The 57671-nt window shown below is 37.1% G+C and carries 41 protein-coding genes, 1 tRNA gene and 1 pseudogene (2 of these 43 cut by a window edge); 33 read left to right on the top strand and 10 right to left on the bottom strand.

What is annotated here, in order from left to right:
- The 8 genes from M2372_RS06685 to M2372_RS06650 all read left to right on the top strand — a co-directional run.
- Positions 1 to 529, top strand: partial view of a membrane dipeptidase gene (locus tag M2372_RS06685; protein ID WP_148060765.1) — the end only. 1118 nt of this gene lie to the left of the window's left edge; the window shows 529 of its 1647 coding nt (coding positions 1119-1647); its start codon lies beyond the left edge, outside the window; its stop codon occupies positions 527 to 529.
- Positions 530 to 593: 64 nt separating this feature from the next.
- Positions 594 to 1040 carry a M91 family zinc metallopeptidase gene (locus tag M2372_RS06680; protein WP_123319638.1) on the top strand — a complete coding sequence of 149 codons (447 nt, stop codon included), beginning with the start codon at positions 594 to 596 and terminating at the stop codon, positions 1038 to 1040.
- 242 nt (positions 1041 to 1282) lie between these two features.
- Positions 1283 to 2077: a hypothetical protein gene (locus M2372_RS06675; protein ID WP_123319637.1), complete on the top strand. Its 795-nt coding sequence runs from the start codon at positions 1283 to 1285 to the stop codon at positions 2075 to 2077.
- Between the two features lie 68 nt (positions 2078 to 2145).
- Positions 2146 to 2985 carry a hypothetical protein gene (locus M2372_RS06670; RefSeq protein WP_123319636.1) on the top strand — a complete coding sequence of 280 codons (840 nt, stop codon included), beginning with the start codon at positions 2146 to 2148 and terminating at the stop codon, positions 2983 to 2985.
- Positions 2986 to 3109: 124 nt separating this feature from the next.
- Positions 3110 to 3607 (top strand): hypothetical protein, encoded by a 498-nt coding sequence (locus M2372_RS06665; protein WP_123319635.1) that lies wholly within the window; start codon positions 3110 to 3112, stop codon positions 3605 to 3607.
- A gap of 209 nt (positions 3608 to 3816) precedes the next feature.
- Positions 3817 to 5988 (top strand): TonB-dependent siderophore receptor, encoded by a 2172-nt coding sequence (locus M2372_RS06660; protein ID WP_123319634.1) that lies wholly within the window; start codon positions 3817 to 3819, stop codon positions 5986 to 5988.
- Positions 5989 to 6290: 302 nt separating this feature from the next.
- The gene (locus tag M2372_RS06655) at positions 6291 to 7565 is read left to right on the top strand and encodes a PepSY domain-containing protein (RefSeq protein WP_123320112.1); all 1275 of its coding nucleotides are present in this window, start codon (positions 6291 to 6293) and stop codon (positions 7563 to 7565) included.
- Positions 7549 to 8604 (top strand): alpha/beta hydrolase, encoded by a 1056-nt coding sequence (locus tag M2372_RS06650; RefSeq protein WP_123319633.1) that lies wholly within the window; start codon positions 7549 to 7551, stop codon positions 8602 to 8604. The genes M2372_RS06655 and M2372_RS06650 overlap by 17 nt, the downstream gene beginning before the upstream one ends.
- Before the next feature lie 114 nt (positions 8605 to 8718).
- On the opposite strand, the gene M2372_RS06645 is transcribed toward M2372_RS06650, so the two are convergent.
- The 3 genes from M2372_RS06645 to M2372_RS06635 all read right to left on the bottom strand — a co-directional run bounded on the left by M2372_RS06645 (position 8719) and on the right by M2372_RS06635 (position 11248).
- Positions 8719 to 9129: a hypothetical protein gene (locus M2372_RS06645; RefSeq protein WP_148060764.1), complete on the bottom strand. Its 411-nt coding sequence runs from the start codon at positions 9127 to 9129 to the stop codon at positions 8719 to 8721.
- 235 nt (positions 9130 to 9364) lie between these two features.
- Positions 9365 to 10369: a hypothetical protein gene (locus M2372_RS06640; RefSeq protein ID WP_148060763.1), complete on the bottom strand. Its 1005-nt coding sequence runs from the start codon at positions 10367 to 10369 to the stop codon at positions 9365 to 9367.
- A gap of 27 nt (positions 10370 to 10396) precedes the next feature.
- Positions 10397 to 11248, bottom strand: a complete 852-nt coding sequence (locus M2372_RS06635; RefSeq protein WP_123319630.1) for a hypothetical protein — start codon at positions 11246 to 11248, stop codon at positions 10397 to 10399.
- Positions 11249 to 11316: 68 nt separating this feature from the next.
- On the opposite strand from M2372_RS06635, the gene M2372_RS06630 reads away from it, so the two are divergent.
- Genes M2372_RS06630 through M2372_RS06620 form a run of 3 tightly spaced genes read left to right on the top strand, consistent with a single transcriptional unit; the run spans position 11317 to position 12992 of the window.
- A complete protein-coding gene (locus M2372_RS06630) occupies positions 11317 to 11835 on the top strand; it encodes a Crp/Fnr family transcriptional regulator (protein WP_115972272.1) in 519 nt (172 codons plus the stop codon).
- 59 nt (positions 11836 to 11894) lie between these two features.
- A complete protein-coding gene (locus M2372_RS06625) occupies positions 11895 to 12437 on the top strand; it encodes a DinB family protein (RefSeq protein ID WP_310473118.1) in 543 nt (180 codons plus the stop codon).
- 42 nt (positions 12438 to 12479) lie between these two features.
- A complete protein-coding gene (locus tag M2372_RS06620) occupies positions 12480 to 12992 on the top strand; it encodes a methylated-DNA--[protein]-cysteine S-methyltransferase (RefSeq protein ID WP_123319628.1) in 513 nt (170 codons plus the stop codon).
- A 105-nt stretch (positions 12993 to 13097) separates the two neighbouring features.
- Here M2372_RS06620 and M2372_RS06615 read toward each other — a convergent pair whose 3' ends face one another.
- Positions 13098 to 13934, bottom strand: a complete 837-nt coding sequence (locus M2372_RS06615; RefSeq protein WP_123319627.1) for a tail fiber domain-containing protein — start codon at positions 13932 to 13934, stop codon at positions 13098 to 13100.
- 266 nt (positions 13935 to 14200) lie between these two features.
- On the opposite strand from M2372_RS06615, the gene M2372_RS06610 reads away from it, so the two are divergent.
- The 8 genes from M2372_RS06610 (at position 14201) to M2372_RS06570 (ending at position 19116) form a co-directional block, all read left to right on the top strand.
- Complete coding sequence (locus tag M2372_RS06610) at positions 14201 to 14965, top strand: isocitrate lyase/phosphoenolpyruvate mutase family protein (protein ID WP_123319626.1); 765 nt, start codon at positions 14201 to 14203, stop codon at positions 14963 to 14965.
- A 2-nt stretch (positions 14966 to 14967) separates the two neighbouring features.
- The gene (locus tag M2372_RS25525; RefSeq protein ID WP_123319625.1) at positions 14968 to 16011 is read left to right on the top strand and encodes a bifunctional transcriptional activator/DNA repair enzyme AdaA; all 1044 of its coding nucleotides are present in this window, start codon (positions 14968 to 14970) and stop codon (positions 16009 to 16011) included.
- A 53-nt stretch (positions 16012 to 16064) separates the two neighbouring features.
- Positions 16065 to 16670 (top strand): CDP-alcohol phosphatidyltransferase family protein, encoded by a 606-nt coding sequence (locus M2372_RS06595; protein WP_123319624.1) that lies wholly within the window; start codon positions 16065 to 16067, stop codon positions 16668 to 16670.
- Positions 16671 to 16785: 115 nt separating this feature from the next.
- On the top strand, positions 16786 to 17388 hold the full coding sequence (locus M2372_RS06590; RefSeq protein WP_115972335.1) for a DUF2911 domain-containing protein: 603 nt from the start codon (positions 16786 to 16788) through the stop codon (positions 17386 to 17388).
- A gap of 2 nt (positions 17389 to 17390) precedes the next feature.
- Complete coding sequence (locus M2372_RS06585) at positions 17391 to 17918, top strand: GNAT family N-acetyltransferase (RefSeq protein WP_123319623.1); 528 nt, start codon at positions 17391 to 17393, stop codon at positions 17916 to 17918.
- The gene (locus M2372_RS06580; protein WP_115972266.1) at positions 17915 to 18286 is read left to right on the top strand and encodes a cupin domain-containing protein; all 372 of its coding nucleotides are present in this window, start codon (positions 17915 to 17917) and stop codon (positions 18284 to 18286) included. Before M2372_RS06585 ends, M2372_RS06580 begins: the two co-directional genes overlap by 4 nt.
- 7 nt (positions 18287 to 18293) lie before the next feature.
- Positions 18294 to 18542 (top strand): hypothetical protein, encoded by a 249-nt coding sequence (locus M2372_RS06575; protein WP_123319622.1) that lies wholly within the window; start codon positions 18294 to 18296, stop codon positions 18540 to 18542.
- A 190-nt stretch (positions 18543 to 18732) separates the two neighbouring features.
- The gene (locus M2372_RS06570) at positions 18733 to 19116 is read left to right on the top strand and encodes a PEGA domain-containing protein (protein WP_123319621.1); all 384 of its coding nucleotides are present in this window, start codon (positions 18733 to 18735) and stop codon (positions 19114 to 19116) included.
- Positions 19117 to 19206: 90 nt separating this feature from the next.
- Here the strand turns inward: M2372_RS06570 and M2372_RS06565 are convergent, their stop codons facing one another.
- Positions 19207 to 19950 carry a dienelactone hydrolase family protein gene (locus M2372_RS06565; RefSeq protein WP_123319620.1) on the bottom strand — a complete coding sequence of 248 codons (744 nt, stop codon included), beginning with the start codon at positions 19948 to 19950 and terminating at the stop codon, positions 19207 to 19209.
- 64 nt (positions 19951 to 20014) lie between these two features.
- Between M2372_RS06565 and M2372_RS06560 the strand changes: the two genes are divergently transcribed.
- Positions 20015 to 20185, top strand: a complete 171-nt coding sequence (locus M2372_RS06560; RefSeq protein WP_185018814.1) for a hypothetical protein — start codon at positions 20015 to 20017, stop codon at positions 20183 to 20185.
- A 775-nt stretch (positions 20186 to 20960) separates the two neighbouring features.
- On the opposite strand, the pseudogene M2372_RS06555 reads toward M2372_RS06560, so the two are convergent.
- From M2372_RS06555 to M2372_RS06540, 4 genes and pseudogenes are all read right to left on the bottom strand, one after another.
- Positions 20961 to 21215: pseudogene (locus tag M2372_RS06555) on the bottom strand (thrombospondin type 3 repeat-containing protein); the annotation flags it as partial.
- Positions 21216 to 21368: 153 nt separating this feature from the next.
- Positions 21369 to 22241 (bottom strand): hypothetical protein, encoded by an 873-nt coding sequence (locus tag M2372_RS25600; RefSeq protein ID WP_148060762.1) that lies wholly within the window; start codon positions 22239 to 22241, stop codon positions 21369 to 21371.
- 73 nt (positions 22242 to 22314) lie between these two features.
- Positions 22315 to 22929, bottom strand: a complete 615-nt coding sequence (locus tag M2372_RS06545) for an HAD family phosphatase (protein WP_123319617.1) — start codon at positions 22927 to 22929, stop codon at positions 22315 to 22317.
- Between the two features lie 33 nt (positions 22930 to 22962).
- Positions 22963 to 23394, bottom strand: coding sequence for a type I restriction enzyme HsdR N-terminal domain-containing protein (locus M2372_RS06540; RefSeq protein WP_115972258.1), 432 nt, complete (start codon positions 23392 to 23394; stop codon positions 22963 to 22965).
- Positions 23395 to 23401: 7 nt separating this feature from the next.
- On the opposite strand from M2372_RS06540, the gene holA reads away from it, so the two are divergent.
- From holA to M2372_RS06525, 3 genes are all read left to right on the top strand, one after another.
- Positions 23402 to 24439 carry a DNA polymerase III subunit delta gene (holA, locus tag M2372_RS06535; protein ID WP_115972257.1) on the top strand — a complete coding sequence of 346 codons (1038 nt, stop codon included), beginning with the start codon at positions 23402 to 23404 and terminating at the stop codon, positions 24437 to 24439.
- A 269-nt stretch (positions 24440 to 24708) separates the two neighbouring features.
- Positions 24709 to 25650 carry a thioredoxin-disulfide reductase gene (gene trxB, locus M2372_RS06530; protein WP_115972256.1) on the top strand — a complete coding sequence of 314 codons (942 nt, stop codon included), beginning with the start codon at positions 24709 to 24711 and terminating at the stop codon, positions 25648 to 25650.
- Positions 25651 to 26045: 395 nt separating this feature from the next.
- A complete protein-coding gene (locus tag M2372_RS06525; protein ID WP_123319616.1) occupies positions 26046 to 26423 on the top strand; it encodes a VOC family protein in 378 nt (125 codons plus the stop codon).
- 98 nt (positions 26424 to 26521) lie between these two features.
- On the opposite strand, the gene M2372_RS06520 is transcribed toward M2372_RS06525, so the two are convergent.
- Complete coding sequence (locus M2372_RS06520) at positions 26522 to 26890, bottom strand: LytTR family DNA-binding domain-containing protein (RefSeq protein WP_185018812.1); 369 nt, start codon at positions 26888 to 26890, stop codon at positions 26522 to 26524.
- 470 nt (positions 26891 to 27360) lie between these two features.
- On the opposite strand from M2372_RS06520, the gene M2372_RS06515 reads away from it, so the two are divergent.
- From M2372_RS06515 to M2372_RS06470, 10 genes are all read left to right on the top strand, one after another.
- A tRNA-Ser gene (locus tag M2372_RS06515) sits at positions 27361 to 27445 on the top strand.
- Between the two features lie 257 nt (positions 27446 to 27702).
- A complete protein-coding gene (locus M2372_RS06510) occupies positions 27703 to 29952 on the top strand; it encodes a type VI secretion system Vgr family protein (protein WP_123319614.1) in 2250 nt (749 codons plus the stop codon).
- Positions 29953 to 29962: 10 nt separating this feature from the next.
- Positions 29963 to 30721: a T6SS effector amidase Tae4 family protein gene (locus tag M2372_RS06505; RefSeq protein WP_123319613.1), complete on the top strand. Its 759-nt coding sequence runs from the start codon at positions 29963 to 29965 to the stop codon at positions 30719 to 30721.
- A gap of 152 nt (positions 30722 to 30873) precedes the next feature.
- A complete protein-coding gene (locus M2372_RS06500) occupies positions 30874 to 31101 on the top strand; it encodes a hypothetical protein (RefSeq protein WP_228455718.1) in 228 nt (75 codons plus the stop codon).
- Positions 31102 to 31105: 4 nt separating this feature from the next.
- Positions 31106 to 31435 (top strand): DUF4280 domain-containing protein, encoded by a 330-nt coding sequence (locus M2372_RS06495; RefSeq protein WP_123319611.1) that lies wholly within the window; start codon positions 31106 to 31108, stop codon positions 31433 to 31435.
- Between the two features lie 908 nt (positions 31436 to 32343).
- Complete coding sequence (locus tag M2372_RS06490) at positions 32344 to 36126, top strand: Pnap_2097 family protein (RefSeq protein WP_123319610.1); 3783 nt, start codon at positions 32344 to 32346, stop codon at positions 36124 to 36126.
- 3 nt (positions 36127 to 36129) lie between these two features.
- Positions 36130 to 37419 (top strand): NAD(P)/FAD-dependent oxidoreductase, encoded by a 1290-nt coding sequence (locus M2372_RS06485; RefSeq protein WP_123319609.1) that lies wholly within the window; start codon positions 36130 to 36132, stop codon positions 37417 to 37419.
- A gap of 9 nt (positions 37420 to 37428) precedes the next feature.
- A complete protein-coding gene (locus M2372_RS06480) occupies positions 37429 to 43644 on the top strand; it encodes an SDR family NAD(P)-dependent oxidoreductase (protein WP_123319608.1) in 6216 nt (2071 codons plus the stop codon).
- Positions 43645 to 43650: 6 nt separating this feature from the next.
- Positions 43651 to 55194 carry an SDR family NAD(P)-dependent oxidoreductase gene (locus M2372_RS06475; RefSeq protein ID WP_123319607.1) on the top strand — a complete coding sequence of 3848 codons (11544 nt, stop codon included), beginning with the start codon at positions 43651 to 43653 and terminating at the stop codon, positions 55192 to 55194.
- Positions 55194 to 57671, top strand: partial view of a non-ribosomal peptide synthetase gene (locus M2372_RS06470; RefSeq protein WP_123319606.1) — the beginning only. It continues 6882 nt past the right edge of the window; the window shows 2478 of its 9360 coding nt (coding positions 1-2478); its start codon is at positions 55194 to 55196; its stop codon lies off the right edge, out of view. Before M2372_RS06475 ends, M2372_RS06470 begins: the two co-directional genes overlap by 1 nt.

Here is a 57671-nt window from a genome sequence, read left to right as displayed (position 1 = left end):
GGATCAGCGTATTTTAGGAGCTGCTAAAAGTATGATGGACGGTTCCAGACCCGACTATTTTAAAGACCCGGAAGCAATACCTCTTTACGAATGGCGTAAATGGTTTAAAGAAGGAACTTTTGATCTTAAAGAAGCCTTTACAACCGAATCCAAAACAGACCGTGAAGTAAGACACATCTATCTGCTTTGCGCGCACATTCTTTATGCCGTAAGATTAGGGTATTCAGAAATGAATTGGGTAGGAGAACGCAGTCCATGGGATCATATCTGTATAGGATCTGATTATGACGGACTTATAAATCCTATAAATCCCTATGATGATGTGACAAGTTTAGGAAAGCTTAGAAATGATCTTCTTGTTTATTTACCAATTGTAGATAAAAGACTGGAACCGTTGAAGGAGATCAGAGTGTTTAAAAACAAAAATTCTGAATCTATAGAAGAAAGCTATCTTGTGCAATGTGTAGATAAATTTTTGTCTGAAAACGGTAAGAATTTTTTGAAAAGATTTCTTAACAATTGGAATTAGAGAGCGTAGATTTGGAATCTTATATTTTTTCCAATCAGTAGCTTTAACAAAAAAACAAAAAACTATGAAACTTATTTTTAAGGGGGATCAGATCAGTATTAAGATTGCCGTTGACAAAGCAAATGAAATTCTGAGTAATTCCGAATTTTTTGAACAAATTAAAAAACTTCCTCAGTTTTATAATACAAAACTAACCCCTACTCAGATTTCTGATATTCTCAGAGAAGCAAATCAGGAAATTCAAATAGAAACATATTGGCAGATGAACCCGTTTAAACCAAGAACCTGTGTAAACGCAAAAACTGTGAGTACAACTTTGATAAAGCTTAATACACGCTGTTTTAGCAACAGCTTAAAAACAGCAGTCAATACATTAATTCATGAAAGTGTTCATGCCGCTGATTTTTTAAATGGTACCTGGGATTTTACCCATGTAGATAATACCAATGAAGGAGAGGAAGATAATACAGCACCATGGTTGATTGGTAAATTAGCAGAGCAATTTGTTTAATTCAATGTCAAAAATATCCGACTTCTTGGATTGGTTGGTTCATTCATACGTATAGCATTATAGTCGATGTATTTTTAGACTCATAAATGTCATTGATGAGCCGGAAATATTTGTCATCATCCACAGTTTGTGTTATCAATTGTAGGTTTTCAGGTTTATCAAATAAATTATGGAGATAAAATAGTTTTATAAAAGTAATCTAAATTCCTCTCCAGGCCGTATATTAGCATAAAGAGAGTACCATGAAATACAAATATTTATTTTACATTCCGTTATTGGCAATTGTTTCCTGTAATAAGCCTGAACAAAAAGATAAGGCTTCTGCTTCTGCTATTCCCAAAGAATCAGTCACTTTAGCATCAGTAAAACCTCAGGTCGGGAAAGAAATATCATGGAAAGGATTGCTCAACGGGAAAACCCCAGTGTTTATCCACTATCAACTGGATGGTAATGTAATTGTTGGAGAAATCACATACCTGAATACTAAAAATAGATTGCCTATTACCCTTTTGGGAACCGTTGACGATGATAATAACTACAGGATTTTAGAGTTTGAAAAATCTGGAAATATAACGGGTGTTATTACCGGAAAGCCCGCGGATGGTGATTTCAAAGGAAGTTGGTTTTCACCAAAGACCAGAAAGGAACTTGTACTCAATCTGGTAAAAAAGGATACTGCTCTCATTTCAAGGGAAATAGAAACAAAAGTAGAAGATCTGTTTGGACGTTATCATTACCAGTATAGTGAGGCAGGGTATCAGGGAGATTTGGAAATTAAAAGATTGCCCGATTCAAAAGCAGTTTTTGGAATAACATCAATTACCGGAGAACCGGCAAGAAATCTTGCACAAATAGACGATGATACCATCAGCCTTAAAACAACTGATTTTACTTATAAGCTGGCAGATACAGACGATTGTGAATTTAGAGTAAAGTTTTACAAAGGATTCGCTTTGGTTCAGCATACCCAAGGAGTATGCAGCGGACAATTCGGATTGAACGCCACCATTGCTGGAATATATCTGAAGACAAAATAATAAATAGTATGCTGCCGTTTATTGCCTTGATGGGGAATGAAAATAGGTAACATGATGATCAATAATACATGGATAAAAAAGCAATAAATATTTTATTTAAAGCCATAAAAACCTCTCAGGATGAAAGCTTAAGTGATTGGTTTGATTGGGATTCTTATATGCAATATATTACCAAAGACGATTTTGAGTATGCAAAAAAGCATAATGTAATGTATGAGCAGGAAAATATCAGTCATGATGATATTTGCAGAAGAATTAAGGCTGCCGTAGCTAAGATTGAAAAGCAGGATGTTGTCAATGCCTTTCTTTACAGTTTAAGTACAAGGCAATTGGAATATCGTTCATTTTTATCAAGCTACTGTATTGCACAATCATTGTCAGAACATAGCTTTATAGCCAGCCCGGAACCTAATGAGGGAATTTGCGCAGTCTGTGAACTTCATACCTTTGAATTTGAAGAACCTATCGAGTTTAATACCATCAATTATTTTAAATATAAACACGGGGCTTGCTTTGATAGCTTAATCCAGGTGTTGTTTGATGTAGAACAATTTCCGAAACTACCTGTTGTCATGCCTAGTGATAATGATGATAAGATATTAAATGAACTGAAAGAAATCATTGAAACCTCAGAGCCGAACGATAGGGTTTCTCAGCTTAAAAAACGGATTTCAAAAACATTCAAATCAAATGATGATGAAAGGGTAGCATTACTGGAAATTATGGGAGTTATTGGTATTTTACACGATGATGAGCATTTTGGGTATGCTGAGCAGTATATTACTTATCCTGAAAGAAAACACAGGCCAATCAGAAATGACGATGTAGGGTATCCGGCACGATGGTGGCAGGGAAAATTCGGTATTGATACTGAAAAATGGGAATATTGGTTTGGAAAGAATTATTAGTAAAACTAACCTGTTTAATTTTTTTTGCTGATTTATATAAGAGGTTGTAAATTAGGGGGATCATAAATATATAATTCAATATTTGTTATAACCTGATCTAATTTCACCAAACTATAAAACAACCATGGCAGAATATTACGCAAAATCCAATGATTCTTTATCCTTTGAACTTACTAAGGACGATCAGTTAATAGGAAAGCTTATTTATAAAAACTGGTTCAGGTTTAATGCCGAAATAGAAGTTTCAAACCATTCTTATCTTGTCGAACCAAAAGGTTTTTGGGGAACCACCATTGAATTGAAAGATCATGATAAAGTTCTTTTAAAATTCAGGATGAACTGGAATGGAGAAATAGTGGTACAAACATATTTTGATGGAATAAAAGAGAGCTTTGCTTTTAAACATAGAGGAGTATTTAAAGAAGCATTTGTACTTACAGACCAAGAAGGAGTTGAACTTTTCATAATGAAACCCCATCTTAAATGGACCTCTATGAATTACGAATATCATATTACTACCTCTGACAGTTTTGAAGGATTCTCCAATAAAGACTTATTGTTGTTTACTTCATTACATTGTGCCAATTATTATATGTCTATGATGGTGGCTGCTATTGTCTAAGAGATTGGATAAACCATACAGAATATTATAATTTCCGCCAAAATAGAAGGTGTAAATTTCATCTGCAATTGATATAAAGGGTTTTCGGTGTGCCGAAAACCCTTTATTTATGGCCTTTTTCAAGGTTTGAAATTTATGATTTGTGTCATATTTTTATTTAGAATCAATAAAAATAAAGTACTTTTGCGGCACTAAGCTTAATTATAAAAATGAAAAAAACTATTATTTCTGCATCATTATTAGCAGTCACCATGCTCAGTGCACAGGAAAGTGATACCCTTAAAGTAGCGGAGATCCAGTCAGTCTCCCTACAGGGAACTCATAATTACAGAACCAAAAAATCTGAATCCGTAGCCAGGCTTCCGTTAGAAAATCTTGAAAATCCAACCGTTTACAATCTTGTTCCTAAAGAAATCATCAGTGAGATGAGCGCAACCGACTTCAATACGGCGATGGCTTCGGTTCCTGGAGTAGTAGTAAGCAATAGTGTGAACGACAGTGGGAATGATGTTTTCCTGAGAGGGTTCAGCTCCAATGCCAGTTTCAGAAACGGGTTAATTCAAAACCCAAGGGTACAGTCGGAGATTGCAAATGTTGAAAGAGTAGAAGTAATCAAAGGACCATCAGGAACCTTATTTGGTGGAACTTTGGCCAATTATGGCGGGGTTGTGAATATTGTAACTAAAAAACCACAGGAAAACTTCGGTGGAATCATCAATTATACTACCGGAAGCTGGGGAATGAACAGAATTACAGCAGATGTCAATACTCCTTTAAATAAAGAAAAAACAGCATTAGCAAGGTTTAATGTAGCGGGGTATTCTCAGGATTCTTTTCAGGATGCAGGATATAATAAAGGAGTATTTTTCTCTGGAAGTATTTTATATAAGGTAAGTGATAAGACTACTGTAACCTTAGATACAGAATTTCATGCACCGGAAAAAACGTTGAATGCGTATGTGAGACAGTCTGAAAAATTGACTCTTCACTCAATGAAAGATCTTGAAGCTGTTCATGGCAGGTCGTTTACGAGTAATGATGTTGGATCGAAGAGAACCAATTTTGTAACAATGGCTGAAGTTACCCATAAATTTAATGATCAATGGACTTCCAGAACATCCTACCAAAGAGGAGAAGCCAACGAGAAAGAGTCTGTCTTTTTGGTATTGAACTATATGGATAATAACAGGGTAAGTAGAAGTATCCGTCCTTTTGACAACTATAAGATCACAACAGATAATATTCAGCAGAACTTTATTGGAGATTTTAAAATTGGTGGTTTAAGAAACCGATTGGTAGTAGGATTGGATTATTTCCAGCAGACCAGCAAAAACCAATATCCGGTATTTACAGTGGGTAAAAATACAAATTCTGCATTTGCTCCTTATCCTTTGAATGGAATATTCGGAGAAAATTACGGTACTGAAAAAGGAAATGATATTGTTATATTAAATGACACATCAGATTGGACTCCTATTTCGCGTGACGTTGTAAAAAAACTTCCAAGAACCGCTACAAAATATGAAATCTCTCAATACAGTACATACAGTGCCTATGTTTCCAATGTATTAAATGTTACAGATAATTTTCTTGTAATGGCAAGTTTAAGAATGGATCATTACAAAAATGGAGATATTAAAAGAAATGGAGTCGCCGGAACCGATGGCTATAGCCAGACGCAATTTTCCCCGAAATTTGGTTTGGTATATGAAATTAAAAAAGATGAAATCTCATTCTTTGCCAACTATGTGAATGGATTTAAGAATATTGCTCCAGGACCTAATCAGGATGGAATTCTTACCAAATGGGATCCGGAACAGGGAAATCAGTTTGAAGCCGGATTTAAATTAGATCTGTTTGGTAAAAAGCTACTGTCCACTATTTCTTATTATAACATGAGAGTGAAGAATAGAGTCATTGAAGATCCGGGAGGTTTGGGAAAAAGACAGGATGGTAATATCAAGAATCAGGGATTTGAAATAGATCTTGTCATCAATCCGGTAAAAGGATGGAACATTGTAGGAGGGTACGGGTATAATGATAACCGTTATGATGATAGAACTAAAGATGCGGGAAAGAGAGTAGCATGGGCACCTAAACATGTTGCAAACTTATGGACAAGCTATAAAATCATGGACGGAGCTTATGAAGGGCTTGGTTTTGGAGCCGGATTCAACTTTGTAGATAAAACCTATATCAACATCGGAAACCATTTCCTGGCACCAGCCTATACAACAGTAGGTGCTACTGTTTTCTACGATAAGAAAAAATACAGAATCGGTCTGAAAATGAACAATGCTTTGAACCAAACCTATTGGAATTTCTACGGACAGCCACAAAAACCAAGAGAATTCCTGGCCAACTTCGCATTTAAATTCTAATATTTTTTAAAAACAAAAAACCTTGTCTCAATCTTAAAGTTGATTGGAAAAGCGCAATGGCGCAAATAAAATCAGAGATTTCCAGCAAAAAAAGCCCGTTATATATCAATTTTCAAAAGCTTAAATAGAGTATACTATCTGTTTTCAAACGTCTGCGTAATCTGTGAAATCAGCGGGAAATAATATAGTGCAGCCTACAGTTTTATCGAAGATAAAATCTTTGCACCTTATAGACATATTTAAGAATCTTCGCGCCCTTGTGCTTCTCCAACAATAATGATCCAAAGACAACCCTTTCAGATATGGAAAATAAAAAAACTAACCCCAAGAAAAAGCAGGGGAAATCCCTGACCAAAAGAATTACAGGATGGCTCCATCTCTGGCTTGGACTCGTTTCCGGGATTATTGTACTTACCGTTACGCTCTCCGGAACGGTTTTCGTCTTCTGTGACGAGATCGTTGATCTTTGCGCCGGAACTGCCAAATACATTCAGGCTCCGGCTCATGCCAAAAAAATGTCACCTGAAGAACTGTTGGTTCAATTTCACCAGCAGGTTCCGGACAGAAAAGCTTTCTATTTTGATACTTACAGGGAAGCGGACAGAACTTTCCGTGTAGCCTCTGCCACCAAACCACCGAAAGATAAAAATACTGAAAAAGCAGAAAAACCTAAAGGCAAAGGAAGAGGACCAAGAGGCGTATTTGCCTATCATTATCTTGATCCATACACTGGAAAAGTAATGGGTTCTACAAAAAGCTACGAGTTTTTCTATGTGGTCGCTCATATTCATGCCCAGTTATTGGCAGGTAAATTTGGGAAAACGGTAGTAGGAGTGGCTTCTATTATATTTTTCATTCAGCTGATCAGCGGATTGATCCTCTGGTGGCCGAAAAAATGGAATAAAACAACAAGAACCACTGCATTTAAGATTAAATCAGGCACGAAATGGCGCAGAAAGAATTACGATTTCCATAATGTTTTTGGATTTTATTCTCTGTTACCGGCTGTATTTATTACCATTACCGGATTGGTTATGGCGTATAAGATTTTGACAGATCTTACCCAGGCTGCCTTTGGAGGCGTTGCTGATGCCCATAAGATTGCAGAAAAGTATGAGCCAAAATATGATCCTGATAAAAAAGCACTCTCTTTTAGTGATTTCATAGACCGAAGCTTTAAAGAAATTCCACGCGCAAACCAAGTCAGAATGAGCGTGCCGCGTAAGGATTCTGCCACCGTTTACAATGTGGTAGCGGCCAAATTTATAGGTTTAAAAAGTATTGTTGACGGTAAAAGCAAAGAAGTCAATAAGTATACCGGAGACGAAATCAATTACCCGAAAGAAGTCCTGATGCATGAAGTGATCGAACACATGAATTTTGACCTGCATGTTGGCTATTGGGGCGGAATGTTTGGGAAAATCTTCACCTTCATTATCGGAATCATCTGTACCAGCCTTCCGGTTACTGGGTTCCTGATCTGGTGGGGAAGAAGGAATAAATCCGGTAAAAAAGGAAACGAAATTAAAAACATTCATCAACATAGAAAAGAATCACATCATGAACAATTGGTTTAAAATTTTATATCTATTGGTATTTTCATTCTTCACATTCGGGAAAGCTCAGGAAAAGATTACAGTAGGAGAGAAGCAGACTTTATTTTCGAAAGTTTTAAATGAAAACCGGGAAATTTGGGTCCATCTGCCTAAAACGTATAACGATACGGCTATCAATCCAGCAAAGTATCCTGTTATCTATCTTTTAGACGGTGAAACCAACTTTGAATATTATGCAGGGTTGTCGGATTTTATTGCCAGAACTCCTTATGCCGATATTCCGGAATGTATTGTAGTCGGGATTAAAAATACAGAACGTACAAGAGATCTTACCCCTACAAAGTCACAGAAAAAAAATCCGGTAAATCCTGCTGTAACCCTTTTTGCTGATAGTGGCGGAAGTGAAAGTTTTGTAAAATTCCTGCAGGAAGAACTGAAACCTTTCATCAGTAAAAACTACAGAATACAGGATTATTCTGTTTTGGTAGGACATTCATTCGGAGGTCTGTTTGCAATTAATACTTTTTTGACCCATCCGGAATATTTCAACGCTTATGTGGCGAACGATCCGAGTTTATGGTGGGATAATGAAGTCACCATTTCCAGAACAAAAGATTACCTGGAAAAGAATAAAAAGTTTTCAGCCGATAAGTTTTTATACGTTTCTCAGGCAGATAATGAAGAACAGCAGAAAAACTGGAATTCAGACATGACACAGGCTATTGAAAAGTTTAAAGAGATTATAGAAAAGAATGGAACTTTAAACTATAAGCACCACTTCTTTGCAGGTGAGACGCATGGAACAGTTTCTTATCCCGGAAATTATGAAGCCTTGAAATTCATATTCAAAGGGTTCAGAACAGATATTAAGCAGCTTGCTAAAAATCCTGGTTTACTGGAGGAAGACTATAAGAAGTTCTCAGTGAAAATGGGTTCAGAGTTCCATCCTTCAGAATTTTATCTGAATGTGGTTCTTAAATTCATGAAAAGCAATGACTTTAAAGAATCTGAAACTTACTTTATGAACCTGAAAAATAAACTTTATCCTAAGGTTAAGTAATTGAAACCATACTGTAAATAGGATTAAATTTGGGTATATTGATAAAGATTCAATATGCCCTTTTTTATTCACTTTAATAAATTTTGCAGATTTTGAGCGAATTCCCTGTAAGATTTAAGGCTCCTGTTTCATAAAATAAAGACATCCAAAATTAAAAAATGCAAAAGGGACCCAGAAAGGAGAGGCAAGAACAGTGGCAAAAATAAACATGGGGATAACTCCTTTTAATCCTGCAGTCACGATGGTGTCTGACGGTAATCGGTTACCTATTGAAGTGAAAATACAGGCAGTTAATAAAGCTGAAAGGCTTAATCCTGCAGAAATTCCGGCAAGTTTCCATGTTTTATATTTCTTAGATGCTAAGGTTAAATTATAAAATACAAACCCATAAATGATAAATATAAACAGGGAAATAAGAAGATTATAAATGAACATTAAATCCGGAAACAGAATGAGTAGTATGATGTTGCCAACCAGTAAGTTGATGAAGATACAGAGCGTAAACAGAAGTATATTTTGTTTCATAATTGTGTTTTGTGTTGTATTAAAAGTACAATATTTTTTGATTCCGCACATTCCTTCAAAAATAAAAAGCAAACCTGTATATTTACAGGTCTGCCCTTAGGTTGTATTGTTGAAAATTTTCTTGCAGAAAATACAGATTGAGTAAATTCTGGGTGTCATTTTTCAGTTCATGAAATAATAGATAATTGTTTTTCTGAAGTATTTTCTTACTTTCTTTTTTTATCTGTTCTCCGGTTTAGTGTCTGTTATCACAATTAATATTCAATTCGGTCTTTTCTTTATTTAAAAAAGTAATGACAGGACATCCGAAAGAAGGCGTTGTGAAATTAAAGACTACAGGCGCTTTTCCTTTAAAAAGTTTGCCTGTCCACTGAGCATAATAATTGGTTTCCGAATTTTCCATTTTTTCAAGAGGATTGAATTCTGCACCATCCTCAATGGTAAATGTTTTTTCAAATATCTTTTCATTCTGGTCGTTAATGACTACCAGTTTACGTTCCTGAGTACCATATTCTTCAAGAAGATCCTGTACGTAATACGTAAGGTTTTCATACTTATACAGGTAAGTACCTCCATACTTAAGAGTGGAACCGGCGAAATATTTTTTCTGAATATCAGCACTTGCTTTTTCCCATTTGATCATCTTCATCTGATTTTCTACGAATGGATTTTTATTTCCAAAATAAGCAATCACGTTCATATACTTATCAAAGATATCATTTCCTTTTTTGGTATCAATTTGGAATCCAGTCATATAGGAGTCTGAATCTATTTCATCTCCTTCTACAGTATAAGGTGAGAGGTAAGCCACTGCTTTCAACTTATTCACAGGAGTTTTTTGCAGTTTGTTAGCCTCATAGTTGTAGAGATATAATGAATCATTTTCAGTAACGTGAATGCCGTCCAGCATTTTTTTTCTGTAGGAACCATCCAGTTCAATATAGCTCATCTTTTCAAATGGAAGTTCCTTTTGTTTTTTTAAAAAATCTGCAGGAACTGCATTTTTGTCAATATAAATATCTGATACGGAGATAAAAGTGTCCATAAGATCTTTACGCTGTACTGTAGAAACGTTATAAATATTGAAATTCATAAAATCTATTTCCTCTTCCGCTTGAACCGTTTTTACAGAATCTTTTGTGATGTTTGCCTGATCCTGGATCGGTTTTTTATCGTCCTTTTTACAACTTACAATCATCAGTTGTGAGCATAAAAGCACTAAGGCTGTATTAATCTTCATTATTAAGAATGTTTTGAATATTTAAGTTTAATTTATTTTATAGTAAGGCTCAGAATAATATTTACTTGGCTTAATGTATGCCATTTTTCTGTCTGCATCAAAAATCCAGATAAATCTGCGCATCATGTCTGCTCCAAAATAACTGATATTCTGAGTTTTAAGCTCTCCGGAAAAGAATCCTACGGGCATGTTTTTAAACACAAAATTATTCAGTTTGAAAAAAGGAAGGATTCCCTGTTTTGTAATGACACTTTGCCCCTGAGAGTTTTTCAATGTTTTTTCTCCGGTAACTTTTAAATGTTTATCGAGTTCTTTCTCATCTGCAAAATCATTGCTGTACAAGATTCCTCCCGAATATCCGGACTGGAGTGCAAAATATTCTTCCTGTTGCTTTTTTCCATCCACAACATTATCCGCAACAAAATAAAAAAGATCCTGTTTCCAGATAACGGGAACAGGCTGATATCCTTTTACATCAGGGAGTTTGTCATAAACTGCAAATTGGTTATTATCATAATCAATTTTAAAAGACTTTCCTTCAAAAAGGGCTGTACCAATCTTTCCGTCTGCTTCAAGGCTGGTCAGTTGATTATCAGTAAACCTGATGTCTTTCCAGCTCATTTTGCCAATATCTACCGTATTATGTTCACTTTCCCCATTATTGAAAATAAGGTGATCGGCTTTCCGTTGCCGTTGTGGAGAGATAGCCCCCTCCTTCATGGCAATCTGAAACATCAGATCTAAAGAATCTTTTTTATTGACAAGGGTTTTTACAATAATGTTATTATGCTTGGTAATCCGGAAAGGGATAGTTTGCTGAGCTTTTATACCGAGAAATCCGGTGGAAAAAAGCAGTAAAAAGAAAGTTTTTTTGAGCATTATTGGTGATCGGTGTTTAATCCTCTAAAATTACCCATTATCTTTGGAACACCAAATAATAAAATAGGATGGTTGAAAAATTGCTTCAAAGCGGGATTCATTGGGAACATAAGGATTTCAGACGGAATGAGTTTCTGAAGATCTCAGGAAGTACAGATACCCAGATTTATTTTATCGAAAAAGGAAGTGTGAGGATCTTTATGACCGACGACAACGAAGAAAGGATCATTCGTTTCGGATATACCGGAAACATTATTGTCTCCTTAGATTCTTTTCTTTCCGGAAAGCCATCAGAACTTTATATTCAGGCGATAAAGAAAACTACAGTTAAAGTAGCTTCAAAACGAGATTTTTATGATTATATCCAAAGTGATGAAGAGCATATGAAATTCTGGATGAATGTTTTGGAAGATCTCATACTGCAACAGCTGGAGAGAGAAAAAGATTTACTGATTAATGCTCCGGGTGAACGTTTTGAAAGAGTCTTAAAGCGAAGCCCGAAGCTATTTCAGGAAGTTCCGAATAAATACATAGCCAATTATCTCAGAATGTCGCCGGAAACTTTATCAAGGCTTAAAAAATCTTGAGTTCAATCAATATTTAAGAATAAACCGATCCGGAAATTTGCAGGAAAACAATAATGAAAATGTCAACCACAGCATTGTTAGAAGAATTAAAAAACAAAACCGGAGAACATTTGCACTATGCCAGAACTCTTTTATTAAAACCGGAAAATGAGCTAAATTCCAGGATTTCTGCCAACAGCTGGAGTGTATTGGAATGTCTGGAACATCTCAACCGCTACGGAAACTTTTATATTCCTGAGATCTCCCAAAGAATATCTTCTTCCAAAACCAATTCAAAAGCAGATTTTAAACCAGGAATTCTTGGGGACTATTTTGCTAAAAGTATGCTTCCAAAGGAGAATCTGAATAAGATGAAAACTTTTAAAACCATGAACCCTATTCACAGTCAATTGAATACGGCGGTGGTAAATGAGTTCATAAAACAGCAGGAACAATTACTTGACCTGTTGGAAAAAGCAAGATCTGTAGATCTGGGAAAAACAAAAACCTCCATCAGTATTTCAAAACTGATCACCTTAAAGCTGGGGGATACCTTACGTTTTGTCATCTACCATAATGCCAGACATATTGTTCAGGCAGAAAACGTTTTAAAGAATATATAAAAGATAAGGTGTGAATTCCGGAAAAATAGTAATTTTAAACTAATGGAAATCATACACCAAAAAATGATACAGACTCCATTGGGAGAAATGATCGCCTGTGCTATAGATCAGGGAATCTGTCTGTTAGAGTTTACGGACAGAAAGAGTGTCGAAAAGCAACTTAAAGCATTGTCTAAAAACCTGAAAGCGGAGATCGTAGAAAAAGAACATATTCATTTTCTGCAATTGGAAAGAGAGCTGAAGGAGTACTTCGACGGAAACAGATCTCGGTTTGAAGTTCCCTTATTCACTACAGGTACCGAATTTCAGGAAAAAGTATGGCAGCTGCTGCGTGAAATTCCGATGGGAGAGATCAGGACCTATAAACAGCAGTCTGAACTTCTGGGGAATCCAAAGGCCATCCGTGCTGTAGGTACAGCCAATGGAATCAATAAGATTGCTATTTTAATTCCATGTCATCGGGTGATTGGCTCCAATGGAGAATTGGTAGGCTATGCAGGCGGAATCTGGAGAAAACAAAAACTACTGGAACTGGAGAAAGCGATTCTATTTTAAAAAGTTCTTTAAGAAATATCTTATCCCAAAAAGGAGCATGAACCATTGAATAAAGAAAGCTACCTCACTTAAGAGATAGCTTTTAAACTTATTTTATATCAGAATTTAAATTTTTTGAATTCCCTCAATTTTTTGTTTCAGAGCTTCAATTTGTTTCTGCTGATCCTGTATTTTTTTCTCCTGATCCTGTAAGCCTTTTACCAGAACAGGAATCAACTTAATGTAGTCTACCGCTTTATACCCATTATTATCCGGAGTGCTTGAAACCAATTCCGGAATTATTTTCTCAATTTCCTGTGCAATGAATCCCAGGTGTACATGAGGATCATTTCCTTCTTTTAGTTGATAGGAAACCGGTCTGATTTTCATAATATCTTCAAGCCCATAATTGAGGTTCTGGATATTCTTTTTGAAACGGATATCGGATGGGGTTACTAAATCATATACATAAATTTTAGAAAACGCAAAATTAGTTTTTCCTAAATCTATATTATTATTCCCATTAGGATAAAATCCGGCATTATCCATATACATAATAGGATTGGCAGCATAAATAAACTGTAACTGATCTGCTGAGGTGGTTCCCACAACTCCTTTTCTGCCATAGCTGGAAGAAGCATTGGTTGCCTGTAGAGTCATTTGTACTCCTTCCGAACTCTGAGCACGTAAATAAGATCCATAGTTGGAAGCAGCATTGTTGATCTGAATACTACCGTTAACTTCTAATTTCTCTAAAGGATTTAATGTACCGATGCCTACTTGGCCGTTTGCCCTTACAATAAAATCATTTGCTAGTTGGGCAGGAGTGGGCTGGCCTGTACTCGGATTATCTTTCGCTCCATCAACATGAAAAGAACCTTGCGGACTGTTGGTGTTGACTCCTATTTGAGAATATGCCATTTGAGAGCCTAAGATAATGATAGCCAGTAATTTTAATTTCATTTTAACTTTTTTTTTTGATTAAAAATACGAATTATATATTATTTTTATCTAAATATTCTTTTTTAATTAAAAAAATAAATATTACTAATGTGTTTTATTTTAAATTTTTAATTTTTTGATTTATCTCCAATATAAATGATTTATTTTTAAAAGTGAAATGAAGTTATATTGTTTACATTTGGATAAAATCAAAAAACTAAAAATACCTGTTCATTTTCCGGTTGTGGATGCCTGCATAATATCCCTACTTTTGAATAAAAAATATCATGATCGGTTTCAAAAATTTACATCAGGGAGAGGAGCTTCTATTATTAGGTAATGTGTGGAATGTGCAGAGTGCAAGAGTTTTAGAAAAAGCTGGCTACAAAGCCCTGGCTACTTCAAGTTCAGGAATCGCGATAAGCTTAGGATATGAAGATGGAGAACAGATGAGCTTTGAGGAGTATTTTTATATTATTAAAAGAATAAAAAGTTCCATTTCCATTCCCTTGTCAGTAGACCTGGAAGCAGGATATGGAAGTACTCCCGAAATGATTGTTTCCAATATCATCAAACTGTTGGAAATAGGGGTGGTTGGGATCAATCTGGAAGATTCTTATATTATAGACGGAGAGAGGCAGCTTTTAAACAGAAACGTGTTTTTTGAAAAAATAAGCAATATTCTGTCAATACTGAAAGAGAGAAGAAAGGAGATCTTTATCAATGTAAGAACAGACCCTTTTTTATTGGGAATGGAAAACGCTCTGGATGAAACATTAAAGAGGATTGAAATGCTGGATAAACTTAATATTGACGGAATATTTATTCCCGGTATCACTGATGAAGAAGATATTAAAACAGTAGTGAAGGCAACTTTATTACCCATTAATGTAATGAGTTTACCTGATCTTCCGGATTTTGAGACCTTAAAAACATGGGGTGTAAAAAGAATTACTTCAGGCAGTTTTTTAAACAGATATATTTACCGGGAACTGGAAAAGATCAGCCATACGATTATTAATACCAAAAGCTTTACAGCAATTTTCATCTGATTATGAAGCTCACAGAAAAAATAATGTATGAAGCTTCCTTTCGTAAGGATTCTTCTTTTGAAGGAATATTCTGGATGGGTGTAAAAACAACCGGAATATTCTGCCGGCCCACCTGTACAGCCCGCAAACCAAAGTTTGAAAACGTAGAATTTTTTTCCCATACAAAAGATGCAATGTTGAAAGGGTATCGTCCATGTAAGGTTTGTAAACCTTTGGAAACACTCAATGTAACTCCATTATACATTAAAGAACTGCTGCAGGAGATTTCTGATGATCCCTCTTTAAAACTGAAAGATTATGATTTGGTAAAACGAGGATTGGAACCGGCAACAGTCCGCCGCTGGTTTGTGAAGCATCATGGAGTTACGTTTCACGCCTTTCAGAGAATGTCTAAGCTGAATATGGCATTTAAAAAGCTTCAGCAGGGAGAATCTGTTACCGAAGTCGCTTTTGATTCAGGGTATGAAAGTTTAAGTGGATTTAATGAAAGTTTTAAAAATATTTTTGGGGTATCTCCCAGCCATAACAAAAGAGAAAAGATCATTGATCTGAAAAGAATGGAAACCATCCTGGGAACCATGGTTGCCTGTGCAGACGAACACGGAATTTGCCTTTTGGAGTTTTCTGACAGAAAAGCCCTTCCAACAGAATTAAAGAATATTTCAAAACATTTTAATGCTAATATTGTACAGGGTGAAAATCCACATTTTATAATGCTGGAACAAGAACTCTCAGAATATTTTGATGGAAAGCGAACTGAGTTTACCGTTCCTCTTTCTCCTGTAGGAACTGCTTTTCAGAAGCAGGTATGGGAGATTTTACAGCAAATTCCTTACGGAGGAACCAGAAGTTATCAGGAGCAGGCCGAGATCCTGGGAAATCCTAAATCAGTACGGGCTGTAGCGAATGCCAATGGCTTAAATAAAATATCTATTCTGGTTCCCTGTCACAGAGTTATCGGAAGCAATGGGCAGTTAACGGGTTATGGTGGCGGAATCTGGAGAAAACAAAAATTATTGGAGCTGGAGCAAGCTATTCTATTTTAAATTTTTTAAAAAACAATTTTTATCAGTACCTTTTTACGATTAGAGTTTTTTTTATGAAATCAAAAATTCCCGCCATCTTAATTTTTTCAAGACTTATCATAGGTTTTACTATTATTGTTTTAAGCATTTTTAAAATTAAAGATTATCAGGTTATTGCGATTGTTCTTTTATCAATTGGGTTATTAACGGATATTTTTGACGGAATTATAGCAAGACATCTCAATATTTCAACCCAAAAGATCCGCCGTCTGGATTCTACTGTTGATCAGGTCTTTTTCATTTCGGCAGGAGTTGCTACTTATATACAATGTCCTGAATTCTTTAGTGAAAATATCTATAAACTTATTATTCTTGTAGGTGCTGAGTGTTTGATCTATATCGTTAGCTTCTTTAAGTTTAAAAAAGAGGTTGCTACCCATTCCATAGGAGCTAAGATCTGGACTTTACTGCTTTTTGCAACACTTATTCAGGTTATTTTACAATGTCAATCGGTATTATTGTTTAACCTTTGTTTCTGGATTGGATTGCTGACAAGGGCTGAAATTATTGCCATGCTTTTAATTCTGAAAAAATGGACGAATGATGTGCCAACTGTTTATCATGCCATAATGCTCAGACAGGGAAAAACGATTAAAAAACATAAAATTTTCAACGGTTAGATTGAATGGCTGCTATAGGGTATTGCAGTTGATGAATCCCGAAAAAACAAAAAATATTGAGGTTAGAGAAAGCTATTTTATTTTGATTTTTGTAATTTTAAACAAAAATTTACACGTGAAAAAATTATTAATAGCAGTTTGTATTTCAGTTTCAGGATTTGCTTTAGCGCAGGATTATTCTGTACCAGCAGCAAGTCCACGTCAGAAGGTAGAGCAGCAGTTTTCAATGTCCAAAATCTCAGTGGATTACGGAAGACCCGGAGTGAAAGGACGTAAGATCTTTGGAGAACTGGTTCCTTATGGGCAGGTTTGGAGAGCAGGAGCTAACTCATCTACAAAAGTTACATTCGGACAGACCGTTAATTTTGGTGGGAAAAATGTTCCGGCAGGAACTTATGGATTATTCATTGTTCCTACAGAAAAAGAATGGAAAGTAATTCTGAATAAAGATTTCCAGCAATGGGGTGCTTATACCTATGATCCTAAACAGGATGTGGTAGATGTTACTGTGCCGGTAAACAAATTGGCTGACAAGCAGGAATGGTTTGAAATTACCCTGAATCCAACAGATGAGAACTCAGGAAATCTCGTGATTAAATGGGATATGAATCAGGCTGAAATTCCATTGAAGCCAGCCAAATTAGATACGGTAATCAAGATTTCTGATAAGTTGAAAGAAATCCAGAGAATAGAATCAGACTCTAACAAAAAAGGCTAAGTATGAATTTTTCTGTTCAGTCTGTTTTAGAGAATGAAGAATTTCAATTAATCCCCTTACAGCAAGGGGATTTTGAATCTTTATATGAAGTGGCATCAGATCCTAAAGTATGGGAACAGCATCCTAATAAGGATCGTTACCAAAGAGAGGTTTTTGAAAACTTTTTCAGAGGAGCCATTGAAAGTGAGGGAGCTTTTAAAATTGTAGAAAAAGCAACTGGAGAGGTGTTGGGTAGCAGCCGTTATTACAACTTTGATGAAAAGGACAGTCATATTTTCATCGGCTATACTTTCTATGGGACAAAATCCTGGGGAAGAGGGATTAACCCTAAAGTTAAGAAACTGATGCTGGATTATATATTCCAATATGTAGATAAAGTTCATTTTCATATCGGAAAAGAAAATTTTCGTTCGCAAACAGCATTGGAAAGACTCGGTGGTAAAAAAATCGCTGAAGAAGAGGTGGCTTATTTTGCTGAACCTACAAGAACTAATTTTGTCTATGAAATCCAGAAAGAAGATTGGGCATGAAAAAATATAAAATTCAGCAATCTCCTTTTGTAGTGCCTACTACAGACGGAAAACTGATTGAAGAACATTGGGGGAATTCTACAGGAAATGCTAATGTTTCCATTGCTCATATGGTAGCTCCGCCGGATTGGAGCGAGCCTCACCAAACTCCGGAGTTTGATGAATTCACCTACATTATTTCAGGAAAGAAACAATTTGAGATTGATGGGGAAATTGTAATCCTTGAAAAAGGAAGCAGTATTCTGATTGAAAGAGGAGCGAGAATTCGCTACAGCAATCCATTTTCAGAACCTTGTGAATATCTTGCTATCTGCCTGCCTGCATTTTCTATGGAATTGGTGAACAGGGAAGAGGAAGGAGTAAATTAATGTATTGATGGCTACACAGATTTGCCCTGAATGTAAAGAAAACTCTTTTACATGGTATATAGATGAAGAGCCTGAGGGAACCCGTTGGATATGCTTTTCTTGCAGCTATCACGCTTTAGAAAATGAAAATGATGAATGCATTTGTGATGGTTGTGGGAATAAAGCAAAAACGAAGCTGAAAGATTCTTCAAAAGAATATTGGTGGTGCTCCAGCTGTAATACAATACAAAAAATAGAAAAACTGTCTCAAAACTGAGATAGTTTTTTTGTTTTAAGGCTGAATATAATATTTTTAGATTCAAAACAATCAAAAAAATATTTAGATAATCAGTGAGTTATCCTTTCAATAAGGATGCAATCGCTTGTGAATGCCGATTGTTACTAATTATTTTGTAAGTTCGCACGCCGAAAAATGAGCCGGCAGACTTAACTTTTTAATAAAATATATGAAGAACAATCTATCCATTGTATTATTGTTAGGAATCGCGCTTTCCACTACGTCTTGCGCCACTATTTTTACAGGAACCAATGACAAAATTTCCTTTAACTCCACTCCTGAAGGAGCTACAGTGTTTCATAAAGGAGTTGAAAAATGTGTAACTCCCTGTACTGCAAATATTCCAAGATCATTGAGTAAGCAAACAGTAACTTTTGAAAAAGAAGGTTTTAATCATCAGGAAGTAAAGCTGGATAAGAATTTTAATGCTGTAACGCTTCTCAATATTCTTTTTGGAGGTGCCATAGGAGTTGGAATTGACGCTGCAACAGGATCTCTTACAAAATATTCTACTAAGAAGTATGAGGTAGAACTGGAAGCAAAACAGCAGTAAAATAAAGATTTAAAAATAGTAATGTACCAATAAGTGATTTTACATCAAAGCATTGGTACATTGTTACATTGATACATTGGTATATTGAATTTACTTTAGAAGTTCTTTCAAAAACATCAATGTATGATTCCATGCTCTTTTCGCCATCACTTCATTATAATCCGGAGATTTAGGATCCGTAAAAGTGTGTTTGGAGTGAGCATAGGTAATGATTTGCCAGTCTGCATTTCCATCATTCATTTCTTTAATGAGGTTGCTGTAATCATCAGGTGTTACACTCTTATCATCTGCCGGATTCTCCACCAGGATTTTAGCATTTAATTTTTCATTTTTTCTGCTCTGATCTCTTCCCAGGCTTCCGTGAATGGAAACAACTCCTGCTACAGGCAGGTTTCCTCTTGCAGATTCAAGGGCACCTGTTCCTCCAAAACAATATCCTATAACTGCAGTTTTATCGGCAATAGCTCCGTTCTTTTTCAGTTGTTCCAATGCCAATGAGATTCTTTTCTGATATTCTGCATAATTCTTTTTGTAATAGCCTGAGCTTTTGGCGGCTTCGTCACTGTTGATAGGGATTTTTCCTTCTCCATAAATATCAGCAATAAAAGCAATATATCCCTGCTTTTCAAGTTCAATGGCTGCTGTTTTAGCTTCTTCATCAATTCCTTTCCAGGCAGGTAGAATCAATACTCCGGGAAGTTTTTTACCTGCATTGGAAGTGATTAAGCCATTTAGCTTTTGTGTACCATCCTGATAGGAAACTGTTTTAAGATTTTGACTGAAAAGAGTTCCTGAGGTAATAATTGCTGCTGTTAGTAGGATTGAACGTATCATATTATTTTGTTTTGGATTGAAAATTTTAATGTTGTTTATGATTCAGCATATTTTGTTTTAGTGATTGTCTTCATACTATTCTCTCTTCCTGAAAGGCTATTTCCAGGTTGGGCAGCCATTCAGATTGGGAATTCCGGGAACGGTAGGACAAGCATCATCTTTATCCAATATTCCGTCTTTATCTGGCTATGGACAACCATGGTTTTCTATGGGGCCTATTTCATTTGGACATTGATCAAGATAAAACAAGATATTGTCATGGTCTTCATCTGAAAGACAAGTTTTTTTGTTGAATTCTTTACGGCATTTTTTGAATGTCTCTTTGTCTTCAATGGTCTGAGCCTGAAAATAAGTTCCGGCGAATATCAGAAAAAAAATAATTGTTCTCACGTCTGTTTAAATGGTTATCTAAGTTAATAAAAAATAAGTTGCTATGATTTTTACTCTTTGACTACGCTCCAACTGTTATTTTTATATTCATATATTGAATTGTTTAGGTAGTTGATGACTTTGATCTTATGAGGAGTAATGAAATCAACTAAAATATTAATAGGAATTTCAAAAGTACTTTTTTGTTTTCCGGTTATGAGGACCTTATTCGTTTTTGAATCATAATATTTCATCATGTAACTGAATGATCGGTCACCAATCATTTTGCGGTAGATATCAGGATTGTACGGAGATAACATTTTTGAAAGATAAATATCCTTGCCATACTTTTTTCGCGCATATTCAAGAACATTTTGATTCCAGAATTTGGTGATCAGAAGATTGTATCCAGGCGAAGTTCCATCATCAGGTGTATTGTTATCAATATAAGATTTGTTGTCTATGTATTGTATGATAAAAAAAGCTTTTCGGCTAGCTAAATCCCTTTTAGGGAATGTCTCTACAATATTATCTAATATCTTTTTATTAATCAGGTTATAGATTTTCTCAATATTTTGAATATCCATATCGAATTTTTCCATGTGAATTTGAGGTTCATAGCCAAATGTACAGGAAATTACAGGGCATCCGTTGGAATGAGCAGGGCCTGGGACAGTGGGGCAGTTATCATCTTTATCCAGAACTCCGTCACCGTCTGTATCTTCCCACGGACAGCCCTTATTTTCAACAGGTCCAGCAACGTTAGGGCAGGCATCATCTTTATCTATCAGACCATCTTTATCCGTATCAGGCCAAGGGCAACCCTTGTTTTCTGCAGGTCCTGATTCTTTCGGGCATTGATCAAGATAAAACGGAACATTGTCTTTATCTTCATCCGCAAGACAGATCTTTTTATTGAATTCCTTACGGCATCTTTTAATCGCTTCCTGATCTTCCGTGTTTTGAGCATAAATACAAGCTCCGGTAAATATCAGCAAAAAAGTAAATTTGTTCATAAGATGATATACTGTTTAAAATAAACGGAGAGATTATTTTTGATAAGATTCCCATTGACCATTTTTATATTCATAGATTGTAGGGCTGGCCGGAGTGATGATTTCGATTTTATAGGGAGTTATGAATTGTATATAGATGGAAATGTAATCCTTAGGTCTTTTTTTGCTTTTGGATGGAATGATGATATTGTTATTTTCTTTATCAGAATATTGAAGAAGGTATTGAAAGGTTTCCGTGCCCATTAATTTTTCTAATTCAGGATTAAAGTATTCATCAAAGTACATTCTTCTGATGAGAATTTCCTTGTTGTATTTTTTTGAAGCATATTCAAAGATATCTTTATTCCAAAATTTTGAAATCAAATAATTCTTGATCTTTGTAGGGTTGGGATCATCACAGCTGCCATCAGGTACAAGAGAGAATTGGATATATCCGAAACTTATTCCAAAATCATTATTCCGCAAATCTTTTTTACGAAGATTAAGAACATCACTCAGAATTTTTTTATTGAGAAGACTATATACTTTTCCAATACCTTGGTGTTCTGTCTGGAATTGTTCATATTTTATTTGTTGCTCTTTACAAAACTTTTCACAGTCATTTTGTTGGGTAGAACGAGGGCAGCCATTGTTTTCCGGTAATCCAGGTATTGTAGGACAGGTATCATCCTTATCTAAAGTGCCATCCTTATCAGTATCAGGCCACGGGCATCCACCATTTTCAATAGGTCCCCCTTCTTTAGGGCATTGATCAAGATAAAAAGGAATATTGTCTTTATCTTCATCAGAAAGGCAGGTCTTTTTGTTGAATTCTTTACGGCATTTTTTGAGTGTTTCTGGGTTTTCAATACTTTGGGAATGAAAGCTTGTAACAGCCAATAAAAATAAAAGTAAAATTTTTCTCATATTCATAAAAAATCCTCAGCCAAATTAATGAAAATAACTTATCAGAGGATTTTTTTTAATATTTATAATAAAATTACTGAATTTCGATACCCAATTGTGCTAATTCCTGCTTGAGATCTGTATCAGGCAGAATATGAATGGTATTGAATCCCAGTGATTGTGCCATTTCAATATTCTTCAAATTATCGTCAATAAAAACAGACTCTCTTGCCTGAATGTTATATCTTTCCAAGAGAACATGCCAGATTTTAGGATCGGGCTTGATAAGTTTTTCTGTTCCGGAAACTACGATCTTCCCATCAAAAAGCTGGAAGAAATCATAATTCTCCAAAGCATAAGGAAAGGTTTCGGCAGACCAGTTTGTTAATCCAAATAGCTGGTAGTCTGTGTTTTTTAACTTTCTTAAAATATCAACATTTTGAGGAATGTCACTTTTCAGCATCACGGTCCAGTTATCATAATAGGCTCTGATTTCTTTTTCCCAGTCCGGAAATTTTTTCACCTGGATCTCTGTTCCTTCTGAAAGGCTTCTTCCGCGGTCCTGTTCAATATTCCACTCGTCCTGAGCAATATTTTCCAGAAAGTATTCCATTTTTTCGTTATCATTGAAATAATCTTTAAAGAAATATCTCGGGTTCCAGTCCATTAAAACTCCTCCGAAATCGAATACTATATTTTTAATTTTCATATTAATATTTGGTGTTTAATTTTTACCTTAGATCTAATCTGGTTTATAAAATACATACTGCTCATTTTCATAATAAGCATTGATATGCTGGAGACCATTTGTTAAAATAATTTCCTTAGCTCCGATAATAGAGTTGTATCGGGCTGTCTGCTCAAATGTTTTTTCCGTTAATTTGATTTGCGGGGCTTTACATTCAATCAGGATAATAGGTTCTGTTTTTTCGGTCACTAAAAGATCAATTCTTTTGGTAAGACCATTTAAAACAATTTTTTTTTCGGTAATTAATGCCGATGCAGAGTAGGATTTTACGGTAAGATAATAGTGAATCCAGTGTTGCCTTACCCATTCCTCAGGAGTGAGCAGAAGATAAGTTTTACGAACCAAGTCATAAATAAAAAACTTATCTTTGTCTTTCTTGAATTTAAAATCAAAAGTTTCCTGAAAATTCAGTTTTGGAAGTTCCATTAGTAAGATGAAAGAATTAGATTTAATCCTCAAAAATATTAAAAATAAAGAAGTTTTACCTATTTATTTTTTCCACGGAGAAGAAGCCTACTTTATTGATGTTGCCGTAAAAGCCCTAGAACACAACTTTTTGGAAGAGGATGAAAAAGCCTTTAACCAAACTGTAACCTATGGAAAAGATACTTCATACCAGGAAGTTCTTTCTCTGGCAAGGCAGTTTCCGATGATGGGAGATAAGCAGGTGATTATTGTGAAAGAAGCTCAGGATCTGAAATTGAATGAAGAGGAAAACAGAATTTTGGAAACTTATATTGGAAATCCTGTTCCTTCTACAGTATTGGTTTTTGCTCACAAACATAAAAAATTAGACAGCCGGAAAAAGGCTGCTAAAGCTTTAGATAAGGCCAATGCTCTTTTCCTCAGCGAGTCTGTAAGAGAAAACAATCTTCCAAAATGGATTTCTGATGAATGTGTAAAACTGAAAATCAAAACTGCACCCAATATTTCTCATCTTCTGGCAGAATATCTTGGAAATGATCTTTCCAGAATTGCCAATGAACTGAATAAATTAAAGATCATCCTTAAAGAAGGAGAATTACTGGATGGAACCATTGTTGAAAACCACATCGGGATCAGTAAAGAGTACAATGTTTTTGAGCTTCAGAAGGCATTAGGAACAAAGAATGCCAATGCAGCCTTTAAAATTGCTCACTTTATGGGCAAAAATCCAAAGAATAATCCTTTTGTCATGATGTTGGCCAGTCTTTACAGCTACTTTTCAAATGTGATCATTTACCAGACAATGGCAGGGCAGCCACCACAGACGATAGCGTCTCAGATGGGTGTAAACCCTTACTTTATCAAGGATTATGCAGAAAGTGCAAGATTATATCCTTTAAAACATGCAACCAGGGTCATTTCTATCCTCAGAGAGTTTGATATGAAAGGAAAAGGGCTGGGAGCTGTAAATATGGGTGAAGCAGAACTAATTAAAGAATTGGTGTATAAGATTATTAATGTGGACAAGATTAAAATGAAGGTTTAAAGTTGAGAGTAGGGGATTTTGAGATGATATAGGGATAGATAATAGACTGGGAATGGTTGTCCTGTAGATCAGGTTATGTTAAGCTTTAAGTCTGTATCCTGCATCTTACTGCCTTGTATCTCATATTCTGAGACCTGCATCCTGTACATTCATTGACAATCCGCATATCTCTTATTGACAACTATCATTAAAATAACTTTAAAAAGACAGTAAAAATTACGAAATTAGCGGTCTTAATTTAATTAAATCCTTTTTCGAACAAATAAATTATGGAGCAAAACATTTTAGATTGTGTGATCGTTGGATCTGGGCCTTCTGGTTTCACAGCTGCTATCTATGCAGCAAGAGCAGACTTAAAACCTGAATTGTATACAGGTTTGGAGCCGGGCGGACAATTAACTACAACTACGGAGGTTGATAACTTTCCAGGATATCCAGCAGGGATTACAGGTCCTGAAATGATGATGGATCTGCAGAAGCAGGCAGAAAGATTTGAAACTAAAGTACATTACGAAATGATCACCAAAGCTGAGTTTTCAAAAGAAGTTGGCGGTGTTCACAAGCTATATGCAGGAAATAAAGAAATTTTAGCTAAAACTGTAATTATTTCTACAGGAGCTACAGCAAAATACTTAGGTCTTGAAGATGAAAAAAAATATGCAGGAGGTGGAGTTTCAGCTTGTGCTACATGCGACGGATTTTTCTACAGAGGAAAAGATGTTGTGGTAGTAGGAGCAGGAGATACAGCTGCTGAAGAAGCAACTTATCTTGCTAAACTATGCAGAAAGGTAACGTTATTGGTTAGAAAAGACGTTTTCAGAGCTTCAAAAGCAATGGTTCACAGAGTAGAAAATACTCCGAATATTGAAGTGAAATTTCACCATGAGCTTATTGGAATTGAAGGGGAAAACAGTTTAGTGGAAAGAGCTGTGATTATCAATAATCAGACTCAGGAAACTTCTAAGGTAGATGTTGAAGGGATCTTCATCGCAATCGGTCACAAGCCGAATACAGATATCTTCGTAGGACAGGTAGACCTAGATGAAAATGGATATATTGTAACCGAAAAAGGTTCTTCAAGAACAAACCTTCCAGGGGTTTTTGCTGCTGGTGATGTTCAGGATCATATCTACAGACAGGCTATCACAGCAGCAGGAAGCGGCTGTATGTCTGCAATGGATGCAGAAAAATATTTAGCTGAATTACACTAATAATTTAGCTTTTAATAATATAAAGCGTACCTGATGGGTACGCTTTTTTATTTGCCATGGATACACGAATAAAACATACATGCATAGTTTCATATATAAAGCCTCTGTGGTTATAAATATTTTTTGAACCACAGAGGCCAGAGGCACATAAAAAAATATTAGTGCATCGTGACGATTATAAAAGTATACTTCAACAGTGTACAATTTTATCGGAGATAAAATCTTTGCGCCTTAAAATATTTTATTTTTATATTATTTTGCGCCCTTGCGATTTCCAACTATACAGATCTTATTAATACCAAATCTTTATATAAAGTAGAATATTATAATGAAAACATTGATATATTTGTGAAGTTTCAAATTGATTTAATATAAAAACTTAATAAAGAACAGGCATGAAAAAAGTAACAGCAATTGGAGGAATTTTCTTTAAATGTAAAGATCCGGAACAGGTAAACAATTGGTATAAAACCCATCTTGGAGTGGAAACCAGCCCATACGGAGCAAAATTTGATTGGAGAGAAACTGACTCTGAAAAAAAAGGATATACATTATGGAGTCCGTTTAAAGAATCTACCCAATATTTTGAACCTTCAGAAAAAGATTTTATGATCAATTATCATGTGGCAGATATTGAAGCCTTGGTAGAAGAATTTAAAAAAGAAGGAATTACGATCCTGGATGAAATTGCAACTTACGAATATGGAAAATTTGTTCATATTATGGATCCTGAAGGAAATAAAATCGAATTATTTGAACCGGCAGGAGAGTAGAAACCTGTTGCATCATAAAAATAAAAACTGTTTCTGAATGAAACAGTTTTTTGTTTTTAAATGGGTTTTATACTGTCTTATAGGGAAATTATTTCAGGTTATTCTTCAATCCACCTGCGAAAAGCAGATGTATTTGCCTGGCTTGTAATCAGGTGGCTTTTATATCCTTTCATCTGAATGGCCACTGCATTCTTATTATACCGTTCTATTCTTACAACATGATGCTTCTGTATAAGTTCACTACGGTTGATTCTGAAAAATACTGAGGGATCGAGAAGAGATTCTATATCCTTCAGTGTAGATTCACTGAGTAGGTGCTTCTTACCGAATGTATCTATTGCGAAAACAATTCCTTCATCAGCTTCAAAGAAAGCTATATCTTCCGTATTAATAAAATACATTCCCTGATGGGAGCTGACGGTAAAGCGCTGTTTATAGTTTTTCTCCGGCTGATTGTTATGTAACATCTTCTGAAGTTTCATCAGTATCTCATTCTCTACCGGATCTGATTTTTTTAATAGTAGAAATTTATTCCTGCCGTCAAGGGCTGACTGGCAAAAAGGGTGTTAGATCCTAAGGTAGATGTCAACGCAACCGCTAAAATTCCTGCTCCCCAATAAGAAAACTTCATAATAATTAATTTTTTTTTTATTCCGACAGGCATTGCAAAAAATGAACCCAATAGAAATATTCAGATTAATTTCTGATTGGTACTCCTTTTTTCTTCAGGAACACAAACGTTTTTTCTCCAAAAGTGGGATGAACAGGAGGAAAAGTAGCAGGCCAGAATTTATTTTACATAAAATTATAAAAATAATTGATCTGATTTTTAGCCGATTATTAAGTTTTGTTAAAATTTGTGTTGAAAAAGTTTTGCGGAAATTAAAAAACGTTCTATATTTGCACCACTGAAAACAACGATACAATCGGAGTTTAAGGAGAGTTGGCAGAGTGGTCGATTGCGGCAGTCTTGAAAACTGTTGACTGTAACAGGTCCGGGGGTTCGAATCCCTCACTCTCCGCAATAAAGCAGAAAAAACCTACTGTAATCAGTAGGTTTTTTTTTTTTTTACATTTTTCCTATATTTCTTTAAGCAATACATAAAAAGCTGGTTCACCTGTTAAAATTGGTTTCACATTCTGGATAAAAGCAAAATTTTCATAGAATCTTAACAATCGCAGCTCTACTACACTTTTAAAAATTTAACAGAAACTTTATATCTGTCATTATATTTTCTCTACATTTAGTGATATAATATCAAAAACACACAAATGTATAATGAAAAAAAACGTCTCAAATTCTGAGAGGATTTCCGAGAACCATATAGCAGGTATTAACCGTGTGGTCAAGCTTGATGTTGTGGTTAATGGAAAACTTATCAGTCACTTTAAACACTTCCGTTTACAGCAGAGTGCCAGGAAACACCATTACTTTGAGCTTACTTTAGCACATGACTCTCTTGATGAAAGACAGAACCATAATTTAGAACAGGCACAGCAGTTTCTGGGGAAACGTCTGACCGTTACTTTTAAATATAAAGATGCTGAAAACGAAAGCCCCGAAAGAACATTTGTTGGTGTGGTTACAAAAGTGGCATTCAGTCAGGAAAAAATGAGCCTAGGAAATATTGTACTCAAAGGCTGCAGTCCAACTATACTAATGGATTCTGCACCCCATACTCAAAGTTTTGGAGGCAGTCAGACCGTCAACACTTCTGTCATTGCTGACAATATCATTAAAGAGACATTGGGAACAACTCAATTTGATTTCAGAATAGACACCCAGAATAAAAGCTACATTAACTATAGTGCCCAGTATTGTGAAACTCATTACAATTACCTGACAAGATTAGCAGAAGCCTATGGAGAGCAATTTTACTATGATGGGTATGTTTTACATTTTGGAAAACTTCCACCTCCAACTGAAAAACCTATCCAACTTATTTATGGAAGTAATATTACAGATGTACAGGTAGAGTTAAAAGCAGTTCATACAAAACCCGAATACTTTGGTTATAACAGCAGCAGTCATGCTAAAATGAATGGTTCTGACAATGCTATAAAGCATTTAGGAGACCTATCATCCAAAGCCTATGAGCTGAATAAAAATATTTTTAAAACCCGTTCACTGACTCCCACCCCTATTAATGCCAATATGTTTTTGGATGTGGATGATTCCCAAAGAAGTGCAAGAGGAAGTAAAGCTGTAGAAGTTTTTACTGTATCTGGGAACACAACTATTCCTTTCCTGTTTGTAGGTTGTATAGCAGATATAGACATGAGAAAACAGGACAGTAACGAGACCTCTCACTTTACAACTTTGATGATAACAGAGGTGAGCCACGAAGTTGATGCAAGAGGATATTATACGGGAAGTTTTGAAGCTATAGCCGAGGGAACAGGCTTCATGCCTAAACCTGATTTTGTGATGCCGAAAGCAGAGCCACAGGTAGCCACAGTAGTTTCCAATATCGACCCTTTAAATCAAGGAAGAATACAGGTGCAGTTTGATTGGCAGTTAAATGATACCACTCATTTTATCAGAATGATGAGTCCTGATGCTGGGGGAACAGGTGCCATAAGCCAGAACAGAGGCTTTGTAGCTGTTCCAGAAATTGGAGACCAGGTAATGGTTAACTTTGAATATCATAATCCAGACTTTCCCTTTGCAATGGGTGGAATGTTTCATGGTGGTGTAGGATTGGGAGGTGGTATGGATAACCGTGTAAAATCCCTACAAACCAGAAGTGGACACAGGTTAGTGTTTACAGAAGATGAGAGTATTTTACTGACAGATAAGAGTGGTAATGAGTTGAGATTTGATACAGAGGGAAGCAACATAAACATTACAGCCCCTGAAACCATTACAATAAAATCCAAGAACCTAAAGTTTGATATTGAAGAGAATATTGAAACCAAGGCAGGCAAGAACATGGATACCAATATTGGGCAGAACATTAAGATTATTGCTAAGCAGGAGATTAGCCAAGACAGTGGGAAGAAAACTATCATCAATGCTGGAACCAATACTGAAATATCAGCAAAAGCTCACTTAGACCTTTATGGTAAAGAAAAGCTCATTGGGTATACAGATGGACAAACTGAATTTGGAGCAAAGGACAGAATGCATGTGTACGGAGCAAACTCATTATTGACTGCTAAGGATAAGATTGAATACAAAGCTCCACAAATGAATAAACTTCCTCAAAATGGAGAGTTTGAGTATACAAAGGAAAAGCAAATAGCATCAATGTATTGGGCTTATGAGGAAGAAAATATCACCTTGATGGATGATTCCAAGTTTTTTGTTGATATGAATCTTGTTGTTCAAACAAGAAACTACGAAGAGGGAGAAAGTATTGATGTAACTATAAAGTCCGATGATGGAGAGCCTTTAGCAGAGGGACTTGATGAGCTGACTTTATCAGGAACAGTTGACAGAGATGGAATTGTAATATTTAAAGAACCTTTAAAATCCTATACTCTTGAACTTATAAAAGAAGAGGAAGTAGAGACCGAAAATACATAAACACATTATCATGAATATTAATAACTTTATACCAACTCTACTAGAACGACAGAGAGGTATTATTGCCACAAGTGGAAACCAACAGACAAGACCAGTTCAGGTTTTAAGACCAAGTTGGAGAGATATGATTAAAAATTACCCTAATAGCTCTATTAAATCAAAAGATTTATATAGTGACATTGGTGGCAATTTTCCAAAATTTAAGACTGATGAAGAATTATTAGAATCTTATTTGGCAAATTCTTGTGCAATAAGAATGAGTAGAGGGCTAAATTTAAGTGGCTTTAAATTACCTAAAAGCAATTCAGGCTATGGAACAAAAGGAGGAGTGATGAGTGGAGATAAGAATCTTTCTTATTGGCTGAGGGTTAGAGAGCTAAGCCCGTATCTTGCAGACCATTTGGGTAAACCTGAAATAGACATTAAATTAGACCCAATAAAAATGCCTGATACTTATAAAAAAAGAAAATCAGTAAACCCTACTGAGTGGCAACAGTTAAAAGCAATGAAAAAAGTAATAAGCCCTGCCGAATGGACAGAACTAAGAAAAACAAAAGGGGTGATAGTTTTTGATGTTTCTGGATGGGATGATGCAACTGGGCATTTTACATTATGGGATACTCAACATTTAATATACCCTGGAGATGCACAGCATGATGACCCTACAAATGCAAAATATTACTTTAGCATGCTTTATTTAAAGATTAATAAGAAAAACGAACTTGATTTTGTACAGACTAATAGAATAAGAGTATGGGAACTAAAATAATAATTACAGCTTTAAGTATACTATCTAGTATAACAGTAGTAGCACAGAATGAAAGTATAATTTTAAAAAAATATTCTCTATACAAATGCTTGTCAACTAACTATAAACAAGTAGACTCTTTATTTATTAGCCATGATTACTCGGCATCTTACATGTTTCAGATTCAAAATGCAGACTATAATAATCTCAACTCATTAGATACTTTTGTTAATAAAACAACTTCAAATTATTATAAAATGGATGTAGTAGAGAATTTGGAAGACAATAAAGCTAACTATATCTTTTGGCATTGCATGGACTTCTATGAATCTAAAGAATTAGACAACTACATAAGAAAGCTCATTGGAGTGACACCCAAAAAGAAAACTTCAAAAAAATGATAAAATGCCAAATCATATCACAGACACCACCCAGCTAAAATGTGATAAAGGATCTGTACCAACACCTATCACAGTAACCAGTCAATCTTTTATGAACATTGAAGATAAGCTACAGGCTACAGAGGAAGACAAGCAACCTAACAGTAATATCAAACCTTTTGGAGTATGCAGTGTTTTAAGGTCTTCCTGCACTCCTTCACCTGTTAAATGGGACAATACCTCTGATTTTGAAATTGAGGGTAAAAAAGAGCTGCTGGACAGCTCTACTTGTCAGTGTTCTGTTGGTGGTAAAATATCTGTTGTAAAGTCAACCCAGAGCTTTGTTGAAGAGTGAAATATAGACTGATTTTAATACTAAAATACAATCTACTATTTTTTAAATAACTAATTGATAATCAATTCGTTGAAATGTAAAATAGTGATTTTTTTTTATTTTGATGAACATTCATTTTTACCATCACCAGGGCAGAACAAAATGTTTTCTGTCAAGTAAATGATTGGATAGTGTCAAAACAAAACATAATTTATCCTTTACTTCTCTAAATTAGCCTGGTACAAACAATATATTTATTCCAAAGTTGCTGCTTCATAATCTCTACTATGAAACACTATGTTTAGTTACCCGTTATTGAAAAAAACTCATAAGTTTAGACTTTCAGTTCACAGCCCAAACCGTTACCTCATTTTTCTTAGGATATCAATTATACACCCTTGTTTCTTCTTTAATTGGTGATATATTCTCTTCTTTATTTAAACGAAATTAATTATTATTTTACTTTTAATGCTATTAATTTATGTTATAATTATTTGATTTATTGCAATGTTATGAATGTTTTTCTATAAAATTTCTATTTCATTTGTGCGTGAATTTTAATGGTGTTATATTGGCAATCTAAAAACCAGGAACTTAATAATTAACTTATTGGTAGTATTCACTACTTAGCAAAATCACCTTACTATAATCTTTATTCCAAAGAGGGATAGGATAGAAGTAAACATGATATCATTTTTGTTGAGAGATTAACTAGTAAAAGTTGAGCATTTTTAAATTTTAAACATAGGATGGAGTTACATAATTATACAATAATTGAAAGTAGAATTTCAATGAGATTTTTGGAATTAAACCAAGATTTCTATCTGAAAAATATTGATTTTTTTTAATCTGTATACCCTATAAAAAAGGCAATACATGGTAGCAAAGAAACAGCTGATAGAGCAGGAAGTTGCTAAATATTGTAAATTATGACAGAAACTTTTTTTACACAAGGTAAAGATTATACTTTGGGGATGCCTCATTTATCCCTAGCCGGTCTCTCCGAAAATTGGTTCTTAAAAGAATTTGGTGATCATCATTGGAATTTGATTTCTGGTAGCCTGGGTATTTCTACAGACAAACTTGTAGATCATTCCGGTGAACGTCTCTATGCCAGTTTTGTCAGAATAAAATGGGAATCAGATAAAGATCTATCTGCATTTAAAGAAAATGATCCGATCCGAATTACCAGCGAAATTTCCAGATTCGGTAATAAAATGTTCTTTTCAGAACAGGAATTAACAGGGGCATATCATAAAATAAGGGCTTCATTAATGACTGTATTTTCTGCAAGAGCTACAGACAATACAGAATTGCAAAAGTCAGCTCCCGTAAAGCAGGCAGACGAAAAAACAATAACACATAAAGAATTACCTGAATTTGCCAAAGGATTTCTGCAGATGAAAAGCAATTTGTCGGATACAGATAAATCAGAGTGGTGGCATACATTTGCCGGGAACAGTTTTAAAGTTACTTCTCATTGTATTGCTCAATATACTTATCAGATAGATCCATTCTCTGATATTAATGGTGTTGGACTGTTATATTTTGCTTCCTATCCAATGATCAACGACCGTTGTGAACGTAAGGTCTTTAACGAAATACTGGATATCGAGGATAGTGACTGGACCCAATCCAATGTTTGTTTGTCCCGCGATATTTTTTATTTCGGAAATGCAAACCCAAAAGATGAGCTGGTTTACGAACTGAATCATTATGAATTCCTGGAAAAAAATAAAATTCAAATCTCTTCTTCAATATACCGAAAAGCAGATCGGGCACTGATTTCCAAACAGTTTGTTGTTCGTGAATTTAAAAAAGAATGGACAGCAGAAATAGAGAAACATTCAGATGAACAAACAAGACCGTTTGTACAGCAGTCTGAAAAGATTGAAGATTTTACAGAAAACAGAACCTGTATAGAAAGAACAGAATTGATTCAAAAGATTGGAGGAATTTTATCCGAAATGCTTGGAGGAGTAACCATTTCATCCAAAACTGATTTATCTCTCCTTGGAATCGAATCCATTTTGTTTATGGAACTTTCTGAGCAACTGAATATTGACCTGAATTTGAATACAAATCCTAGCAAGTTTTATGGAGCACAGAACTGTGAAGAAATTGCTGATATAGTTTTGAACAGATCGGGAAACACAGTTAAAGCATTCGAAATTGAAAAGGAAAAAACGAAGGACGAAATTGCTATTGTAGCAACCAGTTTCAAATTGCCCGGAGCGAATACAGCAGAAGCTTTTTGGGAAATCTTGAAATCCGGAGAATCAGTTATTGGAAGTTTACCGGAGGGAAGATGGGAATGGCCGAAAGAAATAAATCCGGAAATCTTACATAAAGGAATAGATAAAGGAGGTTTTATTACCGGACTGGATGAATTTGATCCTTCCTTTTTCTCTATTTCTCCCTTAGAAGCTGAATTAATGGATCCACAACAACGTTTGCTTCTTCAGCTATCCTGGGAGCTTTTTGAGCGTGCAGCATATCATCCGGACAGGTATAGAGGAAAAGATATCGGAGTATTTATCGGTGCAAGCGGAAGTGATTATGAACAGCTTTCATACAACTCTACATCTGGAATCAGTGTAACCGGAAGCGCATCTGCACTTCTTTCCAATCGTATTTCCTATTTCTTTGACCTTAAGGGGCCCAGTAAAACAGTTGATACGGCTTGTTCGTCATCATTGGTTGCCCTGCATGACGCGATTTTGGCATTACAGGCAGGAATATGTACACAAGCCATAGTTGGTGGAGTTCATTTGATGTGTAACAGTGCAAAAACCATCTCATATTATACTTCAAAAATGTTAAGTGAAGATGGAAAATGCAGTACGTTTGATCAAAATGCAAATGGTTATGTACGGGCTGAAGGAGCTGTCTTGTTCTTATTGAAACCACTGAGTGAAGCAGTGGCAGATAACGATGAAATTCTTGGAACGATCAAAGGATCAGCTGTTAATCACGGAGGAAGAGTAAGCGGAATAACTGTTCCCAATCCTAAACAGCAATCTGAATTGGTTATTGCTGCACTGAAAAATGCAAATTTAACGATGAGTGATTTGTCTTATCTGGAAGCTCACGGAACAGGAACATCATTGGGTGATCCAATTGAAATCAACGGACTGAATGATGTTGCCAATAAAATGAATGGTGAAATAAGACCTAATAGCTGTGGACTTGGTTCTGTAAAAAGTAACATTGGCCATCTGGAGGCAGCCTCCGGTTTAGTAGGTGTTCTGAAGGTTTTACTGGCAATGAAGCATCGGCAAATTCCTCCTACCATCAACTATAAACAGTTAAATCCTAAAATAGATTTGCACTCAGGTCCTTTCTACATACAGCAGAATCTTCAGAAATGGGTTTCTGAAAATGAAAATAATACACTTTTTGCCGGGGTAAGCAACTTCGGTGTTGGAGGAACCAATGCTCATGTAATAATTGGATCTCATATCGAACAAGAAAGAATTCAGAAAGTAAGAGATACGTCCTGTCCATTATTGTTTGTGCTTTCCGCAGTTACTGCTGAAGCTTTACGGGAACTTGCCGGAAAGCTGAAAAAATACATCCTTCAAAATGAGAATACAGACTTGCAGGCACTGTCTGCAACATTGCAGATGGGAAGGGCTGAATTAGGGCAACGAATTGCTGTTGTCTCTTCTGAAAAGGAAGAATTAATGTCTGCACTTGAAGATTTTGAGCATCACAACCCCAATAATAGATTGGTTCACGGGAAAGCAAATCCTGATACTGCAAAAGTCCTTCCGGAAAATGCTGACTGGGACCAAATTGCAGCATATTGGGTAGCCGGAGGAACAGTTGATTGGAAACAGTATATTTCTTCAAATATTAAATGGTTAACTGATTTACCGGTTTATCCGTTCGCAAAAGAAAGATATTGGATTCCTGGTTCAAAAAAAGATAAAGTAAAAAATTATAAATCCCATGAGATTTATAACTACGATAGATCCTGTTTAACTGACGAACTGATCAATTGTTTAATTCCGGATTTAGCGGGGTGGATAAACAAAGACTTTGGGTTATTATTTCCTGAATTAATTCGCGGAATATTTAAGGACAATCATTCTGGTAAACAATATATTCTGAAAAATGTATTCTGGACAGAAGAGAATATGGATTTAAAATCTGGAGACCAGGTTCCATTAAGAATCATCAGAAAAGATGAAGCAGAATATTTTGAATTCAGCAAATCCGGAAAACCCCTGTTTTTTGGTGAAATGCATGAATGTAATAGGGAAGATGATTATAATAAGATCAATTCCTGGGAGGAAAAACAATTGAATCAACTGGATTCACAGCTGCTGAACCGTAAATTACAGACCGTTCACAACCCTTGCAGAATTCTTGAAATTCATGCAGGAAAGAATAGTTTTGATGGAATAATAGAAGTAAGAACAGGAACTCTTTTCAACGCATTTCAGGGACTCTGGACTATTCGTAAAATACTGGCTTCTGTCAACTCAAAGACAGTCAATTATTCAGCAGAACCAAAAGATTTACTTCCCTATTTTTCGGAAGAAATCAATATAAAAGGAGATTTAAATCCACTAATGCCATTTAAAATCAAGAAAACCAAAAACAGTTATGACTTTCTGTTATTCAACTCTCAGGGTATCATGCAATTTGCATTCAAAGGAGTAAGAGAAGGAGAAATGATAACGGAATTTTTGTATCAAAATTAAACTATGAGTAAAATCTGTATTATTGGCGGAGGGCCTAGCGGTATTTCTATCGCACGTAAGCTTTCCACATCCGGAATTGAATATGATTTATACGAAGCTGGAGCCGATTTCGGCGGAGTATGGAATGCAAATGAGCTTTGTGGCCGGGTTTATGAATCTGCTCATCTTATTTCATCAAAGAAAATTACTCAGTTGATGGATTTTCCAATGCCGGAGAGTTATCCGCATTATCCCAAACACGAATTAGTACTCAATTATTGGAGAGAAGTAGCAAGATCTTCAGGGGTTTATAAACATGTCCGGTTCAATACAGCAGTAAAATCTGTTCGTAAAGAGCAAGATGGTTGGAGGATAAATACTGAAAATGGACATTCCGAGTATTATGACTTTGTAATTGTATGCAATGGTTTGCAGCGTATCGGGAGATTTCCCAAATTGAATTTTTCTGATTATACAGGAGAAGTCCTTCATTCCCTGGATTATAAAGGATCTCATCAGATAGCAGGTAAACGCGTTCTGGTAATGGGTGGCGGAAATTCAGGTTGTGATATTGCGGTAGATTGTGTTCATCATTCCACAGCGGTATTTCATAGTACCAGAAGAGGATATTATTATCAGCCGAAATTTATCAATGGAATGCCTACTTCAGACTGGATGCTTTCACTTGGAAATAAATTTGAATCGAAAGAAGAAGGAATGGCTTATATAGAGCAGGTGTTTAAACTTGCCGGGTTCGACGGAACAGACTTTGGATTACCAAAACCTGATTACCCGATTCAAGAGGCACATCCGATTCTGAATTCACAGATTCTGTATTATATCGGCCATGGATCCATTGAACCAAAACCGGATATCAGTAAACTGGAAGGGAAAATAGTTCAATTCGAAGACGGAACAGAAACCGAAATTGACCTGATTATCTGTGCCACAGGCTATGACCGTGACTTTTCATTTCTTGAAAAAGGGTTAGTTGATATGAAAAATGGAGTTCCCGACTTTTTCCTTCATATGGTTCCAAAAAGTATGGATAATCTGCTGTTTGTCGGATTCATTAATTCAGCCACAGGTTTTGGAAGTTTTATTGAGTCGAGTGCTAATTTTTGCGTGGAGTATATCCATGCCATCCGATCCGGGAAAAAAGGCCTTCAGCAATTCAAAGAAGCAAAAAATGAAAATATTCCGGATATGGGACAACGGAATTTCCTCGATTCATACAGACATCAATGGGAAGTTGATCTCTGGAAATATCTCAAAGAAGTCAATTATTACACCGATATGTTAACTAACTCCTAATTCACTTTTATGGATCCTATTCAGAGTAAAATGAAAGCCTACCTAGAGAATGAATTAATAGAACTTGCCCGCAAATCACTTGTTGAAAAAGTAAAAACTCCTGACACTATTGCTGCACACCAGGCTACTGCACTATCATCAGAAATGCATCTTACTTTTATTGAACAGGAACTTACCGAACAATTGTCAGCATTAATAAAGCTTCCACTTGATAAAATTGATGTAAACAATGGTGTTTCTCAATATGGTATGGATTCGTTGCTTATTACAGAATTTATCAAACGTCTTAGCAGCAAATTCTCTGTTGAACTGCATGCTACCATTTTTTTTGAAGCCAGAAATTTAAAGCGATTGGCGGAAATTATTTATCAAAAAAATCCGGAATTGTTCCAGGAAGGAAAATCGACTGTAGAAATAACAGAAAGAGAGGTCTCCGGGGCTGATTCTGTTATGAAAGCAGAAACACATGCTGAAGAAAAAGCATTGCTGGAAAAATACAGAAGTGTGTTTTTAAGTAAACAGACTGGCCATACGAAAACCCTGGCAATAGAAGAAAAAATAAAACCTTCAGGCTATGAACCGATTGCCATCATCGGAATAGATGGAATGTTTGCAAAAAGTCGTTCCGCAGAGGAATTATGGGAACATCTTAGAAATGAAGATAATTGTATCGAAAGTATTCCTGCTGACCGATGGAATTGGGAAAATCACTTTGGGAACCCACAGAAAGAGAATAAAACGGATGTCAGATGGGGTGGATTTATTCCTGAAATTGATCAGTTCGATCCTGAATTTTTTACCATTTCACCGAAAGAGGCAGAACTCATGGACCCTCAACACAGGCTCTTTTTGCAGAGCGTCTGGAAAGCTATTTACCGCTCAGGCTATAGCACAGCCTCGCTCTCTTCAAAGAAAATAGCTGTGTTTCTGGGAATCAATCTCATGGATTATCAGCTCAAGCTACAGAAGTTACCGCTGGATGCCATGACCTTGACGGCTGCATCGCATGTCTTCTGCCCAAGCAGAATCGCATTCCAGTTGAATTTGAATGGACCATGTCACGTTATTGACACAGCTTGCTCCAGTTCTCTGGTAGCTATTCATAGAGCTGCACTTGCTATTCAGAACGAAGGTTGTGAAATGGCAATTGCAGGAGCTGCAAATATCATGATGGATCCTACGATGCATATTCAATATGCCAAAACAGGAATGATCTGTGAGGATGGACGTTGTAAAACTTTTTCAAAAGAGGCAAACGGATATGTTCGGGGAGATGGAGTAGGAGCCGTTATTTTGAAGAAGTTAAGTGCTGCTGAAAGAGACAATGACCCGATTCTCGGTGTAATTGTGGGCTCTTCGGAAAATCATGGCGGTGCCTCTGCTTCGTTAACTGCACCGAATCCGCTTGCACAGGCAGAACTGATCAAAGAAACGATCCGAAAATCCTCCATAGATCCGAGAACCATCAGCTATATTGAAGCGCATGGAACCGGGACAGCATTGGGAGACCCGATTGAAATCAACGGTATGAAAATGGCTTTTTCTGATTTGTTTTCAGAACAAGGAATCAGCAGTCCACCCAATGGATACTGTAAAATAGGTTCTGTAAAAACCAATATCGGTCATGCTGAAACGGCTGCAGGACTTGCAGGGCTTGCAAAGGTGCTATACAGTATGAAGCATCGCTATATTCCCAAATCATTGCATTCGGAAGATATTAATCCGATGATTGATCTGAAAAATACACCGTTTATTATTGCTCAGAGTGGTGATAATTGGGAAGAAGTTCAATTAAATGGACAAAAGTATCCATTAACAGCTGGAATAAGCTCTTTTGGTGCCGGTGGTTCCAATGCACATATTCTTGTTACTGCCTATCAGGTTAAAAATAAGCAGCCTGTTCAGAAAGAGAAAAAGAAACTGATAGTTCCCGTTTCAGCCAAGTCTGAAGATAGTTTAAAAAAGTATATTATTGCTTTACGGGCATTTTTATTGGGAGATTCTCATCAAAGAAAACCTGCATTATCTTATATATTGAAGAAGGAATTACTTCGATGGTTTTCAGATCACCTGAGCATTTTGCAAACAGAGATCAGACCCGACATGAGTTTTGAAGAACTGAATATTCAGCAATTTGACCTCGTTACTTTTGCTGTCTATTTTTCAGATCACTGGAACATTGATCAACTCCAGCATGAAATCATAAATACCACATCCGTTGCTCATTTAATAACTCATATTGAAAGCAAATGGGGAAAAGAATTACAAGCGTTTTATAAACTGCCGGTTGTAGAGGAGAATATAAGAACCGATATTTCTCTTCACGATCTGGCTTATACTTTACAGGTAGGACGAGATGAATTCCAGTATCGTTTAGCCTTTGTTACAGATTCAATTGAGGATTTATTGCAGCAGTTGACAGCTTACCTGGATAACGTCTCTTCTCCGAAAAAATATTTTGAAGGAAATACACGAAAAGATAAGATAGAATTGTTGCTTACCGGAGAAGCTGGAAAAGCATATATTGATGCAGCAGTTCGTTTTTCAGAATTGAATTCATTGGCTGGTTTATGGACAAAAGGAGTGCAAATAGACTGGGAATTATTAAATTCTTCCCATGTTAAAAAAATAGAATTGCCACCTTATCAGTTCAAAGAAAAGCGTTTTTGGATAGAAGTAAATGATAGAAAACCGGATGAAACTGCAGAAAAGTTGCCGGTAATTATCCACAAAAATCTTGATGCCACATCAGAAACAGCTTCAGTGAGTTACTACCAAAGTACCTGGAAACAGGGAAATCTTGTGCCGGATGCAGATGTTACTTTATCCCCAGCCGCTACAATTGTTTTGATCGATGCTTCGGAAGAGCTTATCGCTTCAGTATCGGAATCTCTGGACTGTAAAGTCCTTCATCTTTCTTCATCTTCTTCTGTTGATCTGTTTGAAAGAGTAAAGAAAGAGATTCTTAAAAGTATCACCAGCAAATCACCATTGAATCTTACTGTTGCGGGATTAACGTCTCACTATCATTGCTTTGGATTTTTACGCGGATTAATCAAATCAGCAGAGCAGGAATGTTCCTGGTTTACAGGAAGAATTCTTGGACTGGAAGATTTTAATGCTCCTGAAAAATGGGTGCAGATCCTAAAAAATGAATTCAATACTGCTTCCAAAGAGATCCGCTACCAAGGAGGAATCCGATCAGTGTGTACGCTGAGGTCTGTGGACCTTACGGATAGCCGAAGCATTTCCTTTCGCCCGGAAGGGGTATACCTTATTACAGGCGGATTTGGCGGTTTAGGTATTCAGTTGGCCCAGCACATCAGCAGGAATTATCCAACAGCTACAATTATTCTATCAGGACGGAGAACAGCCAATGCAAAGCAGCAGGAGTTACTGTCAGATCAACCCTCATGGAGATACCTTCAAACCGATGTAAACGATACCGTTTCTGTTGAAAGACTCATAAGCCAAATCAAAGAGGAATATGGGTGTCTGACCGGAATCATTCACGCTGCAGGTGTTCTCAGAGACAGTTTATTGGTTCAGAAAACCCACGAAGAAATCAAAGCAGTGTTTGATCCTAAGATTTCAGGGATTATAAATCTGGACGAGGCAACCAAAGATGAGTCCCTGGACTTTTTTGTTAATTTTTCTTCTGTATCTGCTGTATTGGGCAATATTGGTCAGTCAGATTATGCATCTGCGAATGCCTATCTGGATGATTACACACATTACCGTAATATTTTAGTTGAACGCGGAGAAAGACACGGACAGACCCTGAGTATAAACTGGCCGTTGTGGCGTTCTGGTGGCATGCAGATCGACGAGTCCTCAGAACAGTACTTAAAGCGACATTGGGGAATGGAACCTCTTCCAACCAATTTGGGAATGGAAGCTCTGGATGCTATTTTGAAAAGCAGCTGTTCTGTGGCGGGATTGGTATACGGTGATCAGGATATTCTCGAAAAGAAATTTTATAATCAACCTGTAATTGCTTCTAAGAAACCAGTGTTGAAAACGGTTATTGATAAAACAATGCAGGAAGAAGTATTTCGAAATAATCTGCTAAAGCTGGCCGCTGATATATTGAAGTTGGATGCTGCAGAAATGGATACGGAACTTGAATTCGGTGAATTTGGTTTTGACTCGATTTCACTGACCCAGTTTTCCAATGCGCTGAACGAAGCCTATGATCTTCATCTGATGCCTACCATTTTCTATAACTATCCTACACTTCATGAGCTAGGTTCATTCCTGCTGGAAGACCATACCGATCATGTGGTAAAGGAAAATACATCATCTTTCGAAGCAAACGAATCAGTTTTCGATATTCCGGAAGAAATAGAAAATGAAGAAACAGTAAAAATACATTCACAAAGGATTGAACGGGAAGAAGTTGCAATTGTTGGTGTTGCCGGGCGACTGCCAGGAGCAGAAAATCTGGATATCTTCTGGAAAAATCTGGTCAATAAACATGATGCAATTTCGGAAATTCCTGCAGACAGATGGAGTTGGAAGAATTATTTCGGCGACCCGTTTAAAGAAAAAAATAAAACTAAGGCAATTCATGGCGGATTCATTACCGACATTGACAAATTTGACGCCTTGTTTTTTAATATTTCTCCGCATGAAGCAGAGTTGATGGATCCGCAACAACGTATTACACTTGAATTGGTCTACCATTTATTTGAGAATGCTGCCATTCGTCCGGAAGATTTAAAAGGAACAGATACCGGAGTTTTCGTTGGGGTTTCATCCACAGATTATTCCGTTCTGCTAAAAGAACATGCAGATGTAGTAAGTGAAGCCCATTTTTCCACAGGATATTCTCATGCTGTTTTGGCCAATCGAATTTCCTACCTGTTTGATCTGCATGGTCCTAGTGAGGCTATTGATACAGCTTGCTCCAGTTCGTTGGTTGCAATTCACCGGGCGGTTGAAAACATCAGATCCGGAAACTGTTCTATGGCTGTTGCCGGAGGAGTTAATGCTTTACTGGCTCCCGACTTAACATTGTCATTTACACAGGCTGGAATGCTTAGTGAAGATGGAAGATGTAAAACATTCGACAAAAAAGCAAATGGCTATGTACGTTCGGAAGGAGTCGGATTTATTTTGCTGAAATCATTGAAACAGGCAGAAGAAGATGGAGATACCATTTTCGGAATTATTAAAGGGAGTAATGAAAATCATGGCGGAAAAGCAAATACATTAACATCTCCGAACCCCAAAGCACAGAAAGATTTATTGGTAAATGCCTATTTGAAAAGCAAAGTTTCTTTGACGGATGTAACCTATATTGAAACTCATGGTACCGGAACTCCTCTTGGAGATCCGATTGAAACGGAAGCATTAAAAGCAGCTTTTAAAGAAATTGCTGCCGTTCAAAATTTACCGATAAAGAATAAATTATTTTGTAAGCTCGGAAGCGTAAAAACAAATATCGGTCACCTTGAATCCGCTGCAGGAATTGCTGGTGTACTTAAAGTGATTCTTAGTATGCAGCATCAAACATTGCCGGGCAATCCTCATCTTACTTCTCCAAATGAATATCTGGAGCTGGAAGGAAGTCCGTTTGAACTGGTAAAAGAAACACAACACTGGAAATCCGATAAACCGAGAATTGCAGGAGTGAGCAGCTTTGGATTTGGAGGCTCAAATGCCCATGTAATTGTACAGGAATATTCTAAAAAAACACCGGATTATTCTTCAGGAAATGAACCGGTTGTGATTTGTTTATCTGCCAATACGAAGTCTGCACTTCAACAATTGAAGAGTAATTACCTGAATTTTATTCAGGAAAATAAGCATACTGATCTGAAAAATATGGCCTATACACTCCACATTGGGAGAGAGGAACTCAAATACCGTTGGGCAACAGTTGTCTCTGATGTAGAGGAACTGAGAGAAAATCTTTATGAAAATAAGGCTGAGAAAGTATTTGAAGGAATGGTAAGCAAATCAAAAGGAAAAAAAATAGGAGAGCTTCAGGAACTGACGGAACTGGCAACTGCTTGGGTTGAGGGCTACATTGTGGATTGGACGAAACAATACAAGAACAAACAACCTGTTAAGTTGCAATTGCCCAATTATCCGTTTGCCAAAAACAGACACTGGATCCCGGTTAAATCAATTGGATTGAAACCACTAATTGTTGTTAAAGAAACCATGGAAACAAAACATTCCGGAAAGCTGCATCCCTTGTTGCATCAGGTGAAATAAGAGAAGATGAAAACAATATTAAAAGAATTTCAAAGCAGATTTACAGGATTGGAAAAGTTTCTTTCTGACCATGTGGTTCAGGGAACAAAAGTCCTTCCCGGAGTTGCTTACCTTGAATTGGCCCGTTTTGGAGGAGAATACATTCTTGAAAAACAGGTGACAGGATTACGTGATGTGGTTTGGATGCGCCCGATTCGCGTTCATAATGAACCAGTTGATGTGGTAACCGGGTATATGGAAGAAGTTTCAGGAATTACTTATGAGATTGGTTCTCGAAGCTCCGGTACCAAAGAAATACATAGCCAGGGACACATTTACACAGGAATTTTACCTATCCCACGTACAATTGATCTGCAAGCTGCACGGATGTCATGTAAACAGGTTGTTTCTGCAGAAGAAAGTTATGAAAGTTTCCAGAGTCGGGGACTGTTCTACGGTCACACATTTCAGGGAATCAAAGAGATGTACTGCTCAGAAACCTGTGCGGTATCTCAAATAATATTACCACGGGAAGACGGTTTTGTTCTTTCTCCGGGAATGCTCGACAGTGCTTTACAAACTTGTATGGGAATTGGGTTTGTCCCGGAAGGAGGTTCGCTTGAACTGCCTTTCAGCCTTCGGGAATTGAATATATATGGCACATTACCGGAGACCGTTTGGTGCTATACTGAAGTGACGAACCCGAAAGCACGTCTGAAAGAATATTCTATTTACCTGTCTGATAATTCAGGAAAAGTATTTGTGTCACTAATTGGTTTTTCCGCTTTAACATTAGCCGCAGAGAAACCAGAGGTGAGCCAGAATCACCCCGATCCGGTTTCTGCTATATTAGAAACAGCTTCAGTGAGTTACTACCAAAGTACCTGGACACAGGAAAACCTTGTGCCGGATGCAGATGTTACTTTATCCCCAGCCGATACAATTGTTCTGATCGATTCTTCACAAGAGCTTATCGCTTCAGTATCGGAATCTCTGGACTGTAAAGTACTTCATCTTTCTTCATCTTCTTCTGTTGATCTGTTTGAAAGAATAAAGAAAGAGATTCTTAAAAGTATCACCAGCAAATCACCATTGAATCTTACTGTTGCGGGATTAACGTCTCACTATCATTGCTTTGGATTTTTACGCGGATTAATCAAATCAGCAGAGCAGGAATGTTCCTGGTTTACAGGAAGACTCCTTGGACTGGAAGATTTTAATGCTCCTGAAAAATGGGTGCAGATCCTAAAAAATGAACTCAATACTGCTTCCAAAGAGATCAGATACCAAGGAGGAATCCGTTCAGTATGTACACTAAAGTCTGTGGATCTTACGGATAACCGAAGCATTTCCTTTCGCCCGGAAGGGATATACCTTATTACAGGCGGATTTGGCGGTTTAGGTATTCAGTTGGCCCAGCACATCAGCAGGAATTATCCAACAGCTACAATTATTCTATCAGGACGGAGAACAGCTAATGCAAAGCAGCAGGAGTTACTGTCAGATCAACCTTCATGGAGATACCTTCAAACTGATGTAAACGATACCGTTTCTGTTGAAAGACTCATAAGCCAAATCAAAGAGGAATATGGATATCTGACCGGAATCATTCACGCTGCAGGTGTTCTCAGAGACAGTTTATTGGTTCAGAAAACCCACGAAGAAATCAAAGCAGTGTTTGATCCTAAGATTTCAGGGATTATAAATCTGGACGAGGCAACCAAAGATGAGTCCCTGGACTTTTTTGTTAATTTTTCTTCTGTATCTGCCGTATTGGGTAATATTGGTCAGTCAGATTATGCATCCGCGAATGCCTATCTGGATGATTACACACATTACCGTAATATTTTAGTTGAACGCGGAGAAAGACACGGACAGACTCTGAGTATAAACTGGCCGTTGTGGCGTTCTGGTGGCATGCAGATCGACGAGTCATCAGAACAGTACTTAAAGCGACATTGGGGAATGGAACCTCTTCCAACCAATTTGGGAATGGATGCCCTGGATGCTATTTTGAAAAGCAGTTTGAATCATATTTTGGTTCTCTTTGGTGAACAGCAAAAAATAATTAAAAAAATCCCACTTGACAACATAACCGTAACAACCAATGAAGAACCACAAATTGCTGGTATGAGTATAGAAGTAATAATAAACCGATTAAAGGAAATTTGTGCAAATCTCCTGAAATTAAATGTATCCGATTTGGATGCAGACTCTCATTTGTCAGATTATGGACTGGATTCAATCATCATGATGAAACTCCTCACGGCATTGGAAGAAACATATGACTGTGTTTTGGATCCCACTACGGTCATCCAGCATCCGTCAATCGGAGAGTTGGCTGCTTATCTTGTAGATAACAAACTTGTTGCAGCGGAAGAAATTCTACAGAAAAATGCAGTTCCGGAAACTCAGGTTTCAGGAACTCCGGACAAACAAGTTAATTCATATAAAACCAATAGAGTTGCTATTATTGGAATTTCCTGCAATTTGCCTGAATCTGAAAATACTGAAGAACTTTGGGAAAATCTACAAAACGGGAGAGATCTGATCAGTGAAGTTCCTGTTAACAGATCTTTTCGTAAAGGTTATTATAACGAAACAAAAACAAATTCAACATCCTATTCAAACAAAGCAGGATTCATGAAAAACCCTGCTGCATTTGATATTCATTATTTCAAGATAAAGCCGGAAGAAGCTCTTGCAATGGATCCGCAACAGCGGATTGTTCTGGAACTAACACGCGACCTGCTGGCATCTGCAGGTTTCGAAAAAGAAGAACTGGCAGGAACTAATACCGGCGTATTTATTGGAGCAAAAGACAATAATTATATCAGGAATGGATATGATTTACTTCCCGAGGGAACACACCAGCATATCATTGTAAATAGCATCAGTAATATGATTGCTGCCCGGGTTTCAGATTTTTATGATTTGAAAGGAACCAGTCAGGTAATTGATACGGCTTGTTCCAGCTCACTGGTTGCGATCCATCAGGCATGTGACGCAATTCTTTCGGGTAAGCTTAACATGGCTATTGCAGGAGGTATTTCTGTAATAGTAGACGAATATGGACATGTTGGATTTAGCCAGGCAAATGTTCTTTCTGCTGACGGGAAAAGTTACGTTTTTGATGAACGTGCCAATGGTTTTGTACTGGGAGAAGGAGGTGGATTGGTTCTGCTGAAAGATTATGGACAGGCACTGCTGGATGGAGATAGGATTTTAGCTGTGGTGGAGGGATCTGCAGTTAATAACGATGGACAGACAATGGGAGTTACTGTTCCCAATAAACAAGGTCAGAAAGAGGTAATTGCAGAAGCTTTGGCTAAATCTGAAATACATCCCGATCAGATTTCCTATTATGAAGCCCATGGTACAGGAACACTGCTTGGAGATCCCATCGAAATTAATGCTGCTTCTGAAGTCTATCAGCAGCAAACAGATAAAACCGGATTTTGTGCGATCGGTTCGGTAAAAAGTAATCTTGGACATACCATGACTGCAGCTGGTGTTACCGGATTGATCAGGATTATTCTGCAGATGCAGCATGATGAACTCGTTCCTACCATCCATTGTGAAAAGCCACATCCGAGATTTAAATTCAATGAATCACCGTTTTATCCGATTACTGCTCGTAAAAAATGGGATGTACAACAGAAAATTGCAGCGATCTCAAGTTTCGGATTTGGGGGAACCAACTGTCATCTCATTTTGTCGAAAGCCACTCAGGATAAAATGAATTGTAAACGAATCCCGTTAAAAGTTCAGCGTCAATCAGAAAATTACTGGTTAGGGGACACCAATTCCGCCGTTTTTGAAAAAGAAGAAGTTACCCCAAAAACAATTGTAACGAAACCTTTGATCCATGGGTTGGAAAATGAGATCATTCGTCTGATTCGTAATAAAATTGTTCAAAAAACAAGCATTCAGCCGGCAGATATTTTAGTAGATGAAGGGTTTATGGATCTTGGATTGGATTCTACAGTTTTGATTCAACTTACAAGCGAATTAGGTGACGATTGGAATATTGAACTTTATCCTACTTTGCTTTTCCAATATGATACAATAAGAAAATTTGCTGCATATATTGCCGCAACGTACAGTTCTGAACTTGAAAATCTTCAACAAGTGGAACCAGTCTCAGCCTCTTTTGAGGAAAAAGAAGAACCACAGGAGATTAAATCTGAAAAACATTTGAAAGAAGGCCTGCTGGCTTCTGAAGATGAAATTGCCATAATAGGCATGACAGCCAGATTTCCGGGAGCAGAAACACTGGAAGACTATTGGGGAAATATTTTAGAAAACAAAGACCTGATTACTGAAATACCAAAAGATCGTTGGAAATGGGAAATGTACTATGGTGATGAGAAGAAAGAACGCGGAAGAACAAAAGCAAAATTTGGAGGTTTTATTTCCGATATAGATAAATTTGATCGCCAATTTTTCAGGGTGCTTCCATTGGAGGCACAGCTGATGGATCCTCAGCACCGTATTAGCATTGAAGGTGTCTATCATTTATTTGAACACGCAGGAATTGCACCGGAACAAATGAAAGGAACCGATACCGGAGTATTTATTGGTGTATCCAGCTCAGATTATGCAACGCTGATCAACAAGGAAGAAGGACTCAACCAATATGCACAATACGCAACCGGAAATACCCATTCTGTATTGGTAAACCGAATATCCTATCTTTTTGATCTTCACGGTCCGAGTATTCCGGTCGATACAGCTTGTTCCAGTTCATTAATTGCAATTAGCAGGGCTGTAGAAAGTATTCGGTCAGGCAATTGCTCAATGGCAGTAGCGGGCGGAGTAAACATTATTTTATCCCCGGAATTATCACTGTCGTTCAGTCAGGCTGGAATGTTAAGTGAAGACGGACGTTGTAAAACATTTGATAAAAATGCCAACGGATATGTTCGTTCCGAAGGAATGGGATTGATACTGCTGAAATCCAAAGCTGCCGCTTTACGCGATGGAGATCAGATTTATGGAGTCATTAAATCTGTGGCCGAAAACCACGGTGGGAAAGTAAGCACCTTGACATCTCCGAATCCTAATGCACAGCGAAACCTTATTATTCACGCCATTCAGAAAGCGGGACTCCATCCGAATGACATCAGCTACATTGAAGCGCATGGAACGGGAACGCCACTTGGTGATCCGATTGAAATAGATGCACTTAAAATGGCTTTTGAAGAGCTGACAGGAAATACTCCATTAAAACAAGCAAATTGTACACTTGGTAGTGTCAAAACTTCTATTGGTCACCTGGAAGCAGCTGCTGGTATTGCGGGTATAATAAAAACCATTCTGTGCCTGGGGCATCAGACATTGGGCGGAAATCCGCATCTCAAAGAACCAAACGAATTATTGAAGCTACACAACAGTCCGTTCCGATTGGCAAAAGAAACAGAATACTGGGAGTCTGTAAATAAGAAAATGAGGACAGCCGGAGTGAGCAGTTTTGGATTTGGCGGAGCCAATGCGCATGTGATCCTGCAGGAATATGCTGACAATGAAGCAAAGAAGCCGACGCATGGAAAGACATTGGTATGTTTATCAGCAAAAACGGAAAGCCAACTTCTGACTATTCAGAAAAATCTGTTTGCCTTTCTTCAGAAAAATTCAGATTGTTCATTGCACGATATCGCTCAAACATTACTTGTAGGAAGAGATGCAATGTCCATAAGAACTGCTTTGGTAACGGATTCTCTGAATGATTTAAAACAACAATTAGAGCAAGTGATTCTTGGAAAACAATCTGCGTTTGTTTCCGGAATGGCAGATTTAAATGCCTTTAATGAACAAGATATAAAAATAGCTGTCCGGCGAAATCTTCTGGTTTCAAATGAATTGGAATCGCTTATGCATTCCTGGCTGAAGGGCCAGCCGGTAAGCTGGAAACAGTTCTACGATGCAGCCGAAGTACGGAGAATAGCGCTTCCCGGATATCCATTTCTGCGTGAGCGTTGCTGGTATAACGAAATTAAGGAGATCAGTACATCCGAAGGATCTCAGACTAAAGAGTTTTTGCAGATAGACCATATCGTTGGAAATGAAATTGGAATAGAAGAATTGGGGAGCGGAATTGTGATGGTTAAAATGCAATCCCGCGAAACCAAAAATATGCTTGATGATCAATTGATCAAAAGTCTTACAAAAACATTTTCGGAACTGGAGCAACGGGCTGATCTGAAAGTTGTAATTCTGACTGGCTATGACAATGTATTTTGCATGGGTGGTTCACAGGATGTTTTAAATGGAATTGCCAGTAAGAAACAAAAATATACTGATGCACCGTTTGTATATCAGGGACTCCTTGAATTTAAAGTTCCTGTTATTACAGCAATACAGGGAATGGCTGTTGGTGGAGGGCTGATTTTCGGGTTGTATGGAGATATCGTTTACATGGACGAACGGTCTACTTATAGTTCCAACTTTATGAAATACGGCTTTACCCCTGGGATGGGTGCCACCTATATCATGCCGAAGAAACTTGGTCAGCAGCTGGCTCAGGAAATGATGTACACTGCACGACTGATCGGTGGAAACGAATTGAGAGAAAGAGGAGCCACTGTAAAAATTACGGCAGACGTACTGAAGGAAGCTATCAGGACAGCAAAAGAGCTTGCTTCCAAACCGAAAATTGCTTTGGAAGTTTTGAAAAGAAACCTTTCTGACCGAATGTTGCAGGATTTACAGCTGCATGTGAAGGAAGAATTGGAAATGCACGATAAAACATTTCATACTGATGAAGTCAGAAACCTCATTATGTCAACGTTTAATCGTCCAAATGCGGTAAATCCGGAGAAAAAGATCACGATTGCTCCGGTTGACTCAAAAGTTAAACTTGCACATCCTGATATGATTGCTGCTAAAGGAGTAAAGCCATTCAGTTTTGAGCCATTCATAAAAGTATCACTTCGTGATGTCAGACAAACAGATTTCATCAGTGAACTAAAACCGGTCACCCAACCACTATTGGTTGAATCGAAAAGGGAAGGAAAGTATATTAAATCAGACCAGCAGAAGGTAACCGTTCAAAGTGGAACTATTATTGATTTTCTGAAAGATTGTGCTGCCGCATTATTGAATCTCCACACAGACGAAATTGGAGCAGATGATACATTCCTGGATATGGGAATTGATTCCATCAGCGGAGTGGAATTCATACGGTCCGTCAATGAAAAATTTGATCTTCAGTTGGAAGCGGTATTATTGTATGATTATCCGAATATCAAAACCTTATCGGTATTTATTGAAAAGAATTCAATGACGATTCCGGTTATTTCCCAGAGAGAATCCGCTCAACCGGCTGCAGAACCCGTTATCTTACCAGGGAAAGAAGAAATTGAGACCGTACAGGAGAACACTACAGATGTAACCGGATCTCTGAAACAGATTTTCAGTCGGATGCTGAACCTTCCTGTTGAAGAACTGTCCATCGATGAATCTTTTATTGATTTCGGAGTAGATTCTATCAGCGGTGTTGAAGTGGTACGGGGAATCAATGAACAATTTGATCTGTCATTGGAAACCGTTATTTTATACGATTATTTCAATATCCGGAAACTTGCAGGTTTTATCACAGGTCAGCTTCCGGAGAAATTAATAATAATACCTGAGACACAAACTACTTCAATTAAAGAAAACGTTGTGTTGGTTGAAGAAAATCAGCCTCAGATTTCAGCAATGGATATTGCCATTATTGGGATTAGTGGTCGCTTTCCACAGGCAGATAATGTTGATGAATTCTGGAAAAATCTGGCTTCAGGAAAAGACAGTGTGACTGAAGTTCCGGGGAGGAAGTGGTCTGTAGCAGACATTTATTCTGAAGAGAGAGGGGTTCCTGGCAAATCCTATGGAAAATGGATGGGAGCCATTCATGACGAAGATAAATTTGATACCTATTTTTTTAATATTTCTCCGGCAGAAGCAAAAAAAATGGATCCCCAGCAACGGGTATTCCTGCAAGAAGTCTGGAAAACATTTGAAGATGCAGGTTACTCACCTGAAAGTCTTTCAGAGAGTGCCTGTGGTGTCTTTGTAGGTGTTGGACCGGGAGATTATTTTGACCGTTTTAAACATAATGAATTATTGGATAATCATGTATTGACAGGTGTTACCACTTCGATGCTTGCTTCCCGTATTTCTTACTTATTGAATTTGCAGGGACCTGCAATTGCCATTGATACAGCCTGTTCAAGTTCGTTGGTAGCCCTTCATCAGGCCTGTTCAAGCCTTCGGAACGGTGAATGTGAAATGGCTATTGCCGGTGGTGTAAATATCATGACCACAGAAAGTATGCATATTCTTACCAGCAAGACGGAAATGTTGAGCGAAGATGGTAAATGTCATACGTTTGATAATCAAGCGAATGGTTTTGTTCCGGGAGAAGCAGTTGGGGTAGTTTTGCTAAAACCGTTACAACAGGCAATCAATGATAAAGACAACATTTATGCGGTTATCAAAGGGAGTGCAGTCAATCAGGATGGAAAAACCAATGGTATTATGGCACCAAGTGCCAATTCACAGAAAAAGCTTATTCAGCAGGTATTAAACCGTTTTGATATTGATCCTGGAAGCATTTCTTATGTAGAAGCACATGGAACCGGAACGAAACTCGGTGATCCGATTGAGATCAAAGCACTGAAAGAAATGTATTCCGGTGAGGATTTCAAACCGGAAAGCTGTGCACTTGGCAGTGTAAAAACAAATATTGGGCATGCTCTTACCGCTGCCGGAATTTCCAGTTTACTTAAGGTGGTCCTTTCTATGAAAAACAAGCAGATACCACCGTCGTTGCATTATAATCAGTGTAACGAGCACATTCAGTTAAATGGAACCTCTTTTTATGTGAATACAGAATTGAGAGAATGGAAATTACCAAATTCAGGAGTTCGCAGAGCTGCCGTCAGCAGTTTTGGATACAGTGGCACCAATGCCCATGTGGTACTGGAGGCATTTGAACGATTACCGGAAAAGGCGGTTCAGGATCAGGAGCGGTTATTTCTATTTTCAGCAAAAAATCAGGAACGGTTGGTGGAAATGGTAAAACTGTATTGTGAGTTTCTTCAGGAAAAACGTAATTTAAATAATGTATCGTACACCCTTCTAACCGGAAGAGAAGCAATGCCTGAACGCTTGGCTGTTGTTGCTTCAACACAAGCAGATTTGCTTATTACTTTGCAGGAATATCTGAATGGGACAGGTGCTCATTACATAACGGGAAATGTAAAATCGCAAGGTATCCACCAGCGCTCATTACGAATTGTAAATCAAAGATTACAGGAGATTATCAAGAGTTGGTTAAAAGGACAGTCTATTGAAGTAATTTCTTTATTTGATGGAGAAAAACCTGAAAAGATCAGTCTGCCGACCTATCCGTTTGAGAAAGAACGTCACTGGGTGGATGTAGTGCATACAAAATCAATTGAAGCATCTGTGAATACTCCATTGAATGAATGGATATACAAAACCACAATAGCTCCGAACAGTCCTTTGGTAAACGATCACAAAGTTCTGGGACGGAAAATTGTACCTGGAGTGTATTATCTCCAGATCGTAAAAGAGGCCATGAAACAAGGATTTCATTTGGACGTTAATCGTTTCCGTAACATTCAACTGTTGGATCCCGGGTATATTGGGCGGGAGCCAATTACCTTTCAGGTTGAAATCAAACAAAAAGATCAGGAGTTTGAGTACCGGATTACTACAGTAGAGCAGGGTCAGACGAAAGTGAAATCTCAAGGATTCACGTCATTTTCAACAGAACAACCTGTTATTTCAGGTCGCAAACATGAACAATACAAATTACTTCCTTTTGCCTTGGAAAATAATGAGTTTTATGAACGATTCGCTTCTATAGGATTGGAATATGGTCCGCTTTTCAACGGGATGAAAAAGCTGTATTTCAGTGAAAATGAAGCATGGGCCTATTCAGAAAAAATTGGAAATTCAAGTGAAGAATCTGTTCTGGGTCAGCTAGATACTTGTTTTCAAACTTGCCTGGGCATAGATTACAAGAACTCAACTCTGAAACTTCCTTTTGGAATTGAAGATTTATTGCTTTACCACTCAATGCCAGAAAGGGTTTGGACCTATGCGCGAAAAGAATTGGACGTACAGGGTAAAACTACATTCACTGTCGAAATCTACGATGAAGAAGGCCTATGCCTGGGAAAAGCACAAAACGTAGCTGTGTTTCCATTACATGAAGCAGTAAACAAATCTCAAATTGTAGAAAACAGAAAGAAACATTTATATATCCCAAAATGGAATAGAATCAAAACAGGGAAAATATCTGTACAACCTATTTTAAATATTGGACAACATTTAATTATCGGACAAAAAACAGATAAAATCCTATCAGATAGCTTAGCACAAGATCTGAAGAAGAAAGGGATAGTTCCGTTATATGCGGATACTCTGGATCACGTTCCGGTGGGAGTTGGGCACATATATCTTTTGCATGGACTTCAATCTGCCTACAGTCAGGAAGATAGTCTGGAGCAGATGGAGTACACCGTTTTCCGAGCAGTCAAAGTGCTGCAGGAAAGTACTTTTAGCCCCAAAAATATAGAATTAACAGTATTTACCAGAAATACTCAAAAAGTATTGGATACAGATACAGTCAATCCGAAAGGAAGCGGTATTGTAGGAATCATCGGGTCTTTAGCAAAAGAACAGCCGGGATGGACCATCCGAATGATTGATCTGGGAACAGAAACTACATGGAACTGGGATGCCCTGATATCTCATTCATCCAATAAAGATGGAGCAGTAGTAGCCTATAGAAATGGCTTTCTGTTCAGATCTGAACTGAGACCACTGGATCAACATACTAGTGTTTCATCCAAACTGAAACAGAATGGAGTCTATCTTTTATTGGGTGGAGCCGGAGGAATAGGACGAGTAACATCTGATTATCTCATTAAACAATATAACGCCAAAGTAATCTGGCTGGGAAGAAGAGGAATGGATTCTAAGCTTGAACAAGAGATTAATTCGGTTGGTACTCCTTCCAATCGACCGGAATACTTCCAGTGTGATGCTACAAAAAAATCAGAAGTAGAAAATATTCATAAGTTATTTATGGAACAGGGACTCCACATTAATGGAATCTTCCATTCTGCCATTGTTTTAAATGACCGCCTGATCAAAAATATGAAGGAACAATCGTTTAAAATGGCATTTGAACCTAAGTCGCTGGCTACACAAAATCTCTTTGAAGTATTCAAGGGGGAAGCACTGGACTTTATTTGTTTTTACTCATCCATTCAGTCTCAGGTAAATGCCGCCGGACAAAGCAATTATTCAGCCGGTTGTACATACAAAGACAGCTATGCACATGCATTGCAACAGGAAAGAAAAAAAACACCGGTGTATATAATCAACTGGGGATATTGGGGAGACGTAGGAATTGTTTCCACAGACGAATACAGAGCAAAACTTGCAGCGTCAGGGCTGGGAAGCATTAACGCAAAAGAAGGAATGCAAATTCTTGAACAAATTTTAGCAGGAGAACAAAAACAATTGGCAGCAATCAAATTTCTGAACTAATGAGCCTAATCAATCAAAATAAAAAGATATCACAAGTAAATCAATATTCTCAGGTAGTATTGAATATACCTGAACCACAACGTTTCCATGCTGAAACAGAGAAAGTATGCTTAATGGAAAAAATTCTTTTCCAAGGACTGATTACAGTATTGTACAATCTAGGGTTGAGAGAAAACGGAAATCAATTGAGTAAAACGAGTGAACTGGCGGTACAATTGGAAATTTTACCGAAATATGAAAGACTGTTCACAGAATTGATTGAAGAGCTGGTTCAACACGGTTATTTAGCCCTATCAGAAGATGCTTTACATATTTCCAGCGAAATCCTGTCGATGAATAAGATACTCTCAGATCTTGCCGATTTCGGTAAAACTTATCCGGATTTTAAACCGCATACCCGGTTGATGAGCCTCTGTTTTGCAATGTATGGAGATATTCTCACAGGGAGAAAACGTGCTACAGACATTATTTTTCCACTCGGATCATTGGAATTAGTGGAAGGAATTTACAATGGCAACAAACAAGCAGATTATTTCAATGAATTACTAGCTGGTCTGGTACAAACTGGAGTTGCCAGTACTGATGGGAAAATCAGGATTTTAGAAATTGGTGCCGGAACAGGCGGGACAACTAAATGTGTACTGAACAAGTTGGTTGCACAAAAAGAGTTCATTGACTATCATTTTACAGATCTTTCAAAAAGCTTTCTGTTCAATGCTGAATCACTGTTTAAATCGGATTTTACAGGATTCAGAACATCCATTCTGAATATTGAAAAAGATCCTTTAGAACAAGGATTTACGGAAGGGACTTACGATATTATCATTGCCGCTAACGTATTGCATGCTACAAAAGATATCACTAATACGCTTACACAACTGAAAAAGCTGTTGAAAGCAAATGGTGTGGTACTGATGAATGAAATTGCACGTAAGGAATTATTCACAACACTGACCTTTGGACTTCTTGATGGATGGTGGTGGTATGAAGACGAAGAACTCCGATTTAAAAACAATCCGGGACTATCTTTTGAAAACTGGACCATTGCGCTGGAAGAAACCGGTTTTGTAAGAAGTACTGTTTATCCGTCTGGTAACAGCTGTTCCCAGCAAATTATTGCTGCTTATAGTGATGGATGGATTGAACAGGAAATAAGTTTAACACAGACTCAGACTCAGCTTACAACATTATCTGCCCGGAAACAGGTTGCCTCAGACAGTAATCTCATTCTCGAAGAACTCAAAAACATATTTTCTTCTGTTTTACAATGCGATGCAAAACGCCTGGATCTGAATGCTCCGTTTGATGAATTGGGAGTTGATTCCATTATGATAGGAACACTTTCCAGACAATTGTCACAAAAATACGGTGATATTTCAGTAACACTGCTTTTTGAATACGGAACAATTAATGAACTGGCTTCTTACTTATCAGTACAAAATACTGAACCAATGGTTATTGTTGCGGATGCTTCAAAAGAGGATAAGGTTTCTTTAGAGCCTAAACAAATAGGGAATTTCCTCATCAATATGTTTGCTGAATTACTACAATGCGATGCAAAACGCCTGGACCTGAATGCTCCGCTTGATGAACTGGGAATAGATTCTATTATGATTGGAGAACTTACCAAAAGAGTGCAACGCATCATTCCCGTCATATCGTCAACCATATTTTTTGAGTATTCAACAATTAACGAACTGACACACTATTTTTCAGAAAATTATTCAGAATATTTTGTTTCTGAACCGGGGCTTTCTATTTCTGACCCCACTCAGGGGCAAGCGCAAGCTTCACAATCTGCGAATACCTCATCTATTCATGAACCTATTGCAATCATCGGTGTAAGTGGTAAATATCCGGGAGCAAAGACTTTAGATGAATTGTGGAAGGTATTATCCGAAGGAAAAGATATGATTTCTGAAATCCCATTGAATCGATGGGATAATGAGATATTTTTTGACCCTTTGAAGGGAAAACCTGGTAAAAATTACTGTCCTTACGGAGGTTTTATTGATGAATTCGATCAGTTTGATCCGCTATTTTTCAATATTTCTCCCAGAGAAGCAGAACGGATGGATCCGCAGGAACGTTTATTCCTTCAGACTGCCTGGGAATCCATTGAAGATTCCGGATACAAATACACAGACTTCAGTAAACGTAATGCTGTCAAAACAGGTGTATATGTTGGGGTAATGTATGAAGAATATCAGCTGTATGGTGCTGTAATGGAATCTGAAACCGGAAGAGTTGCATTAGGAGCTAATCCGGCTGGAATTGCAAACAGGGTTTCATACTGTATGGATTTCAATGGACCGAGTATGGCAGTCGATACGATGTGTTCATCTTCTTTAACAGCCATTCACATGGCATGTAATGATCTGAAATGTGGCGATACAGATATTGCTATTGCCGGTGGTGTAAACCTTACCCTGCATCCTAATAAATACCTCGTATTGAGTCAGGGTACATTCCTGTCA

Origin of the sequence: Chryseobacterium sp. BIGb0232, assembly GCF_024810195.1 — a bacterium.
Lineage (GTDB): Bacteria > Bacteroidota > Bacteroidia > Flavobacteriales > Weeksellaceae > Chryseobacterium > Chryseobacterium pennae.
The sequence above is the reverse complement of the archived record's forward strand: the minus strand, read 5'-3'. Positions and strand labels throughout refer to the sequence as shown.

Bases quoted from the DNA above. Each gene is read 5' to 3' on its own strand.
- M2372_RS06680 (WP_123319638.1), top strand. From the start codon at position 594: ATGAAACTTATTTTTAAGGGGGATCAGATCAGTATTAAGATTGCCGTT.
- M2372_RS06675 (WP_123319637.1), top strand. From the start codon at position 1,283: ATGAAATACAAATATTTATTTTACATTCCGTTATTGGCAATTGTTTCC.
- M2372_RS06670 (WP_123319636.1), top strand. From the start codon at position 2,146: ATGGATAAAAAAGCAATAAATATTTTATTTAAAGCCATAAAAACCTCT.
- M2372_RS06665 (WP_123319635.1), top strand. From the start codon at position 3,110: ATGGCAGAATATTACGCAAAATCCAATGATTCTTTATCCTTTGAACTT.
- M2372_RS06660 (WP_123319634.1), top strand. From the start codon at position 3,817: ATGAAAAAAACTATTATTTCTGCATCATTATTAGCAGTCACCATGCTC.
- M2372_RS06655 (WP_123320112.1), top strand. From the start codon at position 6,291: ATGGAAAATAAAAAAACTAACCCCAAGAAAAAGCAGGGGAAATCCCTG.
- M2372_RS06650 (WP_123319633.1), top strand. From the start codon at position 7,549: ATGAACAATTGGTTTAAAATTTTATATCTATTGGTATTTTCATTCTTC.
- M2372_RS06645 (WP_148060764.1), bottom strand. From the start codon at position 9,129: ATGAAACAAAATATACTTCTGTTTACGCTCTGTATCTTCATCAACTTA.
- M2372_RS06640 (WP_148060763.1), bottom strand. From the start codon at position 10,369: ATGAAGATTAATACAGCCTTAGTGCTTTTATGCTCACAACTGATGATT.
- M2372_RS06635 (WP_123319630.1), bottom strand. From the start codon at position 11,248: ATGCTCAAAAAAACTTTCTTTTTACTGCTTTTTTCCACCGGATTTCTC.
- M2372_RS06630 (WP_115972272.1), top strand. From the start codon at position 11,317: ATGGTTGAAAAATTGCTTCAAAGCGGGATTCATTGGGAACATAAGGAT.
- M2372_RS06625 (WP_310473118.1), top strand. From the start codon at position 11,895: ATGTCAACCACAGCATTGTTAGAAGAATTAAAAAACAAAACCGGAGAA.
- M2372_RS06620 (WP_123319628.1), top strand. From the start codon at position 12,480: ATGGAAATCATACACCAAAAAATGATACAGACTCCATTGGGAGAAATG.
- M2372_RS06615 (WP_123319627.1), bottom strand. From the start codon at position 13,934: ATGAAATTAAAATTACTGGCTATCATTATCTTAGGCTCTCAAATGGCA.
- M2372_RS06610 (WP_123319626.1), top strand. From the start codon at position 14,201: ATGATCGGTTTCAAAAATTTACATCAGGGAGAGGAGCTTCTATTATTA.
- M2372_RS25525 (WP_123319625.1), top strand. From the start codon at position 14,968: ATGAAGCTCACAGAAAAAATAATGTATGAAGCTTCCTTTCGTAAGGAT.
- M2372_RS06595 (WP_123319624.1), top strand. From the start codon at position 16,065: ATGAAATCAAAAATTCCCGCCATCTTAATTTTTTCAAGACTTATCATA.
- M2372_RS06585 (WP_123319623.1), top strand. From the start codon at position 17,391: ATGAATTTTTCTGTTCAGTCTGTTTTAGAGAATGAAGAATTTCAATTA.
- M2372_RS06580 (WP_115972266.1), top strand. From the start codon at position 17,915: ATGAAAAAATATAAAATTCAGCAATCTCCTTTTGTAGTGCCTACTACA.
- M2372_RS06575 (WP_123319622.1), top strand. From the start codon at position 18,294: ATGGCTACACAGATTTGCCCTGAATGTAAAGAAAACTCTTTTACATGG.
- M2372_RS06570 (WP_123319621.1), top strand. From the start codon at position 18,733: ATGAAGAACAATCTATCCATTGTATTATTGTTAGGAATCGCGCTTTCC.
- M2372_RS06565 (WP_123319620.1), bottom strand. From the start codon at position 19,950: ATGATACGTTCAATCCTACTAACAGCAGCAATTATTACCTCAGGAACT.
- M2372_RS25600 (WP_148060762.1), bottom strand. From the start codon at position 22,241: ATGAGAAAAATTTTACTTTTATTTTTATTGGCTGTTACAAGCTTTCAT.
- M2372_RS06545 (WP_123319617.1), bottom strand. From the start codon at position 22,929: ATGAAAATTAAAAATATAGTATTCGATTTCGGAGGAGTTTTAATGGAC.
- M2372_RS06540 (WP_115972258.1), bottom strand. From the start codon at position 23,394: ATGGAACTTCCAAAACTGAATTTTCAGGAAACTTTTGATTTTAAATTC.
- holA (WP_115972257.1), top strand. From the start codon at position 23,402: ATGAAAGAATTAGATTTAATCCTCAAAAATATTAAAAATAAAGAAGTT.
- trxB (WP_115972256.1), top strand. From the start codon at position 24,709: ATGGAGCAAAACATTTTAGATTGTGTGATCGTTGGATCTGGGCCTTCT.
- M2372_RS06525 (WP_123319616.1), top strand. From the start codon at position 26,046: ATGAAAAAAGTAACAGCAATTGGAGGAATTTTCTTTAAATGTAAAGAT.
- M2372_RS06520 (WP_185018812.1), bottom strand. From the start codon at position 26,890: ATGTTACATAACAATCAGCCGGAGAAAAACTATAAACAGCGCTTTACC.
- M2372_RS06510 (WP_123319614.1), top strand. From the start codon at position 27,703: ATGAAAAAAAACGTCTCAAATTCTGAGAGGATTTCCGAGAACCATATA.
- M2372_RS06505 (WP_123319613.1), top strand. From the start codon at position 29,963: ATGAATATTAATAACTTTATACCAACTCTACTAGAACGACAGAGAGGT.
- M2372_RS06500 (WP_228455718.1), top strand. From the start codon at position 30,874: ATGTTTCAGATTCAAAATGCAGACTATAATAATCTCAACTCATTAGAT.
- M2372_RS06495 (WP_123319611.1), top strand. From the start codon at position 31,106: ATGCCAAATCATATCACAGACACCACCCAGCTAAAATGTGATAAAGGA.
- M2372_RS06490 (WP_123319610.1), top strand. From the start codon at position 32,344: ATGACAGAAACTTTTTTTACACAAGGTAAAGATTATACTTTGGGGATG.
- M2372_RS06485 (WP_123319609.1), top strand. From the start codon at position 36,130: ATGAGTAAAATCTGTATTATTGGCGGAGGGCCTAGCGGTATTTCTATC.
- M2372_RS06480 (WP_123319608.1), top strand. From the start codon at position 37,429: ATGGATCCTATTCAGAGTAAAATGAAAGCCTACCTAGAGAATGAATTA.
- M2372_RS06475 (WP_123319607.1), top strand. From the start codon at position 43,651: ATGAAAACAATATTAAAAGAATTTCAAAGCAGATTTACAGGATTGGAA.